This is a genomic window from Dyella silvatica, assembly GCF_026283955.1.
In the GTDB taxonomy this organism is placed as follows: Bacteria; Pseudomonadota; Gammaproteobacteria; order Xanthomonadales; family Rhodanobacteraceae; genus Dyella_C; species Dyella_C silvatica.
The window spans coordinates 1-57,671 of the sequence record NZ_JAPDPE010000013.1 but is presented as its reverse complement, the minus strand read 5'-3'; the positions used below and the strand labels follow the sequence as shown (position 1 = coordinate 57,671).

General features: G+C 60.4%; 39 protein-coding genes and 3 pseudogenes (1 of these 42 running past the window's edge). 35 read left to right on the top strand and 7 right to left on the bottom strand.

All coding sequences use genetic code 11. The annotated features are described in order from the left end of the window. From OUZ52_RS04725 to OUZ52_RS04685, 9 genes and pseudogenes are all read left to right on the top strand, one after another. Positions 1-343, top strand: the 3' end of a protein-coding gene (locus OUZ52_RS04725; protein WP_266157174.1) for a phosphoglycerate mutase. 593 nt of this gene lie to the left of the window's left edge; only the last 343 of its 936 coding nucleotides appear in the window; the start codon falls outside the window, past its left edge; it ends in the stop codon at positions 341-343. After that, positions 340-2,118 carry a DHH family phosphoesterase gene (locus OUZ52_RS04720; protein ID WP_266157173.1) on the top strand — a complete coding sequence of 593 codons (1,779 nt, stop codon included), beginning with the start codon at positions 340-342 and terminating at the stop codon, positions 2,116-2,118. Before OUZ52_RS04725 ends, OUZ52_RS04720 begins: the two co-directional genes overlap by 4 nt. A 385-nt stretch (positions 2,119-2,503) precedes the next feature. Next, a pseudogene (asnB, locus tag OUZ52_RS04715) lies at positions 2,504-4,160 on the top strand (asparagine synthase B). 210 nt (positions 4,161-4,370) lie between these two features. Beyond that, entirely contained in the window at positions 4,371-5,540 is a 1,170-nt protein-coding gene (locus tag OUZ52_RS04710) for an efflux RND transporter periplasmic adaptor subunit (RefSeq protein ID WP_266157172.1), read from the top strand. A 27-nt stretch (positions 5,541-5,567) separates the two neighbouring features. Further along, a pseudogene (locus tag OUZ52_RS04705) lies at positions 5,568-8,704 on the top strand (efflux RND transporter permease subunit). A 50-nt stretch (positions 8,705-8,754) separates the two neighbouring features. Next, a complete protein-coding gene (locus tag OUZ52_RS04700; RefSeq protein ID WP_266157171.1) occupies positions 8,755-9,375 on the top strand; it encodes a TetR/AcrR family transcriptional regulator in 621 nt (206 codons plus the stop codon). A 378-nt stretch (positions 9,376-9,753) separates the two neighbouring features. Beyond that, positions 9,754-10,879, top strand: a protein-coding gene (prfB, locus tag OUZ52_RS04695; protein ID WP_266157170.1) for a peptide chain release factor 2 whose coding sequence is annotated in 2 segments (ribosomal slippage) — positions 9,754-9,828 and positions 9,830-10,879 — 1,125 coding nt in all. Because the reading frame shifts where the segments join, the coding sequence is not laid out codon by codon here. 86 nt (positions 10,880-10,965) lie between these two features. After that, positions 10,966-12,480: a lysine--tRNA ligase gene (gene lysS, locus OUZ52_RS04690; RefSeq protein WP_266157169.1), complete on the top strand. Its 1,515-nt coding sequence runs from the start codon at positions 10,966-10,968 to the stop codon at positions 12,478-12,480. A 5-nt stretch (positions 12,481-12,485) separates the two neighbouring features. After that, positions 12,486-12,956, top strand: a complete 471-nt coding sequence (locus OUZ52_RS04685; protein WP_266157168.1) for a hypothetical protein — start codon at positions 12,486-12,488, stop codon at positions 12,954-12,956. Between the two features lie 28 nt (positions 12,957-12,984). Here OUZ52_RS04685 and OUZ52_RS04680 read toward each other — a convergent pair whose 3' ends face one another. Together OUZ52_RS04680 and OUZ52_RS04675 are read right to left on the bottom strand one after the other, a co-directional pair. After that, positions 12,985-13,236, bottom strand: coding sequence for a hypothetical protein (locus tag OUZ52_RS04680; protein WP_266157167.1), 252 nt, complete (start codon positions 13,234-13,236; stop codon positions 12,985-12,987). Further along, positions 13,188-13,535 (bottom strand): YidC/Oxa1 family membrane protein insertase, encoded by a 348-nt coding sequence (locus tag OUZ52_RS04675; protein ID WP_266157166.1) that lies wholly within the window; start codon positions 13,533-13,535, stop codon positions 13,188-13,190. The genes OUZ52_RS04680 and OUZ52_RS04675 overlap by 49 nt, the downstream gene beginning before the upstream one ends. Before the next feature lie 198 nt (positions 13,536-13,733). Here OUZ52_RS04675 and OUZ52_RS04670 point away from each other — a divergent pair, with 198 nt between their 5' ends. From OUZ52_RS04670 to OUZ52_RS04640, 7 genes are all read left to right on the top strand, one after another. After that, the gene (locus OUZ52_RS04670; RefSeq protein ID WP_266157165.1) at positions 13,734-14,039 is read left to right on the top strand and encodes a YciI family protein; all 306 of its coding nucleotides are present in this window, start codon (positions 13,734-13,736) and stop codon (positions 14,037-14,039) included. Next, on the top strand, positions 14,036-14,296 hold the full coding sequence (locus OUZ52_RS04665) for a BolA family protein (protein ID WP_266157164.1): 261 nt from the start codon (positions 14,036-14,038) through the stop codon (positions 14,294-14,296). Before OUZ52_RS04670 ends, OUZ52_RS04665 begins: the two co-directional genes overlap by 4 nt. 146 nt (positions 14,297-14,442) lie before the next feature. Continuing rightward, entirely contained in the window at positions 14,443-17,952 is a 3,510-nt protein-coding gene (gene smc, locus OUZ52_RS04660) for a chromosome segregation protein SMC (RefSeq protein WP_266157163.1), read from the top strand. Positions 17,953-17,964: 12 nt separating this feature from the next. Beyond that, complete coding sequence (zipA, locus tag OUZ52_RS04655) at positions 17,965-18,969, top strand: cell division protein ZipA (RefSeq protein ID WP_266157162.1); 1,005 nt, start codon at positions 17,965-17,967, stop codon at positions 18,967-18,969. A 395-nt stretch (positions 18,970-19,364) separates the two neighbouring features. Beyond that, positions 19,365-20,003: an STN domain-containing protein gene (locus tag OUZ52_RS04650; RefSeq protein WP_266157161.1), complete on the top strand. Its 639-nt coding sequence runs from the start codon at positions 19,365-19,367 to the stop codon at positions 20,001-20,003. Continuing rightward, positions 19,978-20,559 carry an RNA polymerase sigma factor gene (locus OUZ52_RS04645; protein WP_266157160.1) on the top strand — a complete coding sequence of 194 codons (582 nt, stop codon included), beginning with the start codon at positions 19,978-19,980 and terminating at the stop codon, positions 20,557-20,559. Before OUZ52_RS04650 ends, OUZ52_RS04645 begins: the two co-directional genes overlap by 26 nt. A gap of 4 nt (positions 20,560-20,563) precedes the next feature. After that, the gene (locus OUZ52_RS04640; protein ID WP_266157159.1) at positions 20,564-21,580 is read left to right on the top strand and encodes a FecR family protein; all 1,017 of its coding nucleotides are present in this window, start codon (positions 20,564-20,566) and stop codon (positions 21,578-21,580) included. An 82-nt stretch (positions 21,581-21,662) separates the two neighbouring features. Here the strand turns inward: OUZ52_RS04640 and OUZ52_RS04635 are convergent, their stop codons facing one another. Then, on the bottom strand, positions 21,663-22,400 hold the full coding sequence (locus tag OUZ52_RS04635; RefSeq protein ID WP_266157158.1) for a GNAT family N-acetyltransferase: 738 nt from the start codon (positions 22,398-22,400) through the stop codon (positions 21,663-21,665). Between the two features lie 223 nt (positions 22,401-22,623). On the opposite strand from OUZ52_RS04635, the gene OUZ52_RS04630 reads away from it, so the two are divergent. Further along, positions 22,624-23,232 (top strand): LysE family translocator, encoded by a 609-nt coding sequence (locus OUZ52_RS04630; RefSeq protein WP_266157157.1) that lies wholly within the window; start codon positions 22,624-22,626, stop codon positions 23,230-23,232. A 164-nt stretch (positions 23,233-23,396) separates the two neighbouring features. After that, a complete protein-coding gene (locus OUZ52_RS04625; RefSeq protein WP_266157156.1) occupies positions 23,397-23,930 on the top strand; it encodes a hypothetical protein in 534 nt (177 codons plus the stop codon). A gap of 784 nt (positions 23,931-24,714) precedes the next feature. Here the strand turns inward: OUZ52_RS04625 and OUZ52_RS04620 are convergent. Then, a complete protein-coding gene (locus tag OUZ52_RS04620; RefSeq protein WP_266157155.1) occupies positions 24,715-25,716 on the bottom strand; it encodes an alpha/beta fold hydrolase in 1,002 nt (333 codons plus the stop codon). Positions 25,717-25,912: 196 nt separating this feature from the next. On the opposite strand from OUZ52_RS04620, the gene OUZ52_RS04615 reads away from it, so the two are divergent. The 17 genes from OUZ52_RS04615 to OUZ52_RS04535 all read left to right on the top strand — a co-directional run bounded on the left by OUZ52_RS04615 (position 25,913) and on the right by OUZ52_RS04535 (position 55,479). Further along, complete coding sequence (locus OUZ52_RS04615) at positions 25,913-26,749, top strand: helix-turn-helix domain-containing protein (RefSeq protein WP_266157154.1); 837 nt, start codon at positions 25,913-25,915, stop codon at positions 26,747-26,749. Between the two features lie 95 nt (positions 26,750-26,844). Further along, complete coding sequence (locus OUZ52_RS04610; RefSeq protein WP_266157153.1) at positions 26,845-27,522, top strand: phytanoyl-CoA dioxygenase family protein; 678 nt, start codon at positions 26,845-26,847, stop codon at positions 27,520-27,522. A 195-nt stretch (positions 27,523-27,717) separates the two neighbouring features. Then, complete coding sequence (locus OUZ52_RS04605) at positions 27,718-28,578, top strand: alpha/beta hydrolase (protein WP_266157152.1); 861 nt, start codon at positions 27,718-27,720, stop codon at positions 28,576-28,578. A gap of 573 nt (positions 28,579-29,151) precedes the next feature. Next, positions 29,152-30,762 (top strand): ShlB/FhaC/HecB family hemolysin secretion/activation protein, encoded by a 1,611-nt coding sequence (locus OUZ52_RS04600; RefSeq protein ID WP_266157151.1) that lies wholly within the window; start codon positions 29,152-29,154, stop codon positions 30,760-30,762. A 140-nt stretch (positions 30,763-30,902) separates the two neighbouring features. Further along, a complete protein-coding gene (locus OUZ52_RS04595; RefSeq protein ID WP_266157150.1) occupies positions 30,903-32,744 on the top strand; it encodes a DUF2341 domain-containing protein in 1,842 nt (613 codons plus the stop codon). Between the two features lie 12 nt (positions 32,745-32,756). Continuing rightward, the gene (locus OUZ52_RS04590) at positions 32,757-33,161 is read left to right on the top strand and encodes an ExbD/TolR family protein (RefSeq protein ID WP_266157149.1); all 405 of its coding nucleotides are present in this window, start codon (positions 32,757-32,759) and stop codon (positions 33,159-33,161) included. Positions 33,162-33,217: 56 nt separating this feature from the next. Further along, complete coding sequence (locus OUZ52_RS04585; protein WP_266157148.1) at positions 33,218-33,838, top strand: energy transducer TonB family protein; 621 nt, start codon at positions 33,218-33,220, stop codon at positions 33,836-33,838. Between the two features lie 76 nt (positions 33,839-33,914). Next, complete coding sequence (locus OUZ52_RS04580; protein WP_266157147.1) at positions 33,915-35,657, top strand: putative porin; 1,743 nt, start codon at positions 33,915-33,917, stop codon at positions 35,655-35,657. Between the two features lie 8 nt (positions 35,658-35,665). Next, complete coding sequence (locus OUZ52_RS04575; RefSeq protein ID WP_266157146.1) at positions 35,666-36,295, top strand: hypothetical protein; 630 nt, start codon at positions 35,666-35,668, stop codon at positions 36,293-36,295. A 116-nt stretch (positions 36,296-36,411) separates the two neighbouring features. Then, positions 36,412-36,786, top strand: coding sequence for a hypothetical protein (locus OUZ52_RS04570; RefSeq protein ID WP_266157145.1), 375 nt, complete (start codon positions 36,412-36,414; stop codon positions 36,784-36,786). A 263-nt stretch (positions 36,787-37,049) separates the two neighbouring features. Next, a complete protein-coding gene (locus OUZ52_RS04565; RefSeq protein WP_266157144.1) occupies positions 37,050-49,574 on the top strand; it encodes a filamentous haemagglutinin family protein in 12,525 nt (4,174 codons plus the stop codon). A gap of 121 nt (positions 49,575-49,695) precedes the next feature. After that, positions 49,696-50,109 carry a hypothetical protein gene (locus OUZ52_RS04560; RefSeq protein WP_266157143.1) on the top strand — a complete coding sequence of 138 codons (414 nt, stop codon included), beginning with the start codon at positions 49,696-49,698 and terminating at the stop codon, positions 50,107-50,109. Positions 50,110-50,415: 306 nt separating this feature from the next. Next, a complete protein-coding gene (locus tag OUZ52_RS04555; protein ID WP_266157142.1) occupies positions 50,416-51,720 on the top strand; it encodes a substrate-binding domain-containing protein in 1,305 nt (434 codons plus the stop codon). 103 nt (positions 51,721-51,823) lie between these two features. Beyond that, entirely contained in the window at positions 51,824-53,182 is a 1,359-nt protein-coding gene (locus OUZ52_RS04550; protein WP_266157141.1) for a substrate-binding domain-containing protein, read from the top strand. A 127-nt stretch (positions 53,183-53,309) separates the two neighbouring features. Next, positions 53,310-53,783 (top strand): prepilin-type N-terminal cleavage/methylation domain-containing protein, encoded by a 474-nt coding sequence (locus tag OUZ52_RS04545; RefSeq protein ID WP_266157140.1) that lies wholly within the window; start codon positions 53,310-53,312, stop codon positions 53,781-53,783. Further along, positions 53,780-54,550 carry a prepilin-type N-terminal cleavage/methylation domain-containing protein gene (locus OUZ52_RS04540; protein ID WP_425493779.1) on the top strand — a complete coding sequence of 257 codons (771 nt, stop codon included), beginning with the start codon at positions 53,780-53,782 and terminating at the stop codon, positions 54,548-54,550. The genes OUZ52_RS04545 and OUZ52_RS04540 overlap by 4 nt, the downstream gene beginning before the upstream one ends. Further along, a complete protein-coding gene (locus OUZ52_RS04535) occupies positions 54,547-55,479 on the top strand; it encodes a type II secretion system minor pseudopilin (RefSeq protein WP_266157138.1) in 933 nt (310 codons plus the stop codon). Before OUZ52_RS04540 ends, OUZ52_RS04535 begins: the two co-directional genes overlap by 4 nt. A gap of 5 nt (positions 55,480-55,484) precedes the next feature. On the opposite strand, the gene OUZ52_RS04530 is transcribed toward OUZ52_RS04535, so the two are convergent. The 3 genes and pseudogenes from OUZ52_RS04530 to OUZ52_RS04520 all read right to left on the bottom strand — a co-directional run. Then, on the bottom strand, positions 55,485-56,264 hold the full coding sequence (locus tag OUZ52_RS04530) for a hypothetical protein (protein WP_266157137.1): 780 nt from the start codon (positions 56,262-56,264) through the stop codon (positions 55,485-55,487). Positions 56,265-56,272: 8 nt separating this feature from the next. Then, a complete protein-coding gene (locus OUZ52_RS04525) occupies positions 56,273-56,662 on the bottom strand; it encodes a hypothetical protein (RefSeq protein WP_266157136.1) in 390 nt (129 codons plus the stop codon). 570 nt (positions 56,663-57,232) lie between these two features. Further along, positions 57,233-57,671: pseudogene (locus OUZ52_RS04520) on the bottom strand (anibiotic ABC transporter); the annotation flags it as partial.

The following is a 57,671-nucleotide window of genomic DNA, read 5'->3' as shown; positions in this document are numbered from 1 at the left end:
TCTCTGGCTATGGGGTGGTGGGCGTTTACCTGATCGTGTCAGCAGCGCGTTAAGCGGCGTGGTCGGCGACGACTTGTTACTAGGCGCACTGGCCCGGCAGGCCGGCTTGACCATGCGACCGCGTTCGTTGGCATCCGTGGCTGCGGCTGCGGCAGGCGAGCTGATCGACCTGCAAGACCTGCCTGCCGAAACCATTGCCGCGACCTGGTGGCCAAGCTTGCAGGCTTTGGCCCAGCGGCAGCCGTTGCTGCTTGCCTTTGCCAGTGGCGAACGCTGGCTGCACCGGCCTTGGCATCGCCTGCGCTTGTGGCGCAGAGCGTCATCGAACAGGAGCGCAGCATGAGCCGTCCCAGCTTGCGCCGACGCCAGGCCCAAGGCGTGCCGACCGGCTGGGGCGACACGGTGCATCCGGTGTTGCAGCAGATCTATGCTGCCCGCGGCGTGCTTACGCCGGAACAGGCCGAGCATCGCCTGACACGCCTGTTATCCCCGCAGCAATTGGGCGGCGTGCAGCGCGCAGTCAGCTTGCTGCTAGAGGCAATAAGCAATCACTGGTCGATTCTGATTGCCGGCGACTACGACTGCGATGGCGCCACCGGTACGGCCGTGGCGGTACGTGGCTTGCGCATGCTCGGTGCCAAGCACATCGACTACGCCATTCCGAATCGCTTCGTCCACGGTTATGGCTTGAGCACCGCCTTTGTCGAGTCGCTGCAGCCGCGGCCACAACTCATCATTACCGTCGATAACGGCGTCGCCAGCGTGGCTGGGGTCGCCGCGGCGCAGGCCCTGGGTATTCGGGTCATCGTCACCGATCATCATTTGCCCGGTGAGCAATTGCCTGCGGCCGATGCCATGGTCAATCCGAATGTGGTGAGCATCGACAAGTGCGTGCATGCAAGCCCGCTTTGTGATCGTTGTGCGCAAGACGCGCGCTTGAATCACGCCTTCCCGAGCAAGGCGCTGGCCGGGGTCGGAGTGATGTTCTATCTGTTGCTCGCTTTGCGTGCGCAGTTGCGCGAGCAAAACGCTTTCGCCCAGGGGGCCGAGCCGGATCTGTCTTCGTTGCTGGATCTGGTGGCGTTGGGGACGGTGGCCGACCTGGTGCCGCTGGATTTCAATAATCGCGTCCTGGTCGAAGCCGGCATGAAGCGTTTGCGCAGCGGTCGTGGCTGCGCCGGCATCGTCGCCCTGGTCGAAGCCAGCCAACGCAGCATGGCCACGTTGTGTCCGAGTGACCTGGGCTTTGCCGTCGGTCCGCGCTTGAATGCGGCAGGGCGCCTGGAAGATATGCGTCTGGGAGTGGAGTGCCTGCTGACCGACGATCGCGGCCAGGCTCGCCATTACGCCGAATTGCTTAGCTCGATCAATCAGGAGCGCCGCGACCTGCAAGCCTCGATGGTGGCTGAGGCCGAAGTGATGGTCGCTCGCGCGGCACATACCGACGCAGTCGGGGTCGCCTTATACGAGCCCAGTTGGCATGCCGGCGTGGTGGGTCTGGTCGCCTCGAAATTAAAGGAGCGGCTGCATCGTCCGGTGATCGCGTTCGCTCCGGCCAGCGAGGACAACACCGATGAGCTGCGCGGCTCTGGGCGATCGATCAGCGGCTTCCATCTGCGCGATGCCTTGGCGGTTATCGATGCGCGCCACCCCGGTTTGATCGAGCGTTTCGGCGGTCATGCGATGGCCGCTGGACTCAGCCTCAAAGCGGCGGACTATCCACAATTCGCCGCCGCCTTCGACAGCGTTGCGCGAGAGCTGATCGACGACGATCGCTTGCAGGCGGTGCTGCTTACCGATGGTGAATTACCGCCGGGCTCGGCCACCCTGGAGCTGGCCCGGCAGCTGCGTTATGCCGGGCCATGGGGGCAGGCGTTTCCCGAGCCGCTGTTCGACAATCAATTCGAATGCGCAAGCTGGAAGGTCATGGGCGAGCGTCACCTGCGCCTGAGCTTGCGCGACCCCCGCGATGGCAGCTTGCACGATGCGGTGATGTTCAACGCCTACGAAGGCCAGCCGCCGCCGGCCAGCTTGCGGGCAGCTTACGAGTTGGTCATTAACGATTGGCAGGGACGTGAAACCCCGCGCCTGCTGTTGCGGCATATCGAGCCAGTCTAGGAGAGCCTGGACAGGCGCTAAGGCATCACCATCAAGGCGCGTGGGTTGGCTTAACCGGCAGTGTCATCAAACCCGGGGCAGGTGTAGCAAAAATTTCGCTTGCACGGCTTGCCTGGTCGTGCTTTATTCGCCGCATGTCTAGTGCCCACGCCAAGGCTTCCCTTACCTACCGCATCGACGGTCTCCGTCCTGCGTTCGCGCGTAACAATAATAATCGCGGCAATAACAACCCCTGCTCAAACAGGTGGGCCGTCGCGTAGACACCAGATTCAACACACATACGCAACGAAGGCCCGCCACTGAGCGGGCCTTCGTCGTTTTGGAGTCATCGTTTTCACATCCGGGTTTGCCCAGCGTTTTTCAACTAACGACGAGGAATAAGGCCATGTGTTCGATATTCGGAATGTTCGATCTGCAACCGGGCGATGATCTAGCCGGCTTGCGTCAGCAAGCACTGGAGTTGTCGCAACGTCAGCGTCACCGTGGGCCGGACTGGAGCGGTGTCTTTGTCGATGCCGGGGTGATCCTGGTGCACGAGCGGTTGGCGATTGTCGATCCAGCCAGCGGTGCGCAACCGCTGCGCTCACGCGATGGCGCGCTGGCTCTGGCGGTCAATGGCGAGATCTACAATCACCGCGAGCTGCGCGCCATCAGCGATTACGACTTCACCACCGGCTCGGACTGCGAAGTGATCAATGCGCTATACCGTGAGCAAGGGGTGGATTTTCTGCACAAGCTCAATGGCATTTTTGCGTTTGCCTTGTGGGATGGCGAGGCGCAGCGCTATGTGATCGCACGTGATCCGATCGGGGTTTGCCCGCTGTACTGGGGACACGATGGGCAAGGGCGGTTATGCGTCGCCTCGGAAATGAAAGCCCTGGTCGGCATCTGTCATGACCTGGCGCCATTCCCGCCCGGCCATGTTTACGACAGCAGCGATGGCCAGCTGCGCCGTTATTACGACAAGCCGTGGCGTGACCAAGGGTCATGCGGTGTCTCCGGCTGACCTACGCAAAGCCTTCGAACAGGCTGTGCATCGCCAATTGATGACGGATGTGCCCTACGGTGTACTGCTTTCCGGTGGGCTCGATTCATCACTGGTAGCAGCCTGCGCTGCGCATTTTGCCCGCGAGCGCATCGAGGACGACGATCGCAGCGAGGCCTGGTGGCCGCGCCTGCATTCCTATGCCATCGGTTTGGATGGCTCGCCGGATCTCGCTGCCGCCCAGGTAGCTGCCGATGCGCTAGGTACCGTGCATCACGGTTTTGTCTATACCTTCTGGGAGGGGCTCGATGCCTTGCCTGAAGTGATTCGGCATATCGAAACCTATGACGTCACCACCATTCGCGCCGCGACGCCGATGTATTTGCTGGCCCGGCGGATCAAGGCAATGGGGGTGAAAATGGTCCTGTCGGGCGAGGGCTCCGACGAAATTTTCGGTGGTTATCTGTATTTCCATAAAGCGCCATCTGCTGAAGCCTTCCACGAAGAAACAGTGCGCAAACTCGATGCTTTGCATAGCTACGATTGCCTGCGTGCTAACAAGGCGATGATGGCCTGGGGGGTCGAGGCACGGGTGCCTTTTCTCGATCTGGAATTCATGGACGTGGCGATGGGCATGGATGCCGTGCACAAAATGGCCGGCAACGGGCGCATCGAAAAGGCCGTGTTGCGCGAGGCATTTGCCGGCGCCTTGCCCGATTCGATTCTGTGGCGGCAAAAGGAGCAATTCAGCGACGGCGTCGGCTACGGCTGGATCGACGGTTTGAAAGCCCACGCGGAGCAATCCATTGGCGATCGCGAATTCGCCGCCGCCGCGACGCGTTATCCCTTTAACACCCCCGCCACCAAAGAAGCTTATTTGTACCGGCGCATTTTCGAAAAATTCTTTCCCGGCGAAGCATGTGCAGCCACGGTGCCGGGCGGTAAGTCGATTGCCTGTTCGTCACCGGCCGCGCTTGCGTGGGATCCGGCTTTTGCGAATGCGGCCGACCCCTCAGGGCGTTCGGTTCGCGGCGTGCATCAACAAGCGCTGGCCTGATCGCCGCTGGGGCCCGTCGTCTTTGTGGTTGCAGGAGTGCGTCGTGTGGTTTGTCGCGACACGGGTGGTGCTCCTGCACCGCAGCTTGTTTGAGGCAGCTTGTTTGAATCGGGGTTAACCCGGTATCGCGCAGTGACTTCTGTCACTTGACGCTGGGGGGTGTGTAAAAAGAGAATGATCATTCACTTTTTACGTGGCAAGAGGTCGCACATGTACGTGCGCATACTTTCACGCTGGCTCATGCTGGCTGGTTTTGTGCTGAGTGCGGCCGTGCTCGGTGGCTGCAAACATCAGGCTGAGGCAGCGGCCGAACAAGCGGCTGCCGAGGTCACTGTTGTCACGCTGAAACCGCAGCCGGTCACGATTCGTCGGGAACTGCCAGGTCGTACCACGGCTTATCTGATTGCCGAAGTGCGGCCGCAGGTGAATGGCATCGTCAAACAGCGTTTGTTTACCGAGGGTGCCCTGGTGCAAGCCGGGCAGCCGCTGTATCAAATCGATGACGCCACTTATCGCGCCGAATACGGCAGCGCCAAGGCCAATCTGGCCAAGGCGCAGGCTGCGCTTGCCTCGACCAGCCTGAATGCCCAGCGCTCAGCCGAACTGGTCAAGACGCATGTGCTCAGCAAACAGGACAACGACAACGTCCATGCCACCTGGAAGCAGGCCGAGGCCGATGTCGCTGCCGCGCAGGCAGCCCTGCAAAGCAGTTCGGTCGTGCTGGGTTTCGCGCGCATCGTTGCACCGATCAGCGGCCGCATTGGCAAATCCAATGTGACCCAGGGCGCGCTGGTGACCGCGAATCAGGCCAATGCCCTGGCCACGGTGCAGCAGATCGACCCGCTGTATGTGGATATCACCCAATCCAGTAATGAAATGCTGCAACTGCGGCGGCAGCTGGCTGATGGCGCGCTCAAGACCACCGAGGACGCGCCGGTGAAAATCATGCTGGAGGATGGCAGCAGCTACGCCCATGAAGGCCGCTTGCAGTTTGCCGAGGTCACGGTGGACCCAAGCACCGGCAGTTTTTCGCTACGTGTCGTGGTGCCGAACCCGGACGGTTTGCTGCTGCCGGGCATGTATGTGCGCGCGGTGCTGGACAAGGGCGTCAACCCGAGCGGCTTGCTGGTGCCGCAGCAAGGCATCACCCGTGACCCCAAAGGCGATGCGGTTGCCATGGTAATCGGCAAAGACAACAAGGCCGAACAGCGCAAGGTTCACGTCAGTCACACGCTCGGCAATCAATGGCTGGTGCAAGACGGGCTCGCCCCCGGCGACCAGGTGATTGTGGAGGGGCTGCAGAAAATCCAGCCTGGTGTGCCGGTGCATGCCACTGAAGCCAGCGTCGCCACGGCGAGCACCGCGCCGCACGGCGCTTGAACTTTTCAATCGGTTGAAACGATATTTATGGCAAGGTTTTTTATTGATCGCCCGGTGCTCGCGTGGGTCGTTGCCATCATCATCATGCTGGCGGGTGCGCTTTCGATAGCGCGCCTGCCGGTGTCGCAGTACCCGGCTATCGCGCCACCTTCAGTCACGATCGACGCCAATTACCCCGGTGCATCGGCAAAGACAGTGGAAGACTCGGTGACGCAAATCATCGAGCAAAACATGAAGGGCCTGGATCACCTGCTCTACATGTCGGCGACCAGCGATTCGAATGGCCAGGTGGAGGTCATACTCACCTTCCAGAACGGTACCGATCCGGATATCGCTCAGGTGCAAGTGCAAAACAAGTTGCAGCTGGCCACGCCTTCGTTGCCGCAAATCGTGCAACAGCAAGGCATCAGCGTCAGCAAATCCAATCCCGGCTTTCTGATGGTGGTGGGTTTTGTCTCCGAGGACGGCAGCCTGCAGGGCGACGACATCTCCGATTTCGTCACCGCGCGGGTGGTCGACCCGATCAGTCGCGTCGATGGGGTAGGCAAGATCGAAGTGTTCGGCTCCAAATACGCCATGCGCATCTGGCTGGACCCGGACAAGCTCAATACCTATAAATTGGCCGCCGACGATGTGATTACCGCAGTGCGCGCGCGCAATCAGCAAGTCACTGTCGGCCAGCTTGGCGGTGCGCCGGCGTTGAAGGGGCAACGGATCAATGCATGCAGACGCCCGAGCAATTTCGCGACATTGTCATCCGCAGCAATAACGACGGTTCGGCGTTGACCCTGGGCGATGTGGCGCGCGTAGAACTAGGGCTGGAGGACTACAACTTCGTCAGCCGTTTCAACGGCAAGCCGGCCACCGGTATTGCCGTCTCGCTGGCTACCGGGGCGAACGCGCTGGCGACCGCGACGCGGGTGGAGGACACGCTCAAGCAGATTCAATCGTCATTTCCGCCTGGGGTGAAATGGGTGGTGGCGTTCGATACCACGCCATTCGTGAAAGTGTCGATCAAGGGTGTCGTCAAAACCTTGCTGGAGGCGATCGCGCTGGTGTTTCTGGTGATGTATCTGTTCTTGCAGAACTTCCGCGCCACCTTGATTCCCACCATCGCGGTGCCGGTGGTATTGCTGGGCACATTGGGCTTGCTGGCCGCCTTGGGTTACTCGATCAATATGCTGACCATGTTCGCCATGGTGCTGGCGATTGGCTTGTTGGTCGATGACGCCATCGTGGTGGTCGAGAACGTCGAGCGCATCATGAGCGAAGAGGGGCTGTCGCCACTCGCGGCCACGCACCAATCGATGGGCCAGATCACCAGTGCCCTGGTCGGTATCGCCATGGTGCTGTCGGCGGTGTTCGTGCCGATGGCTTTTCTGGATGGTTCTACCGGCGTGATTTATCGCCAGTTCTCGGTAACCATCGTGGCCTCGATGGCCTTGTCCGTGTTGGTGGCGATTGTGCTCACCCCGGCCTTGTGCGCAACCATGCTCAAGCCCATCGCCAAGGGTCAGCATGCGGCCACCAGCGGATTCTTCGGTTGGTTCAATCGCCAGTTCGACCAAGGCAACCAACGCTATCAACAAATGGTGCGCGGCATGCTGGTGCGGCGCGGGCGTAGCGTCTTGCTGTTCGCCTGCCTGGTGGCGGCGATGCTGGTGATTTTCCTGAGGCTGCCGACCTCTTTCTTGCCACAGGAAGATCAAGGCCAGTTGTTTGCCATGGTCTCGGCACCGGTGGGTGCAACGCAGGAGCGCACCGATCAAGTGGTGCGCACCGTCGAGCAGCATTTCTTGAAGGACGAGAAAGACAGCGTCGAATCGTTGTTTACAGTGCAGGGTTTCAGCTTCGCCGGTGTCGGCCAAAATACCGCCATGGCTTTTATCCAGCTCAAAGACTGGAAAGTGCGCCATGCCGACGAGCTGGGTGTGCAGGCGGTAGCCAACCGTGCGACCGAGGCTTTTGCACATATCAAGGATGCCCTGGTATTCGCGTTTGCGCCGCCGGCCGTGCAGGATCTGGGCACCTCCAATGGTTTTGCCTTCTATCTCAAGGACAACGCCGGGCTAGGGCATGAGGCGTTGACCCAGGCGCGCAATCAACTGCTCGAGGGCGCGGGTAAAAGCAAACTGTTGGCCAATGTGCGGCCGAATGGGCAAGAGGACGTGCCGCAGTTCCGTATCGACATCGATTACAAGAAAGCGGCGGCCCAGGGGCTGCCGGTGGCTTCGATCAGCCGCACACTGACGACCGCCTGGGGCAGCGAATACGTCGACGATTTCATGGATCGCGGCCGGGTCAAGCGAGTTTTTGTGCAAGCGGATGCGCCGTTCCGCATGTTGCCGGAGGATTTTGCGCGCTGGTCGGTGCGCAATGACAAGGGCGATATGGTGCCGTTTACCGCCTTTGCCGGCACCCGCTGGGATTACGGTTCGCCTCGGCTGGAACGCTATAACGGCGTGCCGGCGATGGAGATTAACGGCGAGGCCGGCGCAGGAGTCAGTTCGGGTGACGCCATGGCCGAGATCGAGCGGCTGGTGGCCGGTTTGCCCAACGGCATTGGCATGGAGTGGACCGGCCAGTCGTATCAGGAGCGTGCGGCCGGCGCACAGACGCCATTGCTTTATACCTTGTCGTTGCTGGTGGTGTTTCTGTGCCTGGCGGCGTTGTACGAGAGCTGGTCGATTCCCACGGCGGTGCTGATGGTGGTGCCGCTGGGTATTTTAGGTACGGTGCTGGCGGCCTGGTTTCGCGGGCTGGATCGCGATGTGTACTTTCAAGTCGCCATGCTCACCACGATTGGCCTGTCCAGCAAGAACGCGATCCTGATCGTCGAGTTCGCCAAGGAAAACGTCGAAAAAGGCATGGAGCTGGTGGCCGCTACCTTGCATGCGGTGCGCATGCGTCTGCGGCCGATCCTGATGACCTCGTTGGCCTTCGGCCTGGGCGTGGTGCCACTGGCTATTTCAACCGGTGCGGGCTCCGGCGCGCAGCGTGCGATCGGTACCGGCGTGCTTGGCGGCATGTTGGTGGGTACCTTCCTCGGCATCTTCTTTACCCCGCTGTTCTTTGTGTTGGTGCGGCGCTGGTTTGCCCGCAAACCGACGTCCGGCAACGATGCGTTAGCCCAAGTCATGGCGGCAGGATCGGCCGGTGATTAACGCTGCCTGGAGTATCTTCGCGGTGAGTGGATTTGCATGGAGGGCACAGCATGAATGAGTCACTGCGTAGGACACCCAAGGCGATTGCGCGCTCGCAAGCTCAGCGGGCGCGCATTCTGGATGCCGCCGAAAAATGCTTTACCGCCGAAGGCATTCATGCCGCGAGCATGGCCACTGTCGCCAACACCGCGGACATGAGCGTCGGTTTGATTTATCGGTACTTCGAAAGCAAAAGCGACATCGTGCAGGCGTTAATCGAGCAAGAGGTCGAGGACACCCGCGTGGCCTTTCAGGAGATCGGCAGCTCGGGCGAGTTGCTGGATGACATCCTTGACGCTATTGAGCCTTGGCGCCGGGCCAGCGCCAAGGGCGATGCCGTCAATGTGGCGCTATCGCATGAAATCATCGCCGAGGCTTCGCGGGTGCCGGCGATTGCCGAGGCCATGCGCCGGGCCGACCAGGCTTATCGAGAGATCATCAGCGCGTGGATTCGCGACAAGGCGCGCGACCAAGGTGTCGAGCTTTCGCCGGCGCAGGTCAGGCAACGGGCCTTGCTGTTGCATCTGATGATCGATGGCTTGTTTGCCCGCGCCATCCTGGAGCCCGAGTTGAAGCGCGCGACCTTGAAGAATGCATTGCGCACGCTGATGCAGGATGTCTTCGCGACTTAAGTTCTGTGTTGAAGCTTTGCTAAAGGGGCGGGGAAGATCCTGCTTGGCAGGGCTTCGCCTGTCAGTCCTTCGGTCCAGCCCCGTCGCCATGCTCGGCTGCGCCGGCTCCGGCGGGCCCCGGTTGCCAGGCGGGGATTCCGCTCCCGGCCCAGCCATCAGCTTGCGCCCGGCAGCGAGTCGAAACGCCCGGTAAGACATGGGCATGGCCATGTTTCAGGGCTATGTTGAGCCTTTCGGGGTCTTCCGTTGGAGCCGCAGGACCGTTGCCGCTTCATGCTGCCTGGCGGGGTGGCATGCGTCATCGGACACGCTTTGCTAACATTCCCGCTCTTTGGCAGCGTCATCTGGCGCAGCCGCTTCAAGGCCAGCAAACAACTCATGATCGAAACCAATCCGATCCTCGCGCAGATCGCGGACCTCAGGGGCCGTGTCGAGTCGCTTAGGGGGTATCTTTGACTACGCCACCAAACGTGAGCGCCTGGAAGAAGTAAGCCGCGAACTGGAAAGTCCCAACGTGTGGGACGATCCGCCGCGGGCGCAGGAGCTGGGCCGCGAACGCGCCCGCCTGGACACTATCGTCAACGGCATCGATACCCTCACCGGGGGGCTGACGGACGCCGCCGACCTGATCGAAATGGCCGCCGCCGATAACGACGAAGACACCGCCAATGCGGTGATCGCCGATTTGGCCAAGCTCGAGACGCAGGTTGGCAAGCTGGAATTCCAGCGCATGTTCTCTGGCCAGATGGATGCCAATAACGCCTTCGTCGACATCCAGGCCGGCGCCGGCGGTACCGAGGCGCAGGATTGGGCCGAAATGCTGCTGCGCATGTATCTGCGCTGGTGCGAATCGCGCGGCTGGAAAACCGAGCTGCTGGAAGTCAGCGGCGGTGATGTCGCCGGCATCAAATCGGCCACCTTCTCGGTGCAGGGCGATTACGCCTACGGCTGGCTGAAAACCGAGATCGGCGTGCATCGCCTGGTGCGCAAAAGCCCGTTCGATTCCGATAATCGGCGCCACACCAGCTTCACCTCGGTGTTCGTGTCGCCGGAAGTCGATGACGATATCGATATCGACATCAACCCGGCCGACCTGCGTACCGACGTGTATCGCTCCTCCGGCGCCGGTGGTCAGCACGTCAATAAAACCGAGTCGGCGGTGCGTATTACGCATATCCCGACCAATACCGTCGTGGCCTGCCAGACCGAGCGCAGCCAGCACGCCAACCGCGACCGCGCGATGAAGATGCTGGCCGCCAAGTTGTATGAGCTGGAAGTGCAAAAGCGCAATGCCGAGAAGGATGCGCTGGAAGCGACCAAGTCCGATATTGGCTGGGGCAGTCAGATCCGCAACTACGTGCTCGACCAGAGCCGCATCAAAGATCTGCGCACCGGTATCGAACGTACCGATACGCAAAAGGTGCTGGATGGCGATCTCGACGAATTTGTCGAGGCCAGTTTGAAATCCGGCCTTGAGGCCGGCGCCAAACGTCTGGACGCCTGACGCCCTGGCGCGTGATGCATTAACGTGGCAGTCGCCGCCTTGGCGACTGCCACGCAACTATTTACAAAGCTTCTCCGGGAATCCGCATGAACAGCGACAACGAAACGCCTGACGAAAACCGTCTCATTGCCGAGCGTCGCGAAAAACTCCATGCCCTGCGCGAGCAGGGCATCGCGTTCCCGAATGATTTCAAGATCGATGCTTTTGCCGGCGATCTGCAAGCCGAATTCGAAGATAAAGAAGTCCACACGTCCGAAGCCATCGAGGCCTTGGCGCGCCGGGTCAAGGTAGCCGGCCGCATGATGCTTAAGCGTGACCAGGGCAAGGTCGGCTTTGTGCAGATGCAGGACGTCAGCGGCCGTATCCAGCTGTTTATCCACCAGGGCACGGTGGGCGAAGACAGCTACAAGGCGTTCAAGGGCTGGGACCTGGGCGACATCGTCGGTGCCGAGGGCCTGCTGATGCGCACCAAGACCGGCGAGCTGTCGGTGAAGGTGGATACGCTGCGCCTGCTGACCAAAAGCCTGCGCCCGCTGCCGGACAAGCGACACGGCCTGGCCGACGTCGAGCAGCGCTATCGCCAGCGCTACGTCGACCTGATCGTTACCGAAGAAGCACGCAATACCTTTGCCAAGCGCTCGAAGATCATCGGCTTTATGCGCCAGTGGCTGGAAGCTGAGCCGCGCCGCTTTATGGAAGTGGAGACGCCGATGATGCACATCATCCCCGGCGGCGCCACCGCGCGTCCCTTTGTGACGCATCACAATGCGCTGGATCTCGACCTGTATCTGCGCGTTGCGCCGGAGCTTTACCTCAAGCGGCTGGTCGTCGGCGGCTTTGACCGCGTCTACGAGATCAATCGCAATTTCCGTAACGAGGGCGTGTCCACGCGACACAATCCCGAATTCACCATGCTGGAGCTGTACCAGGCCTACGCCACGTATCACGAAATCATGGACCTCACCGAGGCGGTGATTCGCGAGGCGGCGCAGCATGTGCTCGGCACCACCGCACTGACCTGGGATGGCGCAGAGATCAATGTGGGCCCGGCTTTCCGCCGCTGGCGCATGGAAGACGCCGTGTTGGAGCACAACCCGGAAATCCGCCGCGAAGAGCTGCGCGACCGCGACGCCATGGCGGCCCACGCCAAGCGCGTCGGTGCGCAGGTCAAGCCCGGCTACGGCTGGGGCAAGTTGCTGCTGGAAATCTTCGAGCACACGGTGGAGCACACGCTGATCCAGCCGACCTTCATTACCGATCATCCGGTCGAGGTGTCTCCGCTGGCTCGCGAAAGCGATACCGACAAGGGCATCACTGACCGCTTCGAGTTGTTCGTCAATGGCAAGGAAATCGCCAACGGCTTCTCCGAGTTGAACGACCCCGAGGATCAGGCGGCGCGCTTCCAGGCCCAGGTCGACGCCAAGGATTCCGGCGATGACGAAGCCATGCACTTCGACGCCGACTACATCCGTGCGCTTGAGGTGGGCCTGCCGCCGACCGGCGGCCTTGGTATCGGCATCGATCGCCTGGTGATGTTGCTGACCAACTCATCGTCGATCCGCGATGTGTTGTTGTTCCCCTATATGCGGCCGGAAGCCTGAGATTCATGCCATTGCAGCGTCTCTTTGCAGCAGCGTGCTTGTTGTTTGCCCTGGCCGGATGCTCGCCATCGGGCGATGAGGGCAAACCCAGCGTGTCTCAAGCCGCCACGCCAGTCGGCGCACCCGTAGCCGGCGCCTCGACAGCTATTGCACCTGCGCCTGTCGTCACGGCACCAGCCAAAGCCGCGGCTCAAGCCTTGCTGGTGGCGAACGAGGATGCGGCGATCAAGCTGATCAGCGAGGCGATTCAAAAGCATCGCCTGACCAGCCTGCCTATCGACTGTCTTACCTTCATGCCCGAGGAAGAGGGCGCGACCACTTATAGCGTCGAGGTGCATGAAAACCACACGCCGCCTTGTAAGGGCGACCCGGATACCTCGCCGCGGCTGTTCTCTTTCAAGGTCGACCGGAGCAACGGCCAATTGAGCACCGATGCCACCGATCCTGCGGATGGCGAGTATCAGCCTATCCAGTAACAGATCGATCAGCCGTCGGCCGGCCAGATCAACGGGATGCCCGCAAGCGCCGGCGCAACAGGGCTGACTGCAACAGGTTCACGCTGCTGGAGCCAGCCCAGTAAAGGCCGAGCGCAGCAGCCAGGTGCCAGACGACAAAGAACGAAATCAGCACCGGCAAGACTTGCAGCAAGCTCTTGGCCTGCGCCGACATCGCCGGGTTGAGCCATATCGCTGCATAACTCAAGACGGCTACGGCCAGTGCCAGCCACAGATCCGGGCGCGCCAGTTGGGTATCCACAGGAACGATCCGGCGCCCGCCACGCCTTGGCGGATGGCGGCATAGATGCCGGCCCCCAGCGGCAGCTGGACCAAGGCAACCAGCAATCCACTCCCAAGGCCAGTGTTCAGACCATGCTCGCGATACAACGCCTGCAGCGCGGCAGCGTGAGCGGCGGGGTCGTTGGCGTGCTGTTCGCCTAACTGTTCGATCTGCGCTTTGATCGCCGCCATGCGCTGTTGTCGGTGCCAGCCTTGTTCGGCGATTTTCAGCGTCATGGGCAGTAAGGCGAGGCGAGCGAACAACGCCAGTACGATCACTGCCAGTCCAAAGCTGCCGCCGAGCAGTTATGCCAGTTGTTGCAGCAGGGTGGATATTCCTTCGACAAACATTGACCAGAGCGCCATGTCATCGCCTTCGCTTTATGGGTAAAGCCAAATCACTTGGGTCTGCCCGGATGCGCTTCAAGTAGGGCGCAGTCGGTTAAAATCGCGGTTTGCCTGCGTGGAGTCTGTCTTATGTGGTTTGCCATCATTGCTCAGGACGTGGCCGAGTCGCTGGAAAAACGCCTGGAGGCTCGCCCGGCGCATCTGGCCCGGCTAGAGCAGCTGCAGAACGAGGGACGGATGTTGCTGGCGGGCCCGTTTCCGGCGATCGAGTCGGAAAACCCCGGCCCGGCCGGCTTTACCGGCAGCCTGATCGTGGCCGAATTCCCCTCGCAGGCCGATGCCGAGGCTTGGGCCAAGGCTGATCCTTACGTGGCAGCCGGCGTCTACGAAAGCGTCAGCATCAAGCCGTTTCGCAAAGTGTTGCCAGCGGCATGAGCGCTGAGATGGTCGAGCAAATACGCCGGCGCCTGACCCAGGCGCTGGCGCCGGCCGAGCTTGAGGTGCTGGACGAGGGCCACAAGCACGCCAGCCATGCCAATGCCGGCAAAGGCCATTACCACGTGCGCATCGTCAGCGCGGCCTTTGCCGGGCAGTTGCCGCTTAAACGGCACCGGCTGATTTACGCGGCACTGGACGGATTGATGGACAACGGCATCCATGCGTTATCCATCGATGCACAAGCATTGAACTAATAAATATATAAAATTCAATGATATGAATGATATTTATCAAGTCATATCTATTTGATGACTGCATTGCGACATGGGCCTGTGTTTGGCACAGTGCCTCGTCGCCCGCTGTCTGGGCACCTTTATGAAGATTCACCGCTGATGACCGCATGCGCCTGACCACGATCAAACTCGCCGGCTTCAAGTCGTTTGTCGATCCGACCACCCTGCATTTGCCGACCAATATGATCGGCGTGGTGGGTCCGAATGGCTGCGGCAAGTCCAATATCATCGATGCCATCCGCTGGGTGATGGGCGAGAGCGCGGCCAGCCGCTTGCGTGGCGACTCGCTCACCGACGTCATTTTCTCGGGTTCAAACTCGCGTAAGCCGGTAGGCCAGGCGACGGTCGAGCTGATCTTCGACAACAGCGATGGCTCGATCCAGGGCGAGTACAACCAGTACGCCGAAATTTCCGTGAAGCGCCAGGTGACCCGTGACGGTCAGTCAGCCTACTTCTTGAACGGTGCACGCTGCCGCCGTCGCGACATCACTGATTTATTCCTGGGCACCGGCCTGGGGCCGCGCAGTTACTCGATCATCGAACAGGGCATGATCAGTCAGATCATCGAGGCGCATCCTGAAGAGTTGCGCACGCACCTGGAAGAAGCGGCGGGCATCTCCAAGTACAAAGAGCGCCGCAAAGAAACCGAAAGCCGCATCAAGGCCACGCGCGAAAATCTCGACCGCGTGCGCGACGTGCGCGACGAGGTCGACAAGCAGCTTGAGCATCTGAATCGCCAGGCCCGCGCCGCCGAGCGCTGGAAAGCGTTGAAAGAAGAACAGACGCGCAAAGAAGCGGAGCTGCGTGCGCTGGAATACCGCGGACTGAAAAGTCAGCACGATGGCGAAGGCGAGGGCTTGTCGGCCGCCGAGACGGAAATCGAAAAGCGCCTGGCCGAGCAGCGTCATGTGGAAGCCCAGCTGGAAAGCGTGCGCGAGCGCCACAACGGCGCCAGCGAGCACCTGAACGCGGTGCAGGGCGAGGTGTACAAGGTTGGCGCCGAGATTGCCCGGGTCGAACAGCAAGTGCGTTACAACCGCGAGACCGCGGATCGCTTGCAACGAGCCCAGGCCGATGCCGAGCGCGAGCATGGCGAGTTGGCGGCGCATATCGCCACCGATCGCGAACAGATCGAAACGCTGCGCATGGCCTTGGCCGAGGGTGAGCCCAAGCTCGAAGCCCTGCAGCAGATGCAGGAGGACACCGCCGAAGCGCAACGCGATACCGAAACCAAGCTGGCCGATTGGCAGCAGCGTTGGGATACCTATACCCGCACCGCCGGTGAATCCAGCCGCGCGGCTGAAGTGGAGCGCACCAAGCTCAATTACCTCGATCGCCAGGCGATGGATTTGTCGCGCCGCCGCGAAGCCCTCGACGCCGAACAACAAGCCACCGACGTGGCCGCCCTGGATGCCGCTGCCGAGCAATTGCACAGCGAGCACGACACCCAGCGCGAACGGGTGGAGTCCCTGGGTGGCTTGCTCGACCAGCACAAGCTAAGCCACGAAAAAGTGCTCGACGAAGAACGTCATGTGCAGTCCTCGATGAACGAGGCGCGCCAGCAACTGCAGGCCGCGCGTGGCCGTCAGGCCTCGCTGGAAGCCTTGCAGCATGCGGCACTTGGCCAGGAAGAAAGCGCCGCCAGCAGCTGGCTGGCCCGTCTCGGGCTGAATAAATCGCGTCGCCTGGGCGAGGCTCTGCAAGTCGAAGCCGGTTGGGAAACCGCGGTCGAAACCGCGCTGATCGGTTTTCTCGACAGCGTATTGGTCGACGGCGCACATGCCCTGGCCGGTGAATTTGCCGGCCTGGAAAATGCCGATGTAGCCTTGGTCGATGCGGCCGAGGGCGGGGTCAATACTGCCGGCACCCTGGCTGCGCATGTGCGCGGTCCTGCGGCCGCCATGGCTATTCTCAGCCACGTGCTGACGGCCGAGACGCTAGGCGAGGCGCATCAGCGGGTGACTTCGCTGTCAGCCTTGGCGCCGTATCAATCGGTGATGACGCGAGACGGCGAATGGCTGGGGCCGGGTTGGGCCCGCGTGCGCCGCGCGCAAGGCAATCAGGTGGGCGTGCTGGCACGTGAGCGCGAGATGCGCACGCTGGCCGAGCAAGTCGCCACCTTGGAGGCCCGGCTTGAAGATTTGAGCGAGCAGCTCGATCAGCTGCGCACCACCAAGTTCGAGGTTGAGCGCGCCCGCGACGATGCCCAGCGCGAGCTGTACAACGCGCATCGCCGCCAGTCCGAGTTGGCCGGCCAGCTGCAAAGCCATCGCGGCAAAGTCGAAACCGCCCGCGCCCGCTCAGAGAAGGTGGCCGGCGAGCTATCCGAATTGATCGCCCAGCTCGACGAACTGCAAACCAACACCCGCGAAGCCCGCGCCCGACTGGACGAATCGGTCGGCCACATGGGCGACCTGGAAGACCAGCGCCGCGAGCTGGAAAACGAACGCCGGGCACTGCTCGAGGCGCGCGAAGAAGCGCGCATGAACGCACGCGAAGCTGCCGATCAATCGCATGCGCTGGCGCTGGGCCTGGAGTCGAAGCGCTCCTCGCTGGCTTCGCTGGAGCAGGCGCTGGCGCGCATGGATTCGCAAATCCGCCAGATCGAAGCGCGCCGCAACGAAATCACCGAGCAATTGGCGGCGGGCTCCGATCCGATTGCCGAACTCGAAGCCGAGCGGCAAACCTATCTCGACCAGCGTTTGCTGGTCGACAAACAGCTGGTCGAGGCACGCCGCGCGCTGGAAGATTGCGACGCCGAGTTCCGCCGTTTGGAGCAGGAGCGTCAGCGCATCGAGCAAAGCCTTAATGGCCTGCGCGAAAGTCTTTCCCAGAAACGCCTGGCGGCGCAGGCACTGCATATTCGCGCCCAGCAGCTGGCCGATGCGATCACCGCTTCCGGCCTGGAGCTGGAAGCGCTGCTGGCCGAGTTGGCCGAGAACGCCGATGCCGCGCAATGGCGTCAGCAATTGACCGACATCGGGCAGAAAATCGTCCGGCTGGAACCAGTCAACCTGGCGGCGATTCAAGAGCACGCCGAACAGAGCGAGCGCAAAACCTATCTCGACAATCAGCTCACCGATCTGGTCGATGCGATGGAAACCCTGGAAGGCGCGATCAAGAAGATCGACCGCGAGACCCGCCAGCGCTTCAAGGAAACCTTCGACAAGGTCAATGCCGGCGTGCAGGAGCTATTCCCGCGCCTGTTCGGTGGCGGCCATGCTTATCTGGAGCTCACCGGCGACGATTTGCTCAATACCGGTGTGTCGATCATGGCGCGCCCGCCCGGCAAGCGCGTTTCCAATATCACCTTGCTCTCTGGTGGCGAGAAGGCGCTTACCGCGGTGTCGCTGGTCTTCGCGATCTTCGGTTTGAACCCCGCACCGTTCTGCCTGCTCGATGAGGTGGATGCGCCGCTGGACGAGGCGAACGTCGGGCGTTTCTCAGCCATGGTGAAAGAAATGAGCGAGAAGGTGCAGTTCATTTTCGTCAGCCATAACAAAGCCACCATGGAAGCCGCCACCCAGTTGTGCGGCGTCACCATGCGCGAGCCTGGCGTATCACGTCTGGTGCAAGTCGATCTTGCTGAAGCGGCTAAACTTGCCGGCGCCGCCTGAGGAATCAAATTCATGATCACCCATTCTTTGCTCGATCAACCGGTGCTCGCCCTGGCCTGGAATCCCGCCGTCGGCATTCCGCTATTGATTGTCGGCGCCATTGTGCTTGCCGTGATCTGGTTGCTTGGCCAGCCGAAGAAAGAGCAGGGCAAGCGGCGAGTGGTGCCGGGCCAGCCGGTCGAGCGCCGTGAACCGACCATGGGCGATGCCGCCGATGACGGCCTGGGCCGTGATGAGTTTTCCTTCAATGCGCTGGACGAGGTCCGCGACGACCCGCTAGGCCGCGTCAAACCGGAGCAGGGCGAGCTGGATGTCGGCCTGCGCCAGGAGCTGGAGCGCCTGGGCGCCACGCTTGCCGGTGATCGTGCGGGTTCGCCATTGCCCAAGCCGACCGGTCATGCCGCATCGATTGTGGACGCATTGCGCGCACCGTCGCAGCCCGATGCCGGCGTCAGCGAGCCGGTCCATGCGCAATCACCTGTGGCCGCAGCGCCCGCCGCGGCGCCTGTCGCCGCACCGGCACCCACCTTGCCGCCGCGTTCGGACCTTGGCCGTCGTCCGGCGCAAATGCCGGTCGAACGCATCATTACGCTGTTCGTCGTCGCTCGCGATGGCACTACCTTCAATGGCGCCGACTTGATCGTCGCCGCCGAAAAGGCCGGGCTCGAGTTCGGCGACATGGGTATTTATCACCGCCTGCTCGACGGCAAGCGCGAGCTTGGCCCGATCTTCAGCGTGGCCAATATGCTCAAACCGGGCAATTTCGATCTTGGCCGTCTCGATGCCTTGCGCACGCCGGGCTTGAGCTTCTTCATGGCCTTGCCGGCGCCGATTCCGGCCCTGGATGCATGGGATGCGATGCTACCCACCGCACAGCGGCTGGCCGAGTTGCTTGATGGCCATGTGCTGGACGAAGAGCGCAATGCGCTCGGCCGTCAACGCATCGCGCATATCCGCGACGAGCTGCGTGGCTGGGACCGCGACCACGAAGGTAAAGAGATCACCTTCGGCCGCTGAGTCGGCGGCTGTTCGCCCCTTCTCGCGGTGCGGGATGGGGTGGGCTGGCTAGCCGCTCATGGCGCCAGCAGGCATCCGATGAGCGGTGCATGCGTCGAAGACGTTGCGCCGGTCAGCCTTCCATCCGCGCCCACCGATCACAAACATCCTCATGCGGCGATTCGCCGAATCCCTTGCGCAAGCGATCGTCGAGATGGCGAAATGGCCGGGCCGAGGCCGCCATGCCGCCACTGTCATATGACCGCCCGGTTGTCACGATCCGGTAAGACACGTACTGCTAAATGGATCGCCTGATCAGGGGGCGTTCGGGTGTCGAAGTAATGGTCAGGACATGCGCGGCGCTTGTACTGAGCGGATTTTGCCTGCTTGCAGGCTTGCTCCATGCGGGGCCGGCCTTGCAGCAGCAAGATAGCCCCGTGGTAACGCAAAGCGATCACACGGACCTGGCCCGCTTCGATATCGAGCCGCAGGCCTTGATGACGGCGTTGCGTACGTATAGCGAAGTGACGGGATTGGCGGTGCTGGTGGACGATCGTTTGGCTTCGGGGCGCCAGTCGCCCGGTGTCATCGGGGAGTTCACTGTTGACGAAGCCTTGCAGCGGCTGCTCGATGGAACCGGGCTGACGGTGCGATACGCCTCTGACCACGCCTTTACCTTGGTGCCGGCCGACAGCTTGGATGCCAAGTTGCCGAAAGCCAATCAACCAGAGACGGGGCGACTCAACGATGCGGCAGAACACAGCTATCTGGGCCTGCTCCAACGAGCTATCGAGCGGGCGCTGTGCCGGTCCGAGCCGGCTCGCCAGGGCGACTACCGGCTGGCCATGCAGTTATGGATCGCCGACACCGGCGAGGTCGAACGAACCCACTTGCTGGACAGCACCGGCTCAACCGCACGCGATGCCGAGATACTCAAAGTGATGGACCACCTGTTGATCGGTTCACCGCCGTCTTCCATGCCACAGCCGCTGACCTTGTTGCTATTGCCGGGGCGGACGCTGAGTTGCCATGCATCCGCTGCGATGGGGTCCTGAGATCGACATGGTGCCGGTCCCATCCGCCTCCTTGCTGGGGCTATTCATGGAGCGGCAGCCTGAGCTGCGCCGGCGGCTGAAACGCCGCCTTGGCTCTGACGATCTCGTCAACGATGTGATGCAAGAGACCTACTTGCGTGTCGAGCGCATGGGCAACGCTTCAGGGGTGGCGCGCAACCCCGCAGGGTATTTATTCCGCATGGCATTGAATGTCGCCGCCGATCAGCGGCAGATCGATTCACGCTATCTCAGCGGCGAGGAAATCGACGAGTTGCTGCACAGTGCCGATGACGCACTGGACCCCGCCCGGATTGTCCATGCACGGCTTGAAGTGGCCGCGCTGGAACGGGCGCTGGAAGACCTCAGCCCGCGCCGGCAGGCGATCCTGATGGCCGCCCGCGTCGAAGAGGCTCCCTTGCAGGAAATTGCCGCCCGGTTCGGTATTTCGGTACGCATGGTCGGCAAGGAATTGAAGAAAGCGTTGGAGCATTGCGGCGAAAGATTGGATCGCCGTGTCGTCCAGCGGTTCGGTCCCGGGGCCGGAAACGAGTCATAAGAGTATGAGTAACCTCGATTCCATCGCTGGCCACGGCTCAGCGCTTCATCGCGAAGCGCGAGATTGGCTGTTATGCCTGACCTCCGGGCAGGCTACGGCACGTGATGCCAGCGCATTCAAGCAATGGTGCGGCCAGAGCCGCGCCCATGCCCAGGCGTTCGCCGAGACGCGTTTGCTGTGGGAAAACCTGGGAACGGCCGCCCGGGCCGTGTCGCAACGTGAGTCCGCGCAGCCGATGCCTGCCGCGCAGGCCGACGAAGAGCCTGGCCGTGCGGCTGTCGCCGCGCCGGCACGCATGGGCCGCCGCGCCTTTCTGGGGGCGGCAGTTGCCGCGTCGGCGGCCTGTTTGATGTTGCGTCCGCCGCTGCGCATGTGGCCGGCATGGTCCGACTGGACCGCCGATTACCGCACCGAGACCGGCGAGCAGCGGCAAATCCAGGCGGCTCCCGGGGTGGTGGTCGAAATGAATACGCAGACCACGATCAACCGGCTGACCAGCCGTGGGCAGCAACTGGGGATCGAACTGGTCAGTGGCGAGGTGCAAGTGCAGACAGCCGGGCAACTGGCCGAGCAGTTCACCTTGCTGGCCGGCGCAGGCCACGTACGCATGCCGCCAGGGGCTCAATGCAATATTCGTTGCATCGATAAACAGGTTGAAGTCACGGGCCTGGCGGGCCATACCGAGCTGGTTTACCGCGGCAACAACGTCACCCTGCAGGCGGGCGAGCGCATCAGCTACAGCGACCGTGCCATCGAGCCGGTGATGAGCGTGAATACCGAGTCGGCGATGGCCTGGCGCCGCCGGGTATTGATCTTCGACAACCAGCCATTGTCTGAGGTAGTCAGCGAAATCAACCGCTACCGCCCCGGCAAGATCGTCATTACCAATGCCACGCTTGCCTCGCGCAAGGTGCCTGCGCGCTTTTCTCTCAATCAATTGGCCGATGTCGCCACCCTGGTGCACGATGCCTTCGGCGCCAGTGTGACCTCGTTGCCCGGTGGCATTGTGCTGTTGAGCTAATGGCTAAGCACGGCATCGTGCCTAGCCAAGAGCTGCACGCCGCATACACCGCCAGCCGTCAGGCCAGCCGCCATACAAGAGCCTATGCCGTCGCGGGTGCTTCACGGCTGGCTTGAATGAGCTGCGATAGCCGCTCGATCTGGCGGCCATCCGCGGCGAAATTCTGTGGATCGAGCCAGCGCTGATAGCTATCGCGCAGGGTTGGCCATTCGCCATTGATGATGGAGAACCACGCGGTATCGCGGTTTCTTCCCTTGTAGACCATGGCCTGACGAAAAACTCCCTCGAAACGGAAGCCATTGCGAAGTGCGGCCGATCGCGAGGGCGCGTTGAGCGCATCGCATTTCCACTCGAAACGCCGGTAACCCAGCTGATCAAAGACGTATTGCATCAGCAGGTAAAGCGCCTCGGTGGCAAGGCGGGTGCGCTGAAGGCGAGGGGAGTAAACCACGTGGCCCACTTCGATCACGCCCTGGCGAACATCGATACGCAGCAGCGACAGCGTGCCCACGGCCTTGCCGTTGGCGAGGTCGACGACCGCGAAATGCAGCGGATCGTCCTGGGCGGAAATAGTCTCGACATGCGCGCGATACGCATCGAATGTGTTCGAGCGTTCGATGGCCAGATAAGTCCAGGCGCTGGCATCCTTGGCATCAAGATAGGCCGCATAAAGATCTTCGGCATGGCGGCCGGCATCGACCGGCTCCAGTCGTACGTAATGGCCGCTTAGCACTACCCGCGCCGGTGGTTTGGCGCCATGCCACTCAGCCACGGGCAAGCCAATCGGCTGCATGAATTCATTGAACGTGGATTCCAACATGCTCTCCGCTGGGGACGGTATAACCGAATGCTATCCATGCCCGGCGCGGCAAGCGTCTGTATCTTGCCTGGGCAGAGGGCTGTGGTTTCTACGAATTCTACGCGCCATCAGCGATACGTCGACAGGCATCGGTGGGTGCTATTCGCGGCATCGATAAGCTCGTATAAGCTGGATCGGCTGCCGATCGAATCGACCTGGCTTGCAACAAACCAGCGGAATGCCGATGACCCATTACTTCATCTTTGCGCTCGCCTTTGCCGCGTCCGCCGCGGCGCCGGGCCCGGAGATAGCCGCGCTCTTATCTCGCTCGCTTTCCGGCCGCCTGGTTTCAAGCTGGCCTCTGGCGCTAGGCATCATCATGGGAAAACTGCTGATGCTGACGGCAGCGGTGATCGGCCTCACAGCACTGCTTAAGGTCATCGGCCCGTTCTTTCTGCTCTTGAAATGCCTCGGTGCCGCCTATCTGGTCTGGCTCGGTATCAAGAAGTGGCGTCATGCCGGCCACCTGCCGCTGGCCAACGCCCGGGCCAGGCAAGACCGCTCGCTGACCGACATCGGCCTGGGCCTGGCCATGACGCTTTCCAATCCGATCGCGATCGCTTTTTACGTAGCGTTGCTGCCCGGTGTCGTGCAGGTATCGGGCCTGACGCTGTCAAGCTATCTGCTGCTTTGCGCCATTCTGATCGGCGTCATGTGTGCGGTGGTGCTGGGTTACGGTTTGATCGGCAGGGTGGTCAGTACGGTTTTTTCATCACCGCGCGCCAAGACCCATGTCGATCGCGCATCCGGATCGCTGATGATCGGCACCGGTGTATTGATCGCCCTGCGCTAAGAAGGCGTCGTGGGCGGCTATCCCAGCACTCCACCGTGGGTGGACTACGAAGACATTGTTTAGGGCATGGCTTATGCAGCGCCAAGCCCCGGGAACATTAGGCGTTCCCGGGCTGTCCAGCTGAGGGCTGGATACAGCGCACATTTAATCAGGGAGAGAGAGACATGCTTTCATCGAAGTTGCTCAGCACCGCGCTGCTCATGGGTGTCACCGTCTCGTGCGCCGTCAGCGCCACTGACGCTGGCCCGTTGGGCGGCGCCAAGCCTAATCTGCTGGATGTCAGTCTTAACCCGAATTGGCACGTCTATGTCTACAACGACCAGGGCTTGAGCTATGTGCAGGTCAACGACCTGGTCGGCCAGGTGCGGCTGATTGAAGCTACGGCAGGCAGCGATGTCATGGTCTTGCCCATCGGCGCCGATGCCGGGCGTGTCGCGAGGCCGCACGACCAGGCATCGATGTCGCCGCAAGCGGTGTTGGTCTATCAAAACGCGAGCTTGAAGCTTTATGCAAACCAAGCGGCATCCGTAGCTACCGCGCAAGCGCCGAAGGCGGATGCCGGGATGCTGGCCGGCAGCGCCAACGGTGATGGGGCATCGGACCATCGTCCGCAGTCCAGCCAGGCCACGGCGTTGCCGTTATGGCCTCAGGCGACGGCTGCCGTCACTGATCCCACATGGGTTAATCGCCTGCAGTAAAGCGTTCGGCAACTGGGTAAGGTCAGCCTTGGCGTTTGCCGTTCCCTGCTTTCGACGGCACGCGAATATTTCAAGCACGCGCTATCGGGTGACTTCAACTGTTGCAGGCGCCGAAGGCTGAGGCGACCAGGCCAGGCCTTGGTCGCCTATCTCAAATGTCGGTGAAACAGAATAGCTCCCTGGCTGATCATGCTGGCTGATCATGGGTGCTCCGCCGAAAGGGGCTTGTCGGAGTTAAATATCGGCGCCAGGCCGTTGTTAGTCGTTGTGATTAGTACGTCCGCTCGGCATGATGCGAGCGAGCGCTTTTGACCCGAGTGAATACGGCTAAGGAGGGGGGGATGGGCATATATACGGCGCAGTGGAAGGCCATCAAGCGTGTTCATCGGTTCATGCTCGCCTGGTTTCTTAGCGGGATGACGCTTCCTATTGCTGTCACGCTAATCGTACCTGACGTGGCTTCGCGTCAGACGTTGGCGGTTACTGGCGCTGTCTTGCTCGTGTACCTGGGCATTTGGTCAGTGGGGTGCCTATACCTTCGCATGCTGGTGGGGTCATTCAAATGTCCGCGGTGTGGCTCAAGTTTTGAAAGTAACCCACGCGAGCCACGCCAAGAGTGCTGTCACTGCGGGCTCAAGCGCTACTCCGAATCGTGATTTCCGTGGTTATGCCGGCTTTCGATTCGAGGCCCTTCCCGTATTCCGAAAGAAACCAGCAGCCTCAGCAGACACAACCGCCATGACCTCCCGCGCTGCCGCCTCCAGCTTGATGGCCACCAAGGCGTCTAGGCCATCTCCCACAGGCGCTGTGCTTCCTCGGCGATAAGTTGAGGAAATTCTTCCGGGAAAAACAACTTCGCTCCGGCAACCCGTCGTACACCGCGTGAGTTGGGCAAGGTACGCGCGAGATAGTCGGGGCTTGCTTGCGAGAAGAGGGTGTCGCTGGTTCCCCAGACGATACGAGTCGGTACGCGGCAGCGCTTGAGTGCCGGCTCGATTCCGGCCAAAGGGTTAGGGTCAAGTCCCAGTGCGTAGGCATTGGTCTGCGCTTTTCGTGCAGCAGAACTGAGTAGCGGTGCGAGATAGCACTCGATCGTCTCGTCGGCGGGATGGTCCGGATAGGCATAGCACTGGCCTCCCAGGCCCTGGGCCGATCGCGCCAGATGCTTGTCCATCAGTTGGGGAAGAAGTGTCTCGTCGGCGAACCTGCCGGCCCGGGCTTGAGCAATCAGGGGCACCACGGCGGCGGGTGGGCTGTCATTTTCTACATCGCAATTCGTCAACATCAGCGTGCGTACCCGTTGCGGGTACTGGGTGACAAAGAGCTGGGCGATCGCACCGCCACTGTCATTCGCGACCAGGTCGACGGCGGAGATGGCAAGCTGGTCCAGCAGCGCCGCCAGCATCTCGACCTGCGCGGGTGGCGCCACGCTTTGACCGGCGGCGACCTGGGTATAACCCAAGCCGAGAAAGTCTGGTGCGATACAGCGGCGATAGGGCGACAGCCGATCCAGCGCGCCGCGCCATTGAAAACCATTGAGCGGAAAGCCGTGAAGAAAGAGCGCGGCAGCCTCGCTGGTTCCCCGCTCAACGTAGGCTATGTTGCCGAAACGAGTTTCAGCGTAGCGGCGTGAGGCATGGAAGGCCGAAACATCCATGGTTTCGCCGGGCTTGGCCGACACAACCCTGGGTTCGCGCGAGCTTATATGTGCCATGCATCCGGCGAGCGCGCCAGCGGTGATCGTACTGGCCGTCATGCGAAGAAATGCTCGGCGATTCATTTTCATGTCTCCAATGTTATGCAGGTAGCTGATGCTCGGGCATCTCGCTGCCGCCTCGCCATACCCTGGGAGGTTATGGATATATGACCTCGCAGGTCATAGTCTTCCGCTGGACGGCGCTGCATGCATGGCGCGATGTAGATGGGCTCTTGCTTGCGCTTAACCCCTTGCCTGAGATCTGAGTGCCATGGACTCACCTTCGATGCCTTCCCTTGCTTCTCACGTAGGCAGCTTGCTGCGCGAATGGCGGGCGGCGCGGCGGCTTAGCCAGCTCGACCTGGCTCTGGAGGCAGGGGTATCGGCGCGACACCTCAGTTATGTCGAAACCGGAAAGGCGCAACCAAGCCGCGACATGGTGACGCGTCTGGCCGATGTGCTCGACGTGCCCTTGCGTGAACGCAATGCCTTGCTGATGGCTGCCGGGTATGCGCCGAAATATCCCGAGACTGGCCTGGGTACACCCGGGCTAGCCCAGGTGCGGCGCGCCATTGAATGCATTCTCGCGCAGCAAGAGCCTTATCCGGCCTTTCTTCTTAACCGGCATTGGGATGTGCTGATGGCCAATGACGCGGCGGCGCGGGTGGGCAACTTTGTCATGCGTGGCCGGCCCAGCGTGCATCAGAACATGCTGCGGCAAATCTTCGATCCGAACGATTTTCGTCCGGCGGTGGCGAACTGGGAGGAGGTTGCAGGCCATCTTGTGCGTCACCTGCATAGCGCGGTGGCCGCGACACCCTCAGATACCAAGGCGCGCATGCTGCTCGACGAGATATTGGGCTATCCCGGGGTGCCGCTGCGCTGGCGTACCCGTGAACTGGATACGGCGCCTTCGCCGTTGCTGACCACCGTGCTCAGGCGCGACGCTCACGAACTGAGTTTCTTCTCCACCGTGACGACCTTCGGCACGCCACGTGACGTGACCATTGACGAGCTGCATATCGAGTGCTGCTTTCCGATGGACGATGCGACTAGTGAGTTTTGCCGAGCCTTGGCAAGCGCCGACCTGAGCGCCACGTCCACCTCGAACATGTCGATCTGAGAACAGGTCAATGTGCGCATTGTTAATGGATGCACGGGGCCGCCCGATGAACCTGCCGCTGACCGTGCACAGATGACATCGATGAGCCGGACCGGATGAGCACTGACTCCACTTGCCTGGATATTCGCGGGTTCGCGCTACTGCCATCTCTGATGACGGATGCCGAATGCGACTTGCTCACACAGCAGGTCGATGCGCTGCAACCAAGTAGCGCAGGATCACGGCGGCTTCTTGCCCTCGAGCCTTTCGCTGGCGCAGCGACGACGATCCAGCGACACCCCGATTTAAAGGGTTTGCTTGGAGATGCGTTTGTCGCGGTGCAATGCAATGTGTTTTGCAAGAGCCCGGCGGCCAACTGGTTGGTCGCGCCACATCAGGATTTAAGTATTCCCGTGCTTCAACGGCAGCTCGTTGCCGGTTGGTCAGGGTGGTCGCAGAAAGAAGGCGTGCTGTTTGTTCAACCGCCATGCTCAATTCTGGAATCGCTGCTCATTGTCCGCTTGCAGCTCGATACCGACGCCGAACATACCGGGCCGCTTGAGGTTGTTCCGGGGTCGCATCGATTGGGCCGGCTTTCCGCGGCTCAGATTCGCGAGCATGCCGCTAAAGGGAGATACCGCTGCGTGGTTCCGCGCGGTGGGGCGGTCGCCCTGCGGCCTTTGCTGATTCACTCGTCGAGTAAAGCAGTCATTCCCGGACATCGCCGGGTACTTCATTTTGTGTTTGGCCCGGCAGCGTTGCCTTCGGGCCTGCAGTGGGCAGAAGCGGTATAGCCTTCGATCTGTCTTGGCCAACTTCGGGCTGGGCAGGTAGGCCCGCCGGATATGCGCGATGGTTGCTTAACGAGGCGGAGCGATGGCCGATGGATATCGCTGAAATAAACGCAGTCGATTTGAGATGTCTTCGGGTTGCGATCAAGATGCGGGCGGTTATCAGCCCATGCATCGAGCTACCTCATGAACCGGATCATGCAATGCCTCGTTTCAGTCGTCATGGCATTGGCGCTTGTCGAGATGGTGTACGCGCACTCATCCGTAGCGGGCGGCGCGAGTGATCACGCGCCGGGCAGCGGTCCATCGGCGATACCTAATGAGCAGGTATTCGATCTGCCGCTGCGCAGCGGCGAGCAGCAACGAGTGTTGTACGTCGCTCCCGATCATCCCAAAGCGGTCATCGTCATGTTGCCCGGTGGTGCGGGCAACGTCGGCATCGAACGCCATGGCAATCTGCGGCATGACGACAATTTTGTCGTGCGCACGCGCAGCCTGTGGGTGAATCGAGGTTATGCGGTGCTTATTCCAGATGCACTCGATGGCGACAACCTGCGTGGACTGCGCAGCTCGCCCGAATACGCGGCCCTGGTCGAGGATCTGGTCGCCTTTGTACACACGAAATCGGTGGGGCGGGTTTTCTTGCTGGGCACTAGCCAGGGTTCGATCGCGGCGATGAACGGTGCAGCTCATCTTGCTGCCGATCAGTTGGCGGGTGTCGTGTTGACCGAATCGGTGTCACGGCTGGGCGGTAGTCACGAAACCGTGTTCCAGGCCCATCCCCAAGATGTGCGAGTGCCCGCACTGGTGGTTGCCAACCGTGATGATCATTGCGATGTCGCGCCGCCAGGGGATGCCCCGTGCATTGCCAGCGCGATGTCGCACGCCGCCAGCGTGCGCGTGCTCTATGTCACTGGCGGCATCGACCGCTCGCATAAGGCGTGCGGGTCGTTGACGCCGCATGGCTACTACGGGATCGAAGCGCAGGTGGTCGGCGACATCGCCGACTGGATGGATCGCGTTCGCCCTGGCCCTGCTTTGCATGCCGTCCAACGATAAGACCGTTGCCGCCTCGGCCTTTCTTTATGCGCTTGCCATACCTGCGGGCGGCGAGTGAGTCGCGGCTGGTCTTGCTCGTCACGCCATGCCGGTCGTAACTGTGACGACGATGTGAAGCGTGACCATTTACATGACACTGACATGTCAGGGTTCGGTGTATATCGAGCAGAAAGCCCTTCTGCGTGAATTTTTTGTGACTTGAGTTCAGTCGCCCCATAAGCGGGCTGTCTATCCCTGCATGGACGTGAGTGACGGGCATTGGATGCCCACTAATTACTTGCACGCCGGGTGTCAGTCGTCGCATGACGGCGTGTTGGGGGTGGTTCGGCTTGAGAGCGGTGCGGGACAACACCGCCCGTTGGGGATGATGGTCGCGTGCCAAAGCAAATAGGGCCACAACAAATCGAGATTTGGCGGGCGAGGGCGTCCCGGATTACACGGCACGCCGATTTGGCCAAGTCGACACATGACTGTCGCCGTACGGTTATCAATCCGGCGTTAGCTTCGGTGGCTTCGCTGAAACCAGCCGATGTAGAGATGGAACGCCGCATGCATGGGATCAACGGATGGCGAATGAGCTTGCGGCATCCGCTGGTGCTGGCTATCGGTCTGCTGCTCGGCGTGCCGGGTCTGGCCGGGGCGCAGAATGCCCCGGCGGCCGCGGCCAGCCCCTCCGCGGAGGCGCCTGCCACGTTCGAGGTCAACGAGTATCTGGTGCGTGGCAATACGCTGCTCGATGCGCTAGATATCGAAAGCACGGTGGAGCCCTTTCTTGGGCCCGGGCGTAGCCTCAACGAGGTACACGCGGCGCGCGATGCCTTGCAAAAGGTCTATCAGGCCAAGGGCTATCAGTCCGTCGTGGTCGAAGTGCCGCCGCAACAGGTCAAGGGAGGGGTGATCCTGCTGCAAGTGGTGGAGAACACCATTGGCCGGGTTCGCGTGGAAGGGGCCAAGTATCACTCGCCGCAAGCCATTCGCGATGCGGTACCGGCCCTGGCCGAAGGCGGCGTGCCTAATTTCAATCAGGCACAGGCGCAGCTGGCGCAGGTCAACCGGCAGCCGGGGCAGCAGGTCGTGCCGCTGCTCAAGCCCGGCGCCTTGCCGCAGACGATGGATGTCACGCTGAAGGTCGACGATACCTATCCGCTGCATGGCAGCGTCACGGTAAACAATGATCACAGTGCCGATACGCCGGAGCTGCGCACCATTGCCAACGTGCGCTACGACAATTTATGGCAGCTGGGTCACTCGATTTCGGCCACCTATATCGTGGCGCCGCAGAATCGCGATTCGGCCGAAGTCTATGCGCTTTCATACCTGGCGCCATTGAGCGACCAATGGAGCTTGCTCGGCTCGGGCTATAAGTCCAATAGCAACGCGAACACGCTGGGCGGCACCACCGTCTTAGGCAAAGGCAATGCGATGAGCCTGCAAGCCACGCGCGTGCTCTCCACCCTGGGGTCCTACGGTCAGTCGATCTCTTTCGGCATCAGCCGCAAGCATTTCGACCAGAACATCACCCTGGGTGGACAGACCTCACGCGCGCCGATCACTTACTACCCGCTCAGCGTGACGTATAGCGGTCAGCGCTCCAGTGAGAAGTCCAGCTTCGGGCTGAGTGTTTCGGGCAATTTCGGCTGGCGCGGGCAGGGCAGTGATGGCCTGGCGTTTGATAACCAGCGTTATAAGGCGCGCGAGAATTTCATCTATCTGCGCACCGACCTCAATTACACCCGCTACTTTACCGGCGACTATGCGCTGGTGTTGCGCGGCAGCGGGCAATGGGCCGACTCGCCGCTGATATCGAGCGAACAGTTCGCCGCCGGCGGTGCCAGCACCGTGCGCGGTTACCTATCGGCGGAAAACACCGCCGACCATGGCGTTATCGGTTCGGCAGAGCTGCGCAGCCCGTCGCTGTCGGCGTGGCTGGGGCGGCTGGTCAACGATCCTTTCGTCAACGATTGGCGCTTTCACTTTTTTATCGACGGTTCGCGGCTGCAGTTGATGGACCCGCTGAAAGATCAGCGCGGCCGCTTCAACTTGCTCAGTACCGGTGTCGGCACGCGCTTTACCTTGTTCCGTTACGTCAATGGCGAGCTGGAATACGCCTATCCGCTGAAGGACGGCACGCGAACCAAGGCCCACGACGGGCAGTGGTTGTTCAGCGTCAGGGCCGGGATCTAAGACATGCGCCTTCCTTTGCACGCGCGGGAAGCTTGGGAGTGGGTGAAGCCTTACGGCGAGTGCTCCCTCCTCTCAAGCCAGCTTCTGCGCACAGATGCTGGCGCCACCACAGTTTCATTTCGTACAGGGGTTGAAGAACAATGCGTTATCTGATCTTTGCATGCTTGCTATGCCTGGCCTGGTTGCCACGCGCGGCATCCGCTGCGGATGCGTCTTGGTGGAACGACGACTGGTCGTACCGCAAAGCGATCACGATCGACACCACCAACAAAGGTGCCAACGTGACCCAGGCGCTGGGGCGGATGCCGTTGTTGATCCGTCTGCACGCCGGCAATTTCCAGTTCGACGGGGTGGCTAAGGACGGGGCGGATATCCGCTTTATCGCCGCCGATGGCAAAACCCCGTTGAACTATCAGATCGAAAGTTTCGATCCGGTACTGGGGGTAGCGCAGATCTGGCTCGACGCCACCGATCTTGCACCGAGCGCACAGCAAACCGTATGGATGTATTACGGCAATGCCAAGGCGCCGGCGCAGAGCAGCGGCGCGGCGACCTTCGATCCCGATTACAGCCTGGTGTATCACTTTGGCGAGGCGGCGGGTTCGCCGCCGAAAGATGCCACCGCGTATGCCAATCAGGCGCAAGGCGCCGGGCTGCGCACGATCGATGGCGGGATTGCTGGCAAAGCCGCTCGTTTCGATGGCGCCACCATGCTTACCTTGCCCGCCAGTGCTTCACTCAATACGGCGGCGGCCGGTGGCTTTACCTTCAGCGCCTGGATCAAAGTCGACAGCGTGCCGAATGCGCCGACCTTGTTGTATGCCCATCGCCAGGACGGCAAAGCTCTGTTGATCGGCCTGACCGGCGGCGCACCGTTTGTCGAAGTCGATGGCGATCAAGTGCAGCGCAGCTCGACCGGTGAGCCGTTGAAAGCCGGGCAGTGGACGCATGTGGCAGTGGTCGCCACGGCTGACAAAGTGATGCTGTATGTCAACGGTCAGTCGTATGCCAGCTTGGCTGCGGCACTGCCCGCACTGACCACGCCGGCCACCATTGGCGGCGAAGTGCAGGCTGCTACGGCGGCGCCGACGGCGGTGACGTTTGCGAATTTTCTCGGCGACATGGATGAGCTGCGCCTGTCGCGTATTGCACGCCCGCTGGCGCTCATCAGTGTGGACGCTACCTCGCAGGCAGCCGAATCGAAATTGATCAGCTACGGCGAAGACGAGAAGAAATCCGGCTTTGGTTTTGGTTACTTCGGCATCATCGTCAAGTCGGTCACGGTCGACGCCTGGGTGGTCATCAGCATCTTGATCCTGATGGCGCTGATCTCCTGGTGGGTGATGTTTAACAAGGCTCGCTATGTCAGCCAGGTGAGTTCGGCCAACGAGCGCTTTATCGATCGCTTCCGCGATCTTGGCACCAACTTGCTTGGCCTGGCCGATGCTGGCGAGCAAGCCAATGTGCGGCGCGAACTGGGTGGCTCCTCGCTTTATCGCTTGTATGAGGTTGGCGCCAAGGAAGTCTGGCGCCGCCGTGATGGCCAAGGTCGCCTGATCATCGCGTCGGAGTCGATCGAGGCGATCCGCGCGGTGATGGACTCCACCTTGGTGCGCGAGAACCAAAAGCTGTCGCGCTCCATGGTGATGTTGACCATCGCCATTTCCGGCGGCCCGTTTCTTGGCCTGCTGGGCACGGTGGTCGGCGTGATGATTACCTTCGCGGCAATTGCCGCCGCAGGCGACGTCAACATCAACGCCATCGCGCCGGGTATTTCAGCGGCGCTGTTGGCGACGGTGGCGGGCTTGTTCGTCGCCATCCCGGCGCTGTTTGGCTACAACTATCTGTTGACTCGCAATAAAGCCGTGACGGCAAACATGCAGGTGTTTGTCGATGAGTTCGTGACCCGCCTGGCGGAACTACATCGCGAGGCCGATCAGAGCACGCTGGACAACAAAAGCGTGATCGGCCCCGCTCGCTAAGGAGAACGCGACATGCAAGTCAATGATGAAGACAAACCGTATGACGACATCAACATCACGCCGATGCTCGATCTGGCCTATGTGCTGCTGGTGATTTTCATCATCATGACCACGGCCTCGGTGCAGGGCGTCAAGGTGAACCTGCCCAAGGCCAGTGCCTCGGTCAGCCTGGCCAAGCCGCAGACCAAGGCGATTACCGTGTCCGATAGCGGGCAGATCTTTCTGGACGCGTTTCCGGTGACGATCGGCGAGCTTGAGCAGCGTCTGCGCACCTTGAAAGCCACCACGCCGGAGTTCCCGATCATCGTCAAGGGCGATGCCAACGTGCAGTACCAGAAAGTCGTCGACATTCTGGACCTGCTGCGCCGGCTGGATCTGTCGCAGGTAGGCCTGGTCACCGGCAAGTCACCGAGCTGATGTCCATGGATGCCGCTGATCTGAGAGAACGAAGGCGACGTTGGCGCAACCGGCTGATGACCGCTGCGCTGTTGCTGATAGCGGCGCTGGCCATATGGAAATTCGCTGGCCATGAAGTCGGTGTGCGTCGTTCTGCGCCGCGCATTGCCACCATTACGCCGTTGCCGCCACCGCCGCCGCCACCGAAAGAAAAACCACCTGAGCCGAAAAAGGTGGAAGAGGTAAAGCAGGAAGTTCCCAAGCCGAACGAACCACTGAAGCCACTCGAAGCACCCAAGCAGGCGCCGGATCTAGCCAAGCAGGTCACCATCAATGGCCCGGCCCAGGCAGGCAATGACTCGTTCAACATCGGCGCCGGTTCCGGTGGCGGCGTGGTCGGCAGCGGTGGCGGCAACGGTGTCGGCGGCGCTTCTTATGAGCAGTACCTGGGTTATGCCTTGCAGCAGGCGATTCAGCGCGATGAGCGCACCCGCCGCCTGGTGTTCGACGTGCGCGCCAGTATCTGGCTAGGCGCGGACGGTGCGATTACCCGTGTGGAGTTATTGGGCAGCAGTGGCACCGAGAGTACGGACCAGGCGTTGCGCGACGTACTGCTTGGCGTACATGTCGATACACCACCACCCGCCAATCTCAGCATGCCGGTACGCGCCGCCATCCGTGGCAAGCGACCGTCATGAATATGAATGTTTCATCTTTCTATCTAGCCATCTTGCTCACGTTGCCCGCTGGCAATGCACTGTTTTGGAGAAACTCATGAATGCCCTGATCGCCTCGAAAACGCCACCACTGCGACGGCGTGCGCTATGCCTGGCGGTTGCCGTGCTGCTCGGCGGTACCAGCATCAGTGCGGCCGCGCAGGACGCCGCGGCACCTTCACCGAATGCGACCATCAACTTGATTCGCCTGATGGTGAAAAAGGGCTTGCTGACCCAGGCCGATGCCGATGGCTTGATCGCGCAGGCGAACAGCGAAGCGGTGCAGGCGCGCAAGGCGGAAGTGGCCAGCAATGACGGCGCGCAGCCCGGCGATGTGCGGGTGCCGTATGTGCCGCAAAGCGTACGCAATGCGATTCGCGACGATGTCAAACAGGAAGTCATCGCGCAGGCCAAAAGCGAGCATTGGGCACAGCCCGATGCGTTGCCGGAGTGGCTGGATCGCATCAGCTGGTCGGGCGACATCCATGTGCGTGACGAGTCGTGGTACTACAGCCGCAACAATTCGCCGTACTTGATCGACTATGCCGCAATCAATCGCACCGGCCCGGTCGATATCAACAAAATCAGCCAGGGTGTGCTGCCGCCGCTGACTAATACGCGGCAGAACCGCCTCAACATGTTGCGCATGCAAGCACATCTCGGTGTGTCGGTGAAGCTGGGCGATACCGTCACCGCCGGCGTACGTATTGGCTCGGGTAACGACAACAATCCGGTGTCCACCACGCAGACCCTGGGCGGCGGCCTGGACAAGAAAAACCTGTGGCTGGATCGCGCGTGGATTCGTTGGCAGCCGATCAAGGAGGCCTCGTTGATCGCCGGCCGCATGGCCAACCCCTTCATGGCCACCGACCTGCTTTATTCGCAAGAGCTGAACTTCGATGGTGTGGCCGGTCAGGGCAATCTGAGCTTGGCCGATGGCCTGAACGGCTTTGCCACCTTGGGCATGTTCCCGATCGAGTACACCTCGCCGGACTCGCCGACGCAGGGGCTGGGCAACCAGAAATATCGCAGCGACAGCAAATGGCTGTCGGCCGCGCAGGTCGGCGCTAGCTGGAAGTTCGACGAGGATACCGAATGGAAGGTCGCCTTGGCCTATTACCATTTCGGCAGCATGCGCGGGCAGCTTTCCAGCCCATGCGCGATTTATACCGGCATCAACTACTGCAGTACCGACGCTACCGCGCCGCAGTACATGCAGAAGGGCAATAGCGTTTTCCAGATACGTGACATCATCCCGGACCCGACTTCGCCGGGTAACTATGCGCAGCCGCAATTGTTCGGTTTGTCTTACGACTATCACGTCGCCAACCTGACACAGCAGCTCGACTTCAAGATCGGCGATACCAGTGCGCGGATCCAGGCGGACTACGCGCGCAATATGGCTTATCACGCGCGTGACGCCTTCCGTTATCCGAACGGCCTGGGCCAGCCGGTGAATAACTATCAAACCGGCAGTGCTCCCGGCGTGCAGGGGCCTTATAAGAGCGGCCCGGTCGGCTGGCTGGTACGCGGCATTCTCGGCACGCCTAACCCGATGGCGGCCAACGAATGGAATGTCTCCTTTGGCTACAAATACCTGCAGCCCGATGCGATGCTCGATGGCCTGACCGATCAGAACTTCCATCTTGGCGGCACCAATGCCAAGGGCTTTATCGTCTCGGCTGACTACGGCATTGCCCAGCGTACGTGGATCTCGGCTCGTTACTTCAATGCACGGCAGGTCTATGGGCCGCCGTTGGCGATTGACGTGGTGCAGCTCGAAATCAGCAGCAAGTTCTGAGGTCACCCATGAAGCGCATCGCACTTAACATCGGCTTGCTCGGCTTGCTTGTTTTGACCACGCCGCTTCAGGCGCAAAGCCTGGAGGAGCAATTACGCACGCAACTGCGTGAGGCGCGCAGCCAGCTGCAGGATATGCAAAACGAGCAAGCTCAATGGCAGGCCCAGAAAGCATCCACCGAGAAGGAGCGTGACCAGGCGCGCAAGTCACTTGAGCAAGCCCAGGCCGAGCTAGCCAAGCTGCGCGGCAACAACCAGGCCGGCAGCGCATCGGCCTTGGCGGCTGAGCGCGCCACGCGGCAGCAAGCGCAGAATGATGTTCAACGCGGCCAGCAAAGCCTGGCCGATGTCTCCGCCAAAGCGCACGCGCAGGAAGCACGCGCGACCTCGGCGACGGCACAGTTGAATGAGGTGCAGGGTCGTTTGACGACATGCACCGCGAAAAATCAGGAGCTGTACAAGGTCGGTCACGAGATCCTCGACGCTTACTCGAATGTCGGGCTTGGCACGGTATTGGCGTCACGGCAACCCTTCGCCGCGGCATCACGCGTCAAGCTGGAGAATGCGGCGCAGGGTTACGGTGATCGGCTTTATGAGCAGAAACTGCCCGCCGCGACGAGTTCTAGCGGGCATCCGTAGTCGGTACTGCATGTGTGACCGCAGTTACTTCAGTCGCAGCAATGGTGAGTCATTCAGATAACTGCTGCGACCGAGGCCTGTTCCACCGAGTATTCGTTCACCAGGTGGTTGAGGACATGTCGACATCTTTCGCAAAGTACCTCGGTGGCGGCCTGCTGCTTGTTTCGCTCGGCCTGAGTGGGCTGCATGCCGCCGAATCGCCACAGACCGCGAGCCCATCGCCCAGCTGCGTCGAAGTGAGTGTCAATGACCGGCCGACGCTGGCCTACGACTGCCTCGGCCAAGCTTTGTTGTCGCCCAAGGCGGCAACGCCGCCCAGCTTGCTGATGGATGGCGTCGTTAACGAGCCTTCCAATCGGCAAGTGGGGCAATACAACTTTTCGGCCTTTAGCCATCGCATGGGCGCCAACCTGGACAAGTCGGTGGTTCCGCAACGGCCGCCCGCTGCGCCGCCGCCACCGCTGTTCGCACCGGTCACCGGTGGACATTGAGCGATGTGAGTCGCCACGTCATGACAGTCTGGTGTCATGCCGCGGCGGCAGATGAATTTTTAGTGACATGGTTCAGTCATCACATGAATTAGACGTCTCTCCATTGACGGCTTGCGCTGAGAACGTTCAGCCGGCCAACGCGAACTGTGCACAAGCTCAAGCGTCATCGAGCCGGTCCGCAAGAGGCCAGTGCGCAGTTCGTCATGGGTTTGTTGTTGACGCGAAGCATGCTTGGCATGCGTATGACAGGGGTAGGGGTTCTCGTGATTAAGCCAGTACGGTTCGGTGGTGATTCCGGTGCGACGATCAACAGGCGCCCCTTGGCGCAATGGATTGCCGCAGCACTGGCGATGGGCGCGATGCAAGCACACGCGGGCAACCCTGCTCAGCTCAGCCAGGCCTGGCTGGCGCAGCAGCAACAAATCGGCGTTCAGGCCGCGCAGAGTGGTGCGCCATCGGCGTTACCGCCCGGGCTTACCCCGCAGACTTCAGGTCAATTGCTGCAGCAGCGGGTGGTGCAGCAGTCGATCGCCAATCTGAACAATGCCGCCCAGGCCGTCGCTGCGCAGATCAGTGCCCAACAGGCAGCGCAACAAGCCGCGCAACAACTGAGCTCAACGATACCCAATGGCCTGACGGTAGGCGGCTTGCAGGTAGCCGCTGCGGCGGCCAATAACCCCAGCCTGTGGCAAAACGCCAATCAGCCGACCCAGTCGGTGGCGAATGGGCAAAGCACGGTACAGATCAAGCAAACCGATCAGAAAGCGATTCTGACCTGGGATAGCTTCAATGTCGGCCGCAATACCACGGTTTACTTCAACCAGTCGGGCGGCACGCAAAGCGATGGCAGCAACAACTGGGTCGCGCTGAACCGCATTCAAGACCCTAGCGGTTCGCCAAGCCAGATCTTCGGCCAGATCAAGGCGGAAGGCTCGGTCTACCTGCTCAATCGCAACGGCATTCTGTTCGGCGCCGGCAGCCAGGTGAATACGCATTCGCTGTTGGCTTCGTCGCTGAACTTTTTCAGCAGCGATGTCGGTATCAGCAACAGCAATTTCTTGAAGGGCGGTATTGGTTCGCAGGCGGCAGTATCGGGCTTTTTGACGGATGGCGCGTTTACCGATGGGCGCAATCACGATGTAGTGATCCAGAAAGGTGCTTCGATCACCACCGGGCCACAAGGTTTTGCCTTGATCGCCGCGCCTAATGTGTCCAATGCGGGTTCCATCGTTGCTGACGATGGGCAGGCGATACTTGCCGCTGGTATCCAGTTCAATAATCTTGCCGGCACCATTAATGGCGGTGGGCTCAACGTACTCAACGCGCAAGGGCCTTTCGATGCGCAGAATTATCCGGTGGGCGGCCTGGCCAGCAATAGCGGCCTGATCCAGTCTCGCCGTGGTCAAGTGCACATGCTTGGTTTCAATGTCGATCAATCGGGTGTGGCACTGGCCTCGACCAGCATCAGCCACCCGGGCAGCATTGAGTTGAATGCACGTGACGATGGCAACGCTGCCAATAACTATGTGCGCCATGGTGCATTGAACTTGAATGCAGGTTCAGTCACCGCGGTTTTGCCCGAGAAAGACGGTACGACAACGTCGTCCACTCCGGCCGCCAATAGCGCCTTCACTACCGGCAATCTTACTCTTGCCGGTGGCACGGTAAGTTTCAATGCAGGGTCGTTGCTTGAGGCTCCAGGCGCTGCCCTGTCGATCACCGCGCAACTCAATGGCAATCTTACCGATGGCCCGACCGCGGGGCGCATCTATGTCGATGGAGGGTCGATTCTGGATGTCTCGGGTCTGACCAATGTCAGTCTGCCGATGTCGGCGCTGCTGGTGAGTATTTCCCGCATTGGCCAGAACGAACTGGCGGATTCCCCATTGCTGCGTAACAGTTTTCTTTACACGCAGAAAAATGTCGTCATCGACAGCACGCAGAGCGGCACCCGCAGCGATGGGCTGAACTGGGTCGGCAGCCCGATTCTGAATGTCGGCGGTTACGTGCAAAACGTGCCGCGCGATATCAGCCAGATGCTTACCAAGGGCGGCAGTATCAGCCTCGACGGCGTCGAGGTCATCGTGCGCAACGGCGCGCAATTGAATCTGGATGGTGGTTACCTGGCCTACCAGGCCGGCTGGGTCGATACGCCGAATCTGTTAGGAGCGAATGGCCGCATCTACAACATAGCCAATGCTGATCCGCAGATGAGCTATGTGGGTTTCGCCGGGCAGTACAGCGTCAGTCATAATCGCTGGGGAATCACCGAGAACTACAGCAATCCGCTGCTCGCCGGCGCAGTGCGCTGGGATCCGGGCTTTGTCGTGGGCAGCGATGCCGGCAGCTTGAAGATTGCAACGTCCCGTGCCTTGGTATTGGACGGTGATATTTCCGCGCAGGCATTTGCCGGGCGCAATCAGGTGGCCAACGGTAATCAACCGGCGGCCGGATCGTTTAGCCTCGTTGCGCAGCCGCGTTCGAGCGGTGCGAGCGACGTGCTACTGCAACAAGCGACGCTGTCGCTAAGCGACCGCGATCCCGCTTTTAATGCGGCTACGCCGTGGAGTGCGGTGCCTAATACGCCATCGGGCAATACCGACGACTTGCAGTTCTGGTTGCCACTGTCAGCCAATACGATTCAGCAAGCGGGTTTTGGCACGGTGAATATCGCTACCTCGCCGGATAGCGGCGGTCAGATCGTGCAACAAGCCGGTACCACGTTGGCGGTGCATCCTGGCGGCTCGATCAATCTCAGCGCAAACCGTATCAGCATCTTCGGCAATCTCGCCGCGCCGGCCGGATCCATCTCGCTGACTTCGATTGGACCCGCTGCCAGCAATATGCCTGGCCTGCAGGATGCCAATGGCCAGCCGTTGCGCGCTGACATCACCATCGGCAGTGGGGCGACGCTGGGCGCACGCGGTCAGTGGGTCAACGATAGCGGGCGCACCGCCGACAACATGGTGGGCAACCGTTATATCAATGGCGGCAGCATCAGCCTGACCACTCAGCAGGGCGCCCAGACAGGCAGTCAGTCCAGTGTGGACGGCACCGGCTCGATCATCTTGCAATCAGGCAGCCTGCTGGATGTTTCCGGTGGTGGTTATGTGGGTACCAATAGCCAGGTGGCTTTGAACCATGGCGTGCCCACCGGTAGCGGCGGTGATATCAACCTGATCACCTATTCTGCCCAAGGCGCCACGAAATTTGGCTTGACCCAGAATGCTCCTAATGACCTGAGCAGCGGCTCGATTCAGCTTGGCGGTCAATTGCGCGCTTATGGCTTTAGCGGTGGCGGCACGTTGACCATGCAGGCGGCTCAACTGCAGATCGGCGGCAAGCCAGGCAATCTGGCGATGGCCAATGGCTTGTATCTCGATCCGGGCTTTTTCGCCGGACAAGGCTTTGATGGCTATGCGCTCACTGCGATCACCGATGCCAATATCGCAGCAGGCAGCCAGGTCAAGGTAAGCCGGTCTAATCTGCTGCCGAATTATCAAGCTTTACTGACGGCACCCAGTGGCACTGATCTTTATGCCGCCAATGCAGCGGGGTCTTCGCTCAACTATGTGAGCGTGGGGCAACTCGATGCCTACCATCGCTACATCAGTGCGAGTCAGAGCGCAGGTCATGGCCCCGGTTTCTCGCTGAATGCCGGCGTTTATCTGGACTGGAATCAACAGTTCGGCATCCCGAACTCGGGTTCCCCGCAATATGCCGGGGTGAGTGGCTCGTTGTTGCTGGCTCCCGGGGCGGCGATTCTTGCGGATGCCGGTGCCACGGTTAGCTTGGCTGGTACGCAGAACACCATCGTGCAAGGCACGGTGAGTGCACCAGGCGGCCATATCAATATCGCCACGCAGAAGCTCACCAACCGGGCTGGCTTGCAAGCGGTGACGCCGCAAGTGTGGTTGGGAGCGCAATCGGTGCTCGATGCCAGCGGCGTCGCTTTACTTAATCCATGGGCCGCTGCCGTGGTGCAGGGTGGCACGACCGGCATGGGCCTGAGCGGGGCGGTTACACCGCGCTCGGGTATCGTGTTGGCAGGCGGCGCCGTGTCGCTCACCGGTAACGCAAGCTATGTCGTCGCGGAGCAAGGCAGCCAGATCAATGTTTCGGGCGCTGCCGCCACCTTCGATTTGCCCACCGCTGGCTCAAGCGTTCTAGGCCAAAGCGTGAGCTATATCGCTACGCCGGTCTGGAGCGATGCCGGAAGCATCACCATGGCGGCAGCGGCGGGGTTGTATGCCGATGCCACCCTGACTGCGCAAGGTGGCGCGGCGCAGGCCGAAGGAGGCACGCTCAACATCATTGGCATGGCGGTACCCCTGGGCAGGCAGGCCAAGGCCAGCGGCATCTTGTTGCAGTCGTCAGGCAGCCTGCTGGCGGCTGGGCTGCGACCCGGCTCGGCGATCGAGGCGGGAGCACCCTCCGGGCTGCTGCATTTCGCGGTCGACCGGCTTACGAACTCGGGCATCACCTCACTAAACCTGGGGCCAGATGTCAGCAGTGCGTCGTTGGGCAATCAGGTGGCTGTACCCATAGGTTTCGCTGGCAATATCAATCTGCAGCTGGGCCGCAGTTTTATCGCCAACGCACCCAGTTACCTCGCCTTGCCGCAGGGTAGCAGCGGGCTCGGCGCTACTGCCGCTGGGTACGCCACCGGCAATGGCACAGTGAGCATCACCGCGCCGTACGTCAACTTGTCCAGCAACACCTTGCTAAGCGCTACGCCTGTTGCGCGCGCCGGTGACGGTGTATTGCAGATCAACGCTAATGCCATCGATCTCGGTGGCGTGGTCAATCTCCAGCAATGGGCCAATGCGAGCTTTAATAGCGGCGGCGATATACGCTTCTATCTGCCCGCACTCTATGCTTATCAACAGGGTGCCAACGTGCCGGGTTTGTTGTTCAGCACCGGCAATCTCAGTTTCAAGGCAGCACAGCTTTATCCGGCCAGCGACTATCACTTCGTCATCGATGCCAATGCCTCGGGTATTGCCGATGCCTCCGGTCAGGCACGCACGACCACGGTAAGCATTCTGCCGAACGGTGCTTCCAGTACGCCGTTATCGGCGGGCGGTGCGTTGCTTATCAGTGCTAACCGTATTGAGCAGCAGGGCACGATTCGGGTGCCGTCCGGCAATCTTGTGCTGGGCGTCAGCGATCCATTGGCCGGGGCCACTGGATTCGGCCTGGATCCGGCCAAATTTCCGTTGGCGGTGACGGACTCCGTCCATCTGGCCAAGGGCAGCGTGACTTCAGTGTCACTTGATGGCGCAACGCTGCCTTACGGCACCACCATCGACGGCGTGGAATGGCGTTATAACGGCGACCCGAACGCCAGCTCGCCCGACCTTACCGCGCCACCGGCCAAGCAGCTCAGCCTGAATGGAAATCACTTGTCGCTGGATGCCGGTGCCGGGGTGGATTTATCCGGTGGTGGCCATCTGCAAGCGGCCGAGTGGACGGCTGGCACCGGTGGCAGCCGCGATGTGCTCGCGCAATACAGCACCAGCTATGCCACCAGTACCAGCGGCACCCAGGTGCCGCAGTACAGCGACGGCCGTGCGATCTACGCAATCATTCCTGGCTACAGCTCGGCGATGGGCGCGCACGATGCCGCGCTGGAGAAAGGTGCTGGCGCAGGCCCGGCGGTCGGGCAGAGTGTGTATCTCTCGGGTGCTGCCGGATTACCCGCTGGCTACTACACGTTACTGCCAGCCAGGTATGCGACCTTGCCGGGCGCTTATCGCGTCGTGCAAGACACCAGCGCGGTCGACAGTGTGCTGGGGCGAGCGGCGACACTTCCCGATGGCAGCTTGAACATCAGCGGTTATTTCGCCGATGCGCTCAGCGGTGCGCGCCAGGCGCGCAATACGTCGTTCCTGCTGCAGTCGGCGCCGGTCTGGCAGCAGTACTCGCAATATCGTCTAAGCGATGCCGACACCTTCTTCGGTGCGCAGGCCAGCAAGGCCGGCATCGTAGCGCCGTATATGCCGGCCGACGCTGGCCGCTTGGTACTGGCGGCGAGTCAATCGCTGGATCTGGGCGCCACGCTGACCGCCGCTGCCGCTACGGGCGGGCGTAGTTCGCAAGTTGATATTGCAGCGCAGGCGATTCAGATTCTTGGTACACAACAGACCGCCAATGCAGGCTATCTCGGCTTGTCCGCCGATGGCTTGACAGCCTTGGGCAGCGGCAGCCTGCTGATTGGCGGCACCCGCAGTTTGAACAGCAGTGGCTACACGATCAACAGCATTGCCGACAGCGTATTGCTCTCCAACGACAGTAATCACGCCTTGGCGGGCCCGGAGATTTTGCTGGTCGCCAACGGCAGTGGTCATGCCGGCGCACAAGGGGTGGTGCTGGCTGGCGGCAGCTATATCCAGGCCCGCGGCAACGGCAATGGCGCCGGCAGCTTACCGCTTTCGTTCGGTAGCGACGCCAGCAAAGATGCCAACGGCAATCTGATCGCTGCGGTCAGCGGCAATGGTGCCTTGTTGCGGGTGTCGCAAAACGGTACCGCCGCGGTGCTCCGTCATGCGGTTTCCAACCCCGCGGGCGGACAACTGCTGATCGGCGCCGGCGCCCGGGTGGATGGAGGCAGTGCGCTTACCCTGGATGCCACCGGCAATACCCAGGTCGATGCCAGTGCGGCGTTGTCCGGCAATGCCATCGATGCCAATAGCAACCACATCACCTTTACCAGCAGTAACAGCAACGTTGTCAGCGACGGTCTGGTCATCGGTCCCAACACACTCAACCTGTTGCGCGGCGCTCAGCAAGTCACCCTGCGCAGCCGCGGCAGCATCGATTTTCTCGGCAACGTAAATATCGACCTGGCCAACAGCCTCAATCTCAACGCGGGTGCCTTCACCAGCGATGGCGGGCAGGTCAGCATCGCCGCCAGCACGCTTGGCCTGGGTAATGCGCTGGGTGCGGTGGTGCCCGGGTTTGTGGCGGGTGCCGGGCAGCTTTCGCTGCATGCGGGCGAGCTGGACTTCAGCGCCGGTAACAGCACCTTGCGCGGCTTTGGCCAAGTGACGGCGACAGCCAGCCAAGGCATCGTCGGGCAGGGCAGCGGCGGCATGGATTTCGGCAATCTCGGCGTGACCCTGGTCGCACCGGTGCTGATGGCCGATAGCGGTGCGAATACCAGCCTGACCACCACCGGCGCGATGAATCTGCAAAACGCGGGCGGGCAGGCCTTGTTGCGTAGTTCCTTGGGCGGCGCACTCAGCCTGAGCGGTGGCAGCGTGTCGGTGGGCACCTCGCTTGCCGCATCCGCCGGCAATCTGAGCCTGCGCGCCACCAGCGGCGATCTCGAACTGGCGTCGGGCAGCCAGTTGAGCACGGCGGGTGTCAACAAGACCTTTCAAGACGTCACCACCTATGCGGCCGGCGGCAATCTGTCGCTGACCGCGGATCAGGGTTCGGTCAATATTCGTCCGGGCTCGGCCATAGGTTTTGCCGGCGCGGCTCAGGGGGGCGATGCCGGTAGCCTGACGATCAGTGCCAAGGGCAATGTGCTGCTTGGCGGACGTCTGGACGGCCATGCGCTAAGCGGCTATCGCAGTGGTTACTTCACGCTCAACAGCGGCAATGCAGTCGACCTCAACAGTATCGCCGGTATCGCGCAAGGCGCCGGGATCACCGGGATGATCCAGGTCGCCAGCGGTGCCGGCGACCTTTCGCTGGCCGCAGGCAATACCTTGCGCGCGCAAAAGGTCTTTCTCACCGCCACTGCGGTGGATGCCAGCCAGGGACATGTGCTGATCGCCGGCCGTATCGATGCTTCCGCCGATGCGGGTAGCCATATCGAGTTGTATGGCCGCAATGGCGTCGATGTCGAGGGCAGCCTGATTGCGACCAGCGGCATTCCCGCGCAGCGTGGTGGCGACGTAGTGCTGGGCACCGGCGGTACTAGCGACGGTAGTCTCAATACCGCATACGGTTACCAGAATGTGCAGGCGGCGAATGCCGGCTATATCCATCTTGGCTCGAATGCGCATATCGATGTTTCCGGTGGCTCAAGCGATGCCTCCGGTGGTTCGGTTAGTTTGCGTGCACCCTTGCTCAGCAATGGCGACGTGCCGATCACCATCGACGGTGGCAATCAAACCATCGTCGGTGCGCGTGTAGTGACCGTCGAGCCTTACGCGGTTTGGAGCACGGCCGACAAACAGACCGATTTGAGCAAGTATTTTGATGGGCTGATCGACCCGTCGGGCTGGTACAAGTACGATGCCAATGGCAAGCCGACCCTGGTGGCCGGTACTTGGGTCGATGCCACCGGCAAGATTCTTGCCGCACCTGCCGACGATGCCACGCTGCAAAGCTATCTCACCAATAACTATTTCATTCCTGGTGCGGCAGCAAATACGGATCATCAGAGCTTTTATGGCTACATCGGTGCAGACCCGTCCAAGGGTGCCGGCACCTTGATGAGCTACATACAGCAACCGGGTTTCAGTTTTGGCAATCGCTATACGGGCATCAGCAATGTGCAGGTACGCCCGGGCATTGAGCTGGATAACCCGGCAGCCGGTCCCCAGCAAGGCACAATCAGTCTACTCACCAACTGGAATCTCGGCGCGGGAACGACCCAGAAAGACGGCAGCATCGCACTGGCTTATCGCTATCAAGGCATGGCGCCGATTCTTACCGTACGTGCCGCGGGCGACCTGGATATCAAAGCCAGCCTTACCGACGGCTTCTATCAGCAGAACAATGGCGCGGTGCTTGCCGATCCGCCGGCACCGCCGCCGCCGCCTGTTTCAGACAATGGTTATGCGACGGCAGTTGCTGCGTATACCAAGTCGCTGAATTATATGGATGCCAATGGCATCTGGAACGGTACGATTAACCTGAAAGCCGGGTCGGCGGCACAAGGGCTTACTCCAGGCGGTGGCAAGGTCAGTATTACAGCGGATCCCTACTATCAGCCATTGCAAGCGCCGCTGAAAAAGCAGTCGGTTAATTACTACATTAATTACGAGGCGTATATCGGCGACGTCGGCGATGACGTAACTGGGACGTGGGCAGCTGTATTTGCGACACGTGACGCTAAGGGTTTTCTTGCTTACAAGCCCACCCCGCTGGTAGCGCCACAGCCGGCTAGCTATGCCAATTACGCGGATTACGTCAACGCCTATTACGATCCGACTCCAGGAAACACCTCTTGGCTTAGCAGTAACTTCAGGACGAATCCGGTCGCCAACAGGCTGCACACGCCATCACCGTTATTGGCGCCAGCCGACACCGATTACAGTCAGTACAGTAGTGACTATGCGATCTATATCGCAGGCCACACCGCTTACTACACCTACGTGTCAAGAAATGTCGGCAACACCTCTTTTGGCAGTCAGTTGTTCTATGCGCCATTTGCGCCTGCCGCAAATGCGGCGAGTGACCCGGGTGGTGGTAAGCCACCCTCCATTCCGGTTCCCGGCGCGGCCGCCAATAACAGCCCGAGCAATATGCCCAGCCTGGGCAATCCGGCCTCCTTGGCATCGGCCACCTTATTGGGTGGATCCAGCTCGTCCTACCGCTTGATTGCGGGTGCTCAACTTGATTCGACCAATCCGCTTTCTGTCGCCGGAACAGGTGTTGGAAATGTCAATTTGGATGGCCATTTTGCAGTGGTCGATACGCTGACCAATGCCAATGCTGGGGGGGGCAAGGATCTATACCCTGGAAAAACCTTATTGTTTCCGACCACGGTGCGTACCGGTACCGGCTCCATAGACATCGCGTCGAGCAATGACATCAGCTGGCTTGATAGCACAGCGCCAGCTGTAATTTATACCGCCGGTGCGCCGGCGTCAGGCACGACTGCGAACACCAATGTATCGGTGTTACGTCCATCACAGGTTTCGATGGCTCCCGCTACCGTGCCTGACATGCTGGTCAGCGGTCAGGTCAATCCTGATCATGGCGGCGATGTAAGCCTGAATGCTCACGGCAGCATTAATGCCATCGAGCAGGTCATCGATGTCGACGGCAGCGTCACGGGTGTCAAAGGCACCTCGATCGCGCAGTTCTGGTGGCCTTGGATGCAAACCGGTAATAGCGCAGACGGCTCAGCTTCGTCGATCAACTTCGCCAACTTTGCTCAAGGCATCATGAGTCTTGGCGGTAATGTGGCGATTACGGCTGGCCAGGATATTCATCAGCTATCGGTCTCTCTGCCCACCACGTGGTACGCACAGGCCAACGGCAGCAGCGTAACAACCGTGGGCGGCGGTAACCTCGATGTGCAAGCAGGCCGCGATATTCTCAGTGGCAGCTATTTCGTTGCCAAAGGCCAGGGTAGCCTCTTTGCAGGTGGTCGCATCGGCGCTGAGCTGAGTTATACCGTGCCTCGTACGGTCTATGCCTTTGGCAGCATCAGCACTCCAGTCTCAACCCTGTTGGCGGCGCAGGACACACAATGGCATGTAAGCGCTTTGCAAGGCGTTGATATCGGCGGTGTCTTTAACCCATCGTATGCAGCGTTGAACGGTCAGGTTAGCGCGCTGCTGCCGGCTGGGCACTTCGATGCGCAGAGTTTCAGTAGTGCGTCAGCCCTGAGCGTAAGCACTGCGGTGGGCGACATCACATTCGATAGCCTGAGCGTGCCTGGCTACTGGTTTGGCTATGGCAGTTCGACCGGCATGGGCAACCCGGGATCGATCCTACCGGCGAACCTTAACCTGACCGCGCTCAGCGGCAATATCAACCTGCTGGGGGCTGGCAGCCTGTATCCGTCGGTCAATGGCAATTTGAGTTTGCTGGCCAATGGTGCCATTGGCTTCTCAGAACAGGTTTACACCATGGGAAATCCCACTTTCGGGGGCTCCGTGGGCTCGTACAATTTTGGTTTGATCGATGCGCCGGCGGCATTCCTGCCATCGCCGCTGCAGCCTTACGGCGGCCTCAGTAGCAGCGATTACCTCGCTCAGATGACCTTCGGCTATATCAATGTCGACGGGACGAACCCGATTCCGACGCTACTGCATCAACCCGCACCGTTGCATGGTGGCGACTCGACGCCGGTGCGCATCTATGCCTTGCAAGGCGACATTTCTGATGGCTTGATCGCGCCAGGCGGCTTTCAATATCGCTCGCTGGTGATCTCGCCAGCCAAGCCAGCCCTGCTATATGCCGGTCGCGATATCGTCAACCTGTCGTTCGCCGGACAACACACGCACGATGCGGATATCACTCGCATCGTTGCAGGACGTGATATCTACGATACCGCGATCAATCGCAATTTTGCTCCGCCTTTGAATGACCCCGGCGCCTACATGCTGGCGCCTTCCTTACTGCTGGGTGGCCCCGGCAGCTTGCAGGTAGAAGCCGGTCGCAATATAGGTCCGTTGACCAGCCAGGCTGATATCGCCACAAACCACACAATCACTGGCAGCAATGCCACGGGTATCGACAGCATAGGCAATGCGCTCAACCCATATCTGCCGCATAAGAGCGCGGACATCGGCGTGTTGTTCGGCGTCAAGCCAGGCATCGCGACGGCCGATTTCATCGCGCGCTATGTGGATGATCCAGCGGGTGTCGAGGGCGTCGGCAGCTTGTTGCCGGACCTGGTTGATTTCATGAACCAACGCCTTGCCGGCCAAGTCGTGGATACCGGCTATGCCAAGGATCAGCAACAAGTACAGCTGTCAGCTGCGCAGGCCCGGGCGTTGTTTGCGGCACAACCCGACTATGTGCAACGCATGTTTGTGCAGCAGGAACTATTCAAGATACTTGCCATTGTGGGTGCCGATTACAACAAGCTGGGCAGCCCGTACTATCAGCAGTACGCCCGAGGTTACGCCGCTCTGGGCACCTTGTTCCCGGCAAGCCTGGGCTATACCGCCAACGGCAGCGGACAGGGTGGTATCAATGGCGCCGCGAAAACGGTAGATACCGGTGACTTGGATATCCGCAGTTCGACCATTCAAACCCAGCAGGGCGGCAACATCAGCATTCTTGGGCCGGGCGGCCAGGCCTTGCTGGGTAGCGCCTCGGCGCCACCGGTAATTACCGACGATCAGGGCAATGTACTGGCCGGGCCTAACAGCATGGGCGTGCTCACGCTAGAGCAAGGTCATGTGAATATGTTCACGGACCGTAGCGTACTGCTGGCACAAAGCCGCATCTTTACCGAGCAGGGCGGTGACTTGGTGATCTGGAGTTCCAACGGCGATATCAATGCCGGGCAGGGTGCCAAGACGACGGCAGAAATCCCCCCGCCGACCTATCTGTGCACCGTCGATGCATGGTGCCGCATCGATGCGCGCGGTCAAGTGAGTGGTGCCGGTATCGCCACCTTGCAAAGTGTGCCAGGGGCCGCGGTCGGCAGCGTTTATTTGGTTGCACCACGCGGCACGGTCGATGCAGGCGATGCAGGTATCCGGGTCTCGGGCAATCTGGTGGTCGCGGCGGCGCAGGTAGCCAATGCCGATAATATCCAGGTGCAGGGTGAAAAAATCGGTGTGCCGGTAGTGCAATCGGTGAACGTGAGCGCGTTGTCCGCGGCGAGTGCGGCGGCAAGTGCGATCAACCAGGCGGCCGACGATATGAGCCGAAAGCAGCAGGATGATGCGCGTAGCAAACAGCCATCCATCATCTCGGTACAGGTGCTTGGTTTTGGTGACAAAACCAGTAGCGTCGAGAGCCGGCCAAGCGGTGCCGATTACGATCCGCATAGCCCGATACAGGTACTGGGTGCTGGCCGCCTCAGTGATGCAAAAAGACAGGTGCTGACTGCAGCCGAACGTCAGCGACTCGCCGAATAAGGTCTCTCAGGATGCGGGATGCCAAGCGCATCCCGCTGACATTCAAGCTTGATCTATGCCGGATCGGTAGCCGTAAGGCTGTCCGCAAGATGGGCGATACATAATCAATGGTGGAGGTTGGATGAGCAGCCTGGATGCGCTTGCCGAAACATTACGCCAATTATTTGACGCGAGACAGGAGAGATTGGCCGAAAGGCTGATTGATCGATGCGCGAGAGAGGCATTAACCGACTTAATGGATTCACATTATCAGAGGCTGCCCACTCGCATCCCCTATCTTATAAAACAGAGGCTTAATCGCCGTAGCGATGAAAGCGAGAAAAAGACAGGTCTGTTTATTGCGACCCTGCCACCCGTGCTTAACACATGGTGTAACGAAGGGCGCAGGGCGGCGATTCGAAGTGTGCTGCGCGAGCTTGACGATGCTGACATGATTCAGCTGTCGGCGCAGCCAAAAATAGACGCGGAAGTAGCGTCTATCGTGCGTGAAGTGCTTGTGCACAAATTGCGTGATGGACAGCAAGTGCTGCCTTGATGAGTGATTCGGATCACGAGATTCGAACGTGATCAGGCGTTTGGTTTGGTGGCTGTCGCCATGCGCCACGCAGGATCAAATGTATGCCCATCGAGGCAAATATAAATTTTAATTTATTTAGAAATTCTAATTGTTCGGCGAAAAGGTTAAATAATCATACGGAATGTCACAGCCGATCCATATAACTCGTCTTATAAGTTTAATCATGGTGTAAGCGGAGTCGATCATATTTACCTCAGCCTCCAATTCGGAGGTATTTATGCAATGGGGTACATCATGGCTTACGGATATATGGGTAAGAACCGCATGAAAGCACTCGCGGGTGCAATGCTTCTTGGCATGGTAACGCTGGCTTCGGCAGCTCATGCCGGCACCACCCTGGTCGGTGGCGGCGCGACCTTGCCGGCACTCGGCTACGGTGGCGATGTTACGCATCGTCAGATCACCCCCGTGGCGGGCTCGCTGCTCGCTGTGTACTCGGCGCAGACCGGCAACCCGCAGACTTCGTACTGCCAGACGGGCAGCGGCGCTGGTAAAAACATCCTGGCTGGCGCGACTGTCGGCACCGTGGTTTATAACGTACAGAATGCCTGCCCGGATGGCGCCGCGACGCCGACCGGTTTCGGCGCTCCCGCGGTCAGCCGTACCGACCTGACCCAGCCAAATTTTGCTGGCGCGGATTCGCCGTTGTCGCTCACCGACTACAGCACCTACACGACCAATCGTCCGAGCAGCAAGCCGATTCAGTTCCCGGCTGTCGCTGGCGCGGTGGCGATCACCTTTAACAAGGCTAACGTGAATTCGTTGGCTCTGACCGATGCCCTGGTCTGCAAAATCTTCTCCGGCCAGATCAGCGACTGGAGCGACAGCCAATTGGTTGCCGCCGGTGTGCCGGCTGGCGTGTCCGGCCCGATCAATGTGGTTTACCGTTCGGATGGCAGCGGTACCTCGTTCGGATTCAGCAATCACTTGTCCTCGATATGCGGTGGCACGGCCAGCCTGCATTTCATCACCGACCAGTCTTTCGCCAAGGTGGTTTCGCTGTATAAGCCGACCATTCCGACCAACTGGAACGGTCAGAGTGGCAACGCCAATGTGGTGAATACCGTCGTGGGTCTTGATGGTGCGATCGGCTACGCCGAGGCCGCCAACGTCAACAACGCGGCAGCGCAGTTCGCCACGGTCAATGGTTTTGATCCCGTTGCCGATCTGAGCAACAAAATCACGATCAGCAGCAGCTCCGTGGTTTATAACAGCGCGATCAATGGTGCCGATCCGACCACTGGTAAAGCCGTGGTTTCGGCTATTTCGCCGGCCCCCAGCACCAGCTGCATCGCGCTGGTCCAGCCTTCGGCCTACGCGATCCAGAGCTCGGGTTACCCGATCGTTGCCGTGTCCTACTTGCTGGGTAACAGCAATGGCAACGGCACCGATGCCGCCAATGTCCGTACGCTGCTTGGTGCACCGTACAACTCGACGATCACCAATGCGGTGACCACGATTGGCAACACCTCTCTTAACCAGACGGGTCTGGCCTTCCTGAACGTCGATTTGACCTCCAGCACCTATGCGACCAACCAGGCTCGCGTCAACGCCTGCGTTGCTAACTAAGCATTACCTGGCAAGTCAGTAAGTAGTAAGTCAGTAAGCGCGAAAGGGAGGGGGCTATGCCTCCTCCCTTTCGCCTATCTGCGTTTTCAGAAGTATTTCTGCAATGGAGTACATCATGGCTTACGGATATATGGGTAAGAACTGTATGAAGGCACTCGCGGGTGCAATGCTTCTTGGCATGGTCACGCTGGCTTCGGCGGCTCATGCCGGCACCACCCTGGTCGGTGGCGGTTCAACATTGCCAGCACTCGGCTACGCTGGCGATGTTACGGATCGTCAGATCACCCCCGTCACTGGCTCGCTCCTCGCCGTCTACTCGTCGCAGACCGGTAACCCGCAGACTTCGTACTGTCAGACGGGCAGCGGCGCGGGTAAGAATATTCTCGCTGGTGTGACGGTACATACCGTTACTGGCCCCATTGTTTATAACGTACAGAGTGCCTGCCCGGATGGCGCGCCGACGCCAATCGGCTTCGGCGCCCCTGCGGTTAGCCGTACTGACCTGACTCAGCCCAACTTTGTCGGCACGGATTCACCGCTGTCGTTCACTGACTACAACAACTACACGACCAATCGCCCGAGCAGCAAGCCGATCCAGTTTCCGGTTCTTGCGGGCAGCATTGCTCTTCAGTTCAACAAGGCCAACGTGGACTCGTTGGCCCTTACCGATGCGCTGATTTGCAAAATCTTTTCCGGTCAAATCATCGACTGGGGCGACAGTCAATTGACCGCAGCCGGCGTACCAGTGGGCGTGTCGGGTCCGATCAATGTGGTTTACCGTTCGGATGACAGCGGCACTACATTCGGTTTCAGCAATCATTTGGCCGCAGTGTGCGGCGGTACCGCTAGCGTGCACTTCGTCACCGATCAGGCTTTCACCAAAGTCATCTCGCTGTATAAGTCAACCATTCCATCAAACTGGATAGGCCAAAGCGGCAACGCTAATGTCGTCAATATGGTTCTCGCCACCGATGGAACGATCGCTTATGCCGAGACTGCCAATGTGCTAAACGTGCTTGGTCAGTATGCGACGGTGAACGGTTTTGATCCGGCAGCCGACCTGAGCAACACGGTCACGATCAGCAACAGCTCCATGGTTTATAACAGTGTGATCAATGGCGCCGATGCAACCACTGGTAAGGCCATCGTTACGGCCATTTCACCGACTCCCAGCACCAGCTGCATTGTGCTGGTCCAGCCTTCGGCCTACGCGATCCAGAGCTCGGGTTACCCGATCGTTGCCGTCTCCTATTTGCTGGGTAACAGCAATGGCAACGGCACGGATGCTGCCAATATCCGTAAGCTGCTTGGTGCGCCGTACAACTCGACGATCACCAATGCGGTGACCACGATTGGTAATAACTCGATTGCGACCACGGGTCTGGCCTTCCTGAACGTCGATTTGACTTCCAGCACCTATGCGACCAACCAGGCTCGCATCAACGCCTGCGTTGCTAACTAAGCACTGCCCAGTAAGTCAGTGAGCGCGAAAGGGAGAGGGCTATGCCTCCTCCCTTTCGCCTATCTGCGTCAAGCGGATGTCACGTTGTTAGTGTTGAATTTGCGGTTATGGTTTGCGAGGTGCTGGGATGAGGCTGGGAAGCAATGAGGCCAATGGCACATGTCCGCGCCATGCCGGGTTTCGCTGTGCTTCCCGTTTGCGGGTGGTTGTCCCGCGCTTTCATCGCGTTCGCGGTTTCAGCTTGCTTGAGGTGATTGCCGCGATCCTGCTGCTGGCGATTGCATTTACCGCCTTGATGCAAGTTGCCGGGGGTTCTATGGCGCTTTCGGGACATGCGGCGGAGGCCAGCAAGGCGGCCTTGTGGGCGCAATCCAAACTGGATGGCATGACGGTGATCGAGCCATTGCGCGAGGGTTCGAGTGAGGGGCAATTTGATGCGCAATATCGCTGGCGCTTGAAGGTTAGCCCGTGGGTGTCTGAGTCCGCGGTTGCCGATGTGGGCTCGACGCCTATGCAACTTTATCGGGTGGACCTCGATGTGTTGTGGGGTAATGGCCGGCGTGAGCGTTCGGCGCACTTCACCACGTTGAGGGTTAAGTGAAAGCGGGGAACGCGGAACGGGGAACGGGGAAATGGGCGCGTGTCGCTCGACCTTGCGGTGCGCGCTGTTGTTCCCCGTTCCCCGTTTCCCGTTGCCCTTTTAGCTCTTGCAACGGCTTCAGCTTGCTCGAAGTACTTGCGGCGCTGGCCTTGATGGCTTTGCTGTTGCTCGGCGTCTACGCGGGTATCAGCACGGCGACGCATAGTGTGCGATCGGGCACGGCGGTGATCGAGAAGCTGGATCAGGTTCGATCGGCACAGCAGTTTCTTCGCCACGAGCTGACCCAGACCTCGGCGATTCCGTGGGAAGCGAGCAAGCAGGGCGAGCCGATTGTCTTTAGCGGTGGCGCCAAGGAGATACGCTTTGTGGCGCCGTTGCCCGGCTATCTTGGCAAGCTGGGCCCGCAGCTGCAGACGTTGACTTTTGTCGACGCAGGTGAAAACAAGGCCCGCCTGGAACTGAGTTTTTCGATGCTGTCGGCAGACGGTATTGCGCCGGGTACGCGTAGTGATCCGGAGATTCTGGTGTCGCAAGTTCGCAGTGTTCATTTCAGCTATTACGGCAGCACCGAGGATCAGCGGCCAGAGCAGTGGTCGGAAACCTGGGGGCCTTCGATGCGACTGCCTAGCCTGGTGCGCATCGAGGTCACGCCCAATGACAGCAGTGTGTTCTGGCCGCGCATGGATATTCCGATCCGGCAAGGGCCTAACGCGATCAACGTGCGTGCGATAGCCATGCCGCTGCTGTATGGCAGGGGGCTGCATTGAACGTCTACGCCATGCGTTATCGCCAACAGCGTGGCGTTGCGCTGCTGGTAGTGTTGTGGGCGTGCACGCTGCTGGCGATTCTTCTGGGTGGCTACGCGACAGCGTCGCGACTTGAGGCTACACAGGTGCGTTATCAATTGGCGCAGACGCAGGTTCGATACTTAGCCGAGGCGGGCGTGATGCGGGCCATCTACGAGTCGGCGCAAAACGTCGGCGCCTTGGGCAAGCCTGCTACGGGTCCGTTCTGGATCGCCGATGGACGTCTTTATACCTTGCGCATCGACGACACCGATATACAAATTCGTGTCAGCGATGAAACCGGTAAAGTCGATCTGAACACTGCGACACCCGATGTGCTGCAAGGCCTTTTTCAGGCTGCCGGTGTAGATGCCGGGTCGGCGGCTGCTTTAGTGGCCAACCTGGTCGAGTCGCGCGACGCGCAACGCTTGAACAATCAGACTTACGGCAACCAGCGCTATAAGCAGGCCGGTCTGAACCATGGGCCGCGCTATGCGGAGTTTGCCAGCCTGGAAGATTTACAGGCTGTGCTCGGCATGACGCCGGCCATTTATCAGAAGGTGGAGCCCGCCATTACGCTGTGGTCGCGCCGCCCTCAGCCGACGCCCTTGCTGGCGCCTGCGCTGGCCTTGTCCGCGCTGCCGGGGATGGACATGAATAAAGCGCAGCGCTTCATTGCGGTGCGTGAGGCAACCCAGCCGCCTGCGCCGCCGCCGGTATTGCCCAATGGCATGCCGGCCGGCAACTGGCGTGGCGGTAACGTCAAAACCATTTATGCCACGGCCAGTACGGCCGACGGCATGCGGTCGGCGTTGCAGGTCACGGTGCGTTTCGACGCGTTGCGTCCTGGACAAAAGAAAGTCGGCACTCCCTACACCATCCTGCGCTGGCAGGATGATGTAGGGCGGTAGCTCGCTCAGGGGGCGGTGAACCGGCTACTGGCAAAGCTCAGCCGATGAAAGCGGCTATCCGATGCGCCGACGGCGACCACGTATGTATGCCCGCTTACCAGGCCGGCTTCGCTCAGGTTTGCCGTACCTTGCGGGCCCATGACCAGGGTCTGCCACACGGTGGCATTGCCATGACCGCTGCTGGCGACGGCCGGATCAAGCACGTAGACCAGAGTCATTATGGCGCCGCTGGGTGGGCTCCAGCTGACCGTGTTGCCGGTCATCGACACAGAGAAATTGCTGGGCACGTTCTTGCCGACGGCGAACAACTCAAAGGTGCCCTTGGGTGCAATGTAGTAGCTGATACAAGAGGGGATGTCGATGTACTGCTTGCCACCGTCAACGGTAAACGTGCCGGCATAGGCACTTTGCGCTGGTGCATAGGTGCCGGTAAATGTACCGGCTTGTTGGGTGCCGTCGATGCTGCCGTTCCACTTGCCTTTCAACGAGGCTCCGGCTTTGCTGCCTGAGATGGTACCCAGGTTATGGCTCTGGCAGCCAAGGTAAGTGAAGTACATGGTGCCGGAGAACTCACTGTCGGACGCCGGCAGGTTCAGGTACACCGAACCCATGGTCGGGTCTTCGGGATTGCTGGCCGGGTCTTCCTGGTAGTAACCGAGATAGACACTGTCTTGCGACGTCGAGGCATTCGCGACGGCGTGTGCCGCCGGGCTTGCTGCCCATCCGGCCAGCGGCAAAACAGTGGTCAAGGCAAGGGCAAGCAGGGTGCGCATAGGAGTCTTCATGGCGATCATCAAGAGAACTTGATCAGTGGCAGGCCGACCTGCTGCCGGCAGCTGTTACGCATCTCGCGCTCTTGCTTGACGGTATCCTGCAACGAGCTCGTATCGGGCTTGCCGCTATTCATATTCTGTATCGTGGCCGCCGCGCGCTGGGCAAATTTGCCGGCAAAACATTCGCAGTAAGACGCCAGTTTCGGGTTTCCTTTGAGGTCTCCCTCGCCGTAGGGCGGCGGCATATTGATCGACTGATTGGCGCACATGTCGACGTACTGGCTGGTCATGCGCGATGACATATCATCTGCATGCGCCGATGCGACGGTGGCCAGGCCGATGATGGTGCCCAACAAGGTGCGGGTCCATGCCTTGTTCAGGGCAGACGAAACATTACGTACTGACTTCATAGCTTATCCATGGCGATGGTTTTTGACGGAACGAAAAAAGAGCGAGACGCATCTTATATGGATTGTGGGTTTTGGCTAGCTTGATGACGCCAGGCAGTTTTACCCGCCGACCAAGCCTGCGCAGGCAGACGCAAAAACGCTACGGACAAGCTGGGACGAACAGCATGGGTATACCCCGTGTGGCGATGAGTTGAAGCCCGGATCTACCAAGTCTTCAGACTGGCGACATCGATGATGTCTACTGCGCTACTCCGGACGCCTGCTGGGAGGCCGGCATGTGGGTTGTGGTGGAGATGGCGTTGTGGTCACTACATTGCCGTCAGGATGTCCATACTCATGCCTCGATTTACTGGGTCGCAGGCCATGATCGACACCGGATAAAAAGTTTTGTTTGAAGCCGCCATTACCATCGAAAGCATAGCGATCACATTCGCCCGTCGCTTGATTTGAAAGGTAATTGTCAAGGCGACTGTTATTTGAAGCGCATCCAGTAATAAGGCATGTTGATAAAACAATCAGGCGCAAGATGGGTGCATAATTATTATTTTCATCATCCATAATAATCTCGACTTACGGAGTGTTGCCTACATAATTTTCATCAAACATGCCGTCCCGCTGGGCGCGAAAGATCACCGCACGTTGCATTTCATTCTGCGCCATCGATTGGCTGACGGCAGACAATTGACGCTCGATGCCGTTGCGCTGGGTGGCCGCATCCAGTGGTAGCTGTGCCAATGCCTGCTGGGTGGCTTGCCCTTGCTGACGCAGCTCTAGCTGCTGTCGCATCAGCGTCTTGTACTGGGCCTGGGCCTGCAAGGCGGCGGCTTCTTGTTGTTTCACCTGCAGGATCGAGACATACCCCTGGGCGGTGAGTGGTCTGATGCGATCCAGGAGATCCTGCGCGCTGGTGACTTGATGCTGCTGGATGCGCAATTGGTCGTTGATCTGAGCGAGCTGGGCACGTAACGAGGTCGCCTTGTTGCGTAGGGCAGCAGTCTGTTGTCGCATG

Excerpts from the sequence above, each read along its gene's own strand:
- OUZ52_RS04630 (WP_266157157.1), top strand. The coding sequence starts at position 22,624 with ATGACCCATTACTTCATCTTTGCGCTCGCCTTTGCCGCGTCCGCCGCG.
- OUZ52_RS04620 (WP_266157155.1), bottom strand. The coding sequence starts at position 25,716 with ATGAAAATGAATCGCCGAGCATTTCTTCGCATGACGGCCAGTACGATC.
- OUZ52_RS04635 (WP_266157158.1), bottom strand. The coding sequence starts at position 22,400 with ATGTTGGAATCCACGTTCAATGAATTCATGCAGCCGATTGGCTTGCCC.
- OUZ52_RS04610 (WP_266157153.1), top strand. The coding sequence starts at position 26,845 with ATGAGCACTGACTCCACTTGCCTGGATATTCGCGGGTTCGCGCTACTG.
- OUZ52_RS04525 (WP_266157136.1), bottom strand. The coding sequence starts at position 56,662 with ATGAAGTCAGTACGTAATGTTTCGTCTGCCCTGAACAAGGCATGGACC.
- OUZ52_RS04625 (WP_266157156.1), top strand. The coding sequence starts at position 23,397 with ATGCTTTCATCGAAGTTGCTCAGCACCGCGCTGCTCATGGGTGTCACC.
- OUZ52_RS04575 (WP_266157146.1), top strand. The coding sequence starts at position 35,666 with ATGAAGCGCATCGCACTTAACATCGGCTTGCTCGGCTTGCTTGTTTTG.
- OUZ52_RS04550 (WP_266157141.1), top strand. The coding sequence starts at position 51,824 with ATGGAGTACATCATGGCTTACGGATATATGGGTAAGAACTGTATGAAG.
- OUZ52_RS04640 (WP_266157159.1), top strand. The coding sequence starts at position 20,564 with ATGAGTAACCTCGATTCCATCGCTGGCCACGGCTCAGCGCTTCATCGC.
- OUZ52_RS04530 (WP_266157137.1), bottom strand. The coding sequence starts at position 56,264 with ATGAAGACTCCTATGCGCACCCTGCTTGCCCTTGCCTTGACCACTGTT.
- lysS (WP_266157169.1), top strand. The coding sequence starts at position 10,966 with ATGAACAGCGACAACGAAACGCCTGACGAAAACCGTCTCATTGCCGAG.
- OUZ52_RS04615 (WP_266157154.1), top strand. The coding sequence starts at position 25,913 with ATGCCTTCCCTTGCTTCTCACGTAGGCAGCTTGCTGCGCGAATGGCGG.
- OUZ52_RS04590 (WP_266157149.1), top strand. The coding sequence starts at position 32,757 with ATGCAAGTCAATGATGAAGACAAACCGTATGACGACATCAACATCACG.
- OUZ52_RS04600 (WP_266157151.1), top strand. The coding sequence starts at position 29,152 with ATGAGCTTGCGGCATCCGCTGGTGCTGGCTATCGGTCTGCTGCTCGGC.
- OUZ52_RS04595 (WP_266157150.1), top strand. The coding sequence starts at position 30,903 with ATGCGTTATCTGATCTTTGCATGCTTGCTATGCCTGGCCTGGTTGCCA.
- OUZ52_RS04670 (WP_266157165.1), top strand. The coding sequence starts at position 13,734 with ATGTGGTTTGCCATCATTGCTCAGGACGTGGCCGAGTCGCTGGAAAAA.
- OUZ52_RS04685 (WP_266157168.1), top strand. The coding sequence starts at position 12,486 with ATGCCATTGCAGCGTCTCTTTGCAGCAGCGTGCTTGTTGTTTGCCCTG.
- OUZ52_RS04605 (WP_266157152.1), top strand. The coding sequence starts at position 27,718 with ATGCAATGCCTCGTTTCAGTCGTCATGGCATTGGCGCTTGTCGAGATG.
- OUZ52_RS04560 (WP_266157143.1), top strand. The coding sequence starts at position 49,696 with ATGAGCAGCCTGGATGCGCTTGCCGAAACATTACGCCAATTATTTGAC.
- OUZ52_RS04665 (WP_266157164.1), top strand. The coding sequence starts at position 14,036 with ATGAGCGCTGAGATGGTCGAGCAAATACGCCGGCGCCTGACCCAGGCG.
- OUZ52_RS04720 (WP_266157173.1), top strand. The coding sequence starts at position 340 with ATGAGCCGTCCCAGCTTGCGCCGACGCCAGGCCCAAGGCGTGCCGACC.
- OUZ52_RS04710 (WP_266157172.1), top strand. The coding sequence starts at position 4,371 with ATGTACGTGCGCATACTTTCACGCTGGCTCATGCTGGCTGGTTTTGTG.
- OUZ52_RS04645 (WP_266157160.1), top strand. The coding sequence starts at position 19,978 with ATGCATCCGCTGCGATGGGGTCCTGAGATCGACATGGTGCCGGTCCCA.
- smc (WP_266157163.1), top strand. The coding sequence starts at position 14,443 with ATGCGCCTGACCACGATCAAACTCGCCGGCTTCAAGTCGTTTGTCGAT.
- OUZ52_RS04570 (WP_266157145.1), top strand. The coding sequence starts at position 36,412 with ATGTCGACATCTTTCGCAAAGTACCTCGGTGGCGGCCTGCTGCTTGTT.
- OUZ52_RS04555 (WP_266157142.1), top strand. The coding sequence starts at position 50,416 with ATGAAAGCACTCGCGGGTGCAATGCTTCTTGGCATGGTAACGCTGGCT.
- zipA (WP_266157162.1), top strand. The coding sequence starts at position 17,965 with ATGATCACCCATTCTTTGCTCGATCAACCGGTGCTCGCCCTGGCCTGG.
- OUZ52_RS04545 (WP_266157140.1), top strand. The coding sequence starts at position 53,310 with ATGAGGCTGGGAAGCAATGAGGCCAATGGCACATGTCCGCGCCATGCC.
- OUZ52_RS04580 (WP_266157147.1), top strand. The coding sequence starts at position 33,915 with ATGAATGCCCTGATCGCCTCGAAAACGCCACCACTGCGACGGCGTGCG.
- OUZ52_RS04700 (WP_266157171.1), top strand. The coding sequence starts at position 8,755 with ATGAATGAGTCACTGCGTAGGACACCCAAGGCGATTGCGCGCTCGCAA.
- OUZ52_RS04585 (WP_266157148.1), top strand. The coding sequence starts at position 33,218 with ATGACCGCTGCGCTGTTGCTGATAGCGGCGCTGGCCATATGGAAATTC.